Annotated in this window: 56 protein-coding genes (2 of these 56 only partly in view); 31 read left to right on the top strand and 25 right to left on the bottom strand. The window is 64.3% G+C overall.

Annotation, left to right across the window (positions count from 1 at the left end; genetic code table 11):
• Together R4P57_RS00515 and thiD are read right to left on the bottom strand one after the other, a co-directional pair.
• Positions 1 to 43, bottom strand: partial view of a hypothetical protein gene (locus tag R4P57_RS00515; RefSeq protein WP_317800952.1) — the 5' portion only. The gene continues 248 nt to the left of window position 1, outside the view; 43 of the gene's 291 nt are visible here — the first part of the coding sequence; its start codon is at positions 41 to 43; the stop codon falls past the left edge of the window.
• A gap of 132 nt (positions 44 to 175) precedes the next feature.
• The gene (gene thiD / locus R4P57_RS00510) at positions 176 to 967 is read right to left on the bottom strand and encodes a bifunctional hydroxymethylpyrimidine kinase/phosphomethylpyrimidine kinase (RefSeq protein ID WP_317800951.1); all 792 of its coding nucleotides are present in this window, start codon (positions 965 to 967) and stop codon (positions 176 to 178) included.
• 199 nt (positions 968 to 1,166) lie between these two features.
• Here thiD and R4P57_RS00505 point away from each other — a divergent pair, with 199 nt between their 5' ends.
• The 6 genes from R4P57_RS00505 to R4P57_RS00480 all read left to right on the top strand — a co-directional run bounded on the left by R4P57_RS00505 (position 1,167) and on the right by R4P57_RS00480 (position 6,038).
• Entirely contained in the window at positions 1,167 to 1,604 is a 438-nt protein-coding gene (locus tag R4P57_RS00505; protein ID WP_317800950.1) for an SRPBCC family protein, read from the top strand.
• A 154-nt stretch (positions 1,605 to 1,758) separates the two neighbouring features.
• Positions 1,759 to 3,351 carry an NAD(P)/FAD-dependent oxidoreductase gene (locus R4P57_RS00500; RefSeq protein ID WP_317800949.1) on the top strand — a complete coding sequence of 531 codons (1,593 nt, stop codon included), beginning with the start codon at positions 1,759 to 1,761 and terminating at the stop codon, positions 3,349 to 3,351.
• Positions 3,352 to 3,507: 156 nt separating this feature from the next.
• Entirely contained in the window at positions 3,508 to 3,864 is a 357-nt protein-coding gene (locus R4P57_RS00495; RefSeq protein ID WP_317800948.1) for an STAS domain-containing protein, read from the top strand.
• A gap of 31 nt (positions 3,865 to 3,895) precedes the next feature.
• Entirely contained in the window at positions 3,896 to 4,285 is a 390-nt protein-coding gene (locus R4P57_RS00490) for an anti-sigma factor antagonist (protein ID WP_317800947.1), read from the top strand.
• Between the two features lie 28 nt (positions 4,286 to 4,313).
• Entirely contained in the window at positions 4,314 to 4,763 is a 450-nt protein-coding gene (locus R4P57_RS00485) for an ATP-binding protein (protein WP_317800946.1), read from the top strand.
• A gap of 15 nt (positions 4,764 to 4,778) precedes the next feature.
• The gene (locus R4P57_RS00480; RefSeq protein WP_317800945.1) at positions 4,779 to 6,038 is read left to right on the top strand and encodes a PP2C family protein-serine/threonine phosphatase; all 1,260 of its coding nucleotides are present in this window, start codon (positions 4,779 to 4,781) and stop codon (positions 6,036 to 6,038) included.
• A gap of 27 nt (positions 6,039 to 6,065) precedes the next feature.
• Here the strand turns inward: R4P57_RS00480 and R4P57_RS00475 are convergent, their stop codons facing one another.
• The gene (locus tag R4P57_RS00475; protein WP_317800944.1) at positions 6,066 to 7,307 is read right to left on the bottom strand and encodes a TetR family transcriptional regulator; all 1,242 of its coding nucleotides are present in this window, start codon (positions 7,305 to 7,307) and stop codon (positions 6,066 to 6,068) included.
• 225 nt (positions 7,308 to 7,532) lie between these two features.
• Here R4P57_RS00475 and R4P57_RS00470 point away from each other — a divergent pair, with 225 nt between their 5' ends.
• From R4P57_RS00470 to R4P57_RS00460, 3 genes are all read left to right on the top strand, one after another.
• The gene (locus R4P57_RS00470; RefSeq protein WP_317800943.1) at positions 7,533 to 7,913 is read left to right on the top strand and encodes a LuxR C-terminal-related transcriptional regulator; all 381 of its coding nucleotides are present in this window, start codon (positions 7,533 to 7,535) and stop codon (positions 7,911 to 7,913) included.
• Positions 7,914 to 7,990: 77 nt separating this feature from the next.
• Positions 7,991 to 9,706, top strand: a complete 1,716-nt coding sequence (locus tag R4P57_RS00465; protein ID WP_317800942.1) for a hypothetical protein — start codon at positions 7,991 to 7,993, stop codon at positions 9,704 to 9,706.
• Entirely contained in the window at positions 9,703 to 10,464 is a 762-nt protein-coding gene (locus R4P57_RS00460; RefSeq protein WP_317800941.1) for an alpha/beta hydrolase, read from the top strand. The genes R4P57_RS00465 and R4P57_RS00460 overlap by 4 nt, the downstream gene beginning before the upstream one ends.
• Positions 10,465 to 10,481: 17 nt before the next feature.
• Here the strand turns inward: R4P57_RS00460 and R4P57_RS00455 are convergent, their stop codons facing one another.
• Both R4P57_RS00455 and R4P57_RS00450 read right to left on the bottom strand, forming a co-directional pair.
• Complete coding sequence (locus R4P57_RS00455; RefSeq protein WP_317800940.1) at positions 10,482 to 11,402, bottom strand: MBL fold metallo-hydrolase; 921 nt, start codon at positions 11,400 to 11,402, stop codon at positions 10,482 to 10,484.
• A 2-nt stretch (positions 11,403 to 11,404) separates the two neighbouring features.
• A complete protein-coding gene (locus R4P57_RS00450) occupies positions 11,405 to 13,069 on the bottom strand; it encodes an FAD-binding dehydrogenase (RefSeq protein ID WP_317800939.1) in 1,665 nt (554 codons plus the stop codon).
• A 128-nt stretch (positions 13,070 to 13,197) separates the two neighbouring features.
• Between R4P57_RS00450 and R4P57_RS00445 the strand changes: the two genes are divergently transcribed.
• Entirely contained in the window at positions 13,198 to 14,400 is a 1,203-nt protein-coding gene (locus R4P57_RS00445; protein WP_317800938.1) for a helix-turn-helix domain-containing protein, read from the top strand.
• Positions 14,401 to 14,441: 41 nt separating this feature from the next.
• On the opposite strand, the gene R4P57_RS00440 is transcribed toward R4P57_RS00445, so the two are convergent.
• Complete coding sequence (locus R4P57_RS00440) at positions 14,442 to 15,266, bottom strand: dienelactone hydrolase family protein (RefSeq protein WP_317800937.1); 825 nt, start codon at positions 15,264 to 15,266, stop codon at positions 14,442 to 14,444.
• A gap of 104 nt (positions 15,267 to 15,370) precedes the next feature.
• Complete coding sequence (locus tag R4P57_RS00435; RefSeq protein WP_314142094.1) at positions 15,371 to 15,706, bottom strand: DUF2834 domain-containing protein; 336 nt, start codon at positions 15,704 to 15,706, stop codon at positions 15,371 to 15,373.
• Positions 15,707 to 15,834: 128 nt separating this feature from the next.
• Here R4P57_RS00435 and R4P57_RS00430 point away from each other — a divergent pair, with 128 nt between their 5' ends.
• Positions 15,835 to 16,710 (top strand): SGNH/GDSL hydrolase family protein, encoded by an 876-nt coding sequence (locus tag R4P57_RS00430; RefSeq protein WP_317800936.1) that lies wholly within the window; start codon positions 15,835 to 15,837, stop codon positions 16,708 to 16,710.
• Here R4P57_RS00430 and R4P57_RS00425 read toward each other — a convergent pair.
• The 3 genes from R4P57_RS00425 to R4P57_RS00415 form a co-directional block, all read right to left on the bottom strand.
• Positions 16,692 to 17,081, bottom strand: a complete 390-nt coding sequence (locus tag R4P57_RS00425; RefSeq protein ID WP_317800935.1) for a VOC family protein — start codon at positions 17,079 to 17,081, stop codon at positions 16,692 to 16,694. The genes R4P57_RS00430 and R4P57_RS00425 overlap by 19 nt on opposite strands.
• A gap of 92 nt (positions 17,082 to 17,173) precedes the next feature.
• Positions 17,174 to 18,466 (bottom strand): MFS transporter, encoded by a 1,293-nt coding sequence (locus R4P57_RS00420; RefSeq protein WP_317800934.1) that lies wholly within the window; start codon positions 18,464 to 18,466, stop codon positions 17,174 to 17,176.
• Positions 18,463 to 20,079: a class I adenylate-forming enzyme family protein gene (locus R4P57_RS00415; RefSeq protein ID WP_317800933.1), complete on the bottom strand. Its 1,617-nt coding sequence runs from the start codon at positions 20,077 to 20,079 to the stop codon at positions 18,463 to 18,465. The genes R4P57_RS00420 and R4P57_RS00415 overlap by 4 nt, the downstream gene beginning before the upstream one ends.
• Before the next feature lie 150 nt (positions 20,080 to 20,229).
• On the opposite strand from R4P57_RS00415, the gene R4P57_RS00410 reads away from it, so the two are divergent.
• From R4P57_RS00410 to R4P57_RS00400, 3 genes are all read left to right on the top strand, one after another.
• On the top strand, positions 20,230 to 20,847 hold the full coding sequence (locus R4P57_RS00410) for a TetR/AcrR family transcriptional regulator (protein WP_317800932.1): 618 nt from the start codon (positions 20,230 to 20,232) through the stop codon (positions 20,845 to 20,847).
• Positions 20,848 to 20,938: 91 nt separating this feature from the next.
• A complete protein-coding gene (locus R4P57_RS00405) occupies positions 20,939 to 22,150 on the top strand; it encodes an acyl-CoA dehydrogenase family protein (RefSeq protein ID WP_317800931.1) in 1,212 nt (403 codons plus the stop codon).
• A complete protein-coding gene (locus R4P57_RS00400; RefSeq protein ID WP_317800930.1) occupies positions 22,147 to 23,172 on the top strand; it encodes a phosphotransferase family protein in 1,026 nt (341 codons plus the stop codon). Before R4P57_RS00405 ends, R4P57_RS00400 begins: the two co-directional genes overlap by 4 nt.
• Positions 23,173 to 23,186: 14 nt before the next feature.
• On the opposite strand, the gene R4P57_RS00395 is transcribed toward R4P57_RS00400, so the two are convergent.
• Positions 23,187 to 24,119, bottom strand: coding sequence for an arabinofuranosidase (locus tag R4P57_RS00395; RefSeq protein WP_317801651.1), 933 nt, complete (start codon positions 24,117 to 24,119; stop codon positions 23,187 to 23,189).
• A gap of 113 nt (positions 24,120 to 24,232) precedes the next feature.
• Complete coding sequence (locus R4P57_RS00390; RefSeq protein WP_317800929.1) at positions 24,233 to 25,840, bottom strand: bifunctional diguanylate cyclase/phosphodiesterase; 1,608 nt, start codon at positions 25,838 to 25,840, stop codon at positions 24,233 to 24,235.
• 193 nt (positions 25,841 to 26,033) lie between these two features.
• On the opposite strand from R4P57_RS00390, the gene R4P57_RS00385 reads away from it, so the two are divergent.
• Positions 26,034 to 27,191, top strand: coding sequence for a beta-ketoacyl synthase N-terminal-like domain-containing protein (locus R4P57_RS00385; protein WP_317800928.1), 1,158 nt, complete (start codon positions 26,034 to 26,036; stop codon positions 27,189 to 27,191).
• A gap of 69 nt (positions 27,192 to 27,260) precedes the next feature.
• Here the strand turns inward: R4P57_RS00385 and R4P57_RS00380 are convergent, their stop codons facing one another.
• From R4P57_RS00380 to fdhA, 3 genes are all read right to left on the bottom strand, one after another.
• Positions 27,261 to 27,884, bottom strand: coding sequence for a luciferase family protein (locus tag R4P57_RS00380; RefSeq protein WP_317800927.1), 624 nt, complete (start codon positions 27,882 to 27,884; stop codon positions 27,261 to 27,263).
• 22 nt (positions 27,885 to 27,906) lie between these two features.
• Positions 27,907 to 28,110: a zinc-ribbon domain-containing protein gene (locus R4P57_RS00375; protein WP_317800926.1), complete on the bottom strand. Its 204-nt coding sequence runs from the start codon at positions 28,108 to 28,110 to the stop codon at positions 27,907 to 27,909.
• A gap of 112 nt (positions 28,111 to 28,222) precedes the next feature.
• The gene (gene fdhA, locus R4P57_RS00370) at positions 28,223 to 29,440 is read right to left on the bottom strand and encodes a formaldehyde dehydrogenase, glutathione-independent (protein ID WP_317800925.1); all 1,218 of its coding nucleotides are present in this window, start codon (positions 29,438 to 29,440) and stop codon (positions 28,223 to 28,225) included.
• Positions 29,441 to 29,645: 205 nt separating this feature from the next.
• Here fdhA and R4P57_RS00365 point away from each other — a divergent pair, with 205 nt between their 5' ends.
• The 8 genes from R4P57_RS00365 to araA all read left to right on the top strand — a co-directional run bounded on the left by R4P57_RS00365 (position 29,646) and on the right by araA (position 39,397).
• Positions 29,646 to 30,659 (top strand): aldose epimerase family protein, encoded by a 1,014-nt coding sequence (locus R4P57_RS00365; protein ID WP_317800923.1) that lies wholly within the window; start codon positions 29,646 to 29,648, stop codon positions 30,657 to 30,659.
• A 111-nt stretch (positions 30,660 to 30,770) separates the two neighbouring features.
• Positions 30,771 to 31,772, top strand: a complete 1,002-nt coding sequence (locus R4P57_RS00360) for an ABC transporter substrate-binding protein (RefSeq protein ID WP_317800922.1) — start codon at positions 30,771 to 30,773, stop codon at positions 31,770 to 31,772.
• 11 nt (positions 31,773 to 31,783) lie between these two features.
• Positions 31,784 to 33,397, top strand: coding sequence for a sugar ABC transporter ATP-binding protein (locus R4P57_RS00355; protein WP_317800920.1), 1,614 nt, complete (start codon positions 31,784 to 31,786; stop codon positions 33,395 to 33,397).
• Positions 33,394 to 34,458, top strand: coding sequence for an ABC transporter permease (locus R4P57_RS00350; RefSeq protein ID WP_317800919.1), 1,065 nt, complete (start codon positions 33,394 to 33,396; stop codon positions 34,456 to 34,458). The genes R4P57_RS00355 and R4P57_RS00350 overlap by 4 nt, the downstream gene beginning before the upstream one ends.
• Positions 34,455 to 35,492, top strand: coding sequence for a galactofuranose ABC transporter, permease protein YjfF (gene yjfF / locus R4P57_RS00345; protein WP_317800918.1), 1,038 nt, complete (start codon positions 34,455 to 34,457; stop codon positions 35,490 to 35,492). The genes R4P57_RS00350 and yjfF overlap by 4 nt, the downstream gene beginning before the upstream one ends.
• Before the next feature lie 35 nt (positions 35,493 to 35,527).
• Positions 35,528 to 37,201 (top strand): ribulokinase, encoded by a 1,674-nt coding sequence (araB, locus tag R4P57_RS00340; RefSeq protein WP_317800917.1) that lies wholly within the window; start codon positions 35,528 to 35,530, stop codon positions 37,199 to 37,201.
• The gene (locus R4P57_RS00335; protein WP_317800916.1) at positions 37,198 to 37,875 is read left to right on the top strand and encodes an L-ribulose-5-phosphate 4-epimerase; all 678 of its coding nucleotides are present in this window, start codon (positions 37,198 to 37,200) and stop codon (positions 37,873 to 37,875) included. The genes araB and R4P57_RS00335 overlap by 4 nt, the downstream gene beginning before the upstream one ends.
• Positions 37,876 to 37,912: 37 nt before the next feature.
• A complete protein-coding gene (araA, locus tag R4P57_RS00330; protein ID WP_317800915.1) occupies positions 37,913 to 39,397 on the top strand; it encodes an L-arabinose isomerase in 1,485 nt (494 codons plus the stop codon).
• 21 nt (positions 39,398 to 39,418) lie between these two features.
• Here the strand turns inward: araA and R4P57_RS00325 are convergent, their stop codons facing one another.
• From R4P57_RS00325 to R4P57_RS00305, 5 genes are all read right to left on the bottom strand, one after another.
• Complete coding sequence (locus R4P57_RS00325; protein ID WP_317800914.1) at positions 39,419 to 40,357, bottom strand: TAXI family TRAP transporter solute-binding subunit; 939 nt, start codon at positions 40,355 to 40,357, stop codon at positions 39,419 to 39,421.
• 25 nt (positions 40,358 to 40,382) lie between these two features.
• Positions 40,383 to 41,747, bottom strand: coding sequence for an MFS transporter (locus tag R4P57_RS00320; RefSeq protein WP_317800913.1), 1,365 nt, complete (start codon positions 41,745 to 41,747; stop codon positions 40,383 to 40,385).
• Between the two features lie 124 nt (positions 41,748 to 41,871).
• Positions 41,872 to 43,272, bottom strand: a complete 1,401-nt coding sequence (locus R4P57_RS00315; protein WP_317800912.1) for a HAMP domain-containing sensor histidine kinase — start codon at positions 43,270 to 43,272, stop codon at positions 41,872 to 41,874.
• Position 43,273: 1 nt separating this feature from the next.
• The gene (locus R4P57_RS00310) at positions 43,274 to 43,933 is read right to left on the bottom strand and encodes a response regulator transcription factor (protein WP_317800911.1); all 660 of its coding nucleotides are present in this window, start codon (positions 43,931 to 43,933) and stop codon (positions 43,274 to 43,276) included.
• A gap of 169 nt (positions 43,934 to 44,102) precedes the next feature.
• The gene (locus R4P57_RS00305; protein WP_317800910.1) at positions 44,103 to 44,750 is read right to left on the bottom strand and encodes a hypothetical protein; all 648 of its coding nucleotides are present in this window, start codon (positions 44,748 to 44,750) and stop codon (positions 44,103 to 44,105) included.
• A gap of 130 nt (positions 44,751 to 44,880) precedes the next feature.
• On the opposite strand from R4P57_RS00305, the gene R4P57_RS00300 reads away from it, so the two are divergent.
• Together R4P57_RS00300 and R4P57_RS00295 are read left to right on the top strand one after the other, a co-directional pair.
• Positions 44,881 to 45,036 carry a hypothetical protein gene (locus R4P57_RS00300; RefSeq protein ID WP_317800909.1) on the top strand — a complete coding sequence of 52 codons (156 nt, stop codon included), beginning with the start codon at positions 44,881 to 44,883 and terminating at the stop codon, positions 45,034 to 45,036.
• Between the two features lie 80 nt (positions 45,037 to 45,116).
• On the top strand, positions 45,117 to 45,329 hold the full coding sequence (locus tag R4P57_RS00295; protein ID WP_317800908.1) for a hypothetical protein: 213 nt from the start codon (positions 45,117 to 45,119) through the stop codon (positions 45,327 to 45,329).
• A 7-nt stretch (positions 45,330 to 45,336) separates the two neighbouring features.
• Here the strand turns inward: R4P57_RS00295 and R4P57_RS00290 are convergent, their stop codons facing one another.
• Both R4P57_RS00290 and R4P57_RS00285 read right to left on the bottom strand, forming a co-directional pair.
• Positions 45,337 to 46,551, bottom strand: a complete 1,215-nt coding sequence (locus R4P57_RS00290) for a hypothetical protein (protein WP_317800907.1) — start codon at positions 46,549 to 46,551, stop codon at positions 45,337 to 45,339.
• Positions 46,552 to 46,835: 284 nt separating this feature from the next.
• A complete protein-coding gene (locus tag R4P57_RS00285) occupies positions 46,836 to 47,243 on the bottom strand; it encodes a DoxX family protein (RefSeq protein ID WP_317800906.1) in 408 nt (135 codons plus the stop codon).
• 91 nt (positions 47,244 to 47,334) lie between these two features.
• Here R4P57_RS00285 and R4P57_RS00280 point away from each other — a divergent pair, with 91 nt between their 5' ends.
• The 4 genes from R4P57_RS00280 (at position 47,335) to R4P57_RS00265 (ending at position 52,650) form a co-directional block, all read left to right on the top strand.
• Positions 47,335 to 48,618, top strand: a complete 1,284-nt coding sequence (locus tag R4P57_RS00280; RefSeq protein WP_317800905.1) for a competence/damage-inducible protein A — start codon at positions 47,335 to 47,337, stop codon at positions 48,616 to 48,618.
• A 99-nt stretch (positions 48,619 to 48,717) separates the two neighbouring features.
• Positions 48,718 to 51,306: an AMP-binding protein gene (locus R4P57_RS00275; RefSeq protein ID WP_317801650.1), complete on the top strand. Its 2,589-nt coding sequence runs from the start codon at positions 48,718 to 48,720 to the stop codon at positions 51,304 to 51,306.
• Positions 51,297 to 51,896, top strand: coding sequence for a sulfite oxidase-like oxidoreductase (locus tag R4P57_RS00270; protein ID WP_317800904.1), 600 nt, complete (start codon positions 51,297 to 51,299; stop codon positions 51,894 to 51,896). Before R4P57_RS00275 ends, R4P57_RS00270 begins: the two co-directional genes overlap by 10 nt.
• 1 nt (position 51,897) lies before the next feature.
• Positions 51,898 to 52,650 (top strand): ferredoxin reductase, encoded by a 753-nt coding sequence (locus R4P57_RS00265; protein WP_317800903.1) that lies wholly within the window; start codon positions 51,898 to 51,900, stop codon positions 52,648 to 52,650.
• A 95-nt stretch (positions 52,651 to 52,745) separates the two neighbouring features.
• On the opposite strand, the gene R4P57_RS00260 is transcribed toward R4P57_RS00265, so the two are convergent.
• From R4P57_RS00260 to R4P57_RS00250, 3 genes are all read right to left on the bottom strand, one after another.
• Positions 52,746 to 53,966 (bottom strand): low temperature requirement protein A, encoded by a 1,221-nt coding sequence (locus tag R4P57_RS00260; RefSeq protein WP_317800902.1) that lies wholly within the window; start codon positions 53,964 to 53,966, stop codon positions 52,746 to 52,748.
• A gap of 347 nt (positions 53,967 to 54,313) precedes the next feature.
• Positions 54,314 to 55,696 (bottom strand): alpha/beta hydrolase, encoded by a 1,383-nt coding sequence (locus tag R4P57_RS00255; RefSeq protein WP_317800901.1) that lies wholly within the window; start codon positions 55,694 to 55,696, stop codon positions 54,314 to 54,316.
• Between the two features lie 26 nt (positions 55,697 to 55,722).
• On the bottom strand, positions 55,723 to 56,211 hold the full coding sequence (locus tag R4P57_RS00250; protein ID WP_317800900.1) for a nucleoside deaminase: 489 nt from the start codon (positions 56,209 to 56,211) through the stop codon (positions 55,723 to 55,725).
• Between the two features lie 108 nt (positions 56,212 to 56,319).
• On the opposite strand from R4P57_RS00250, the gene R4P57_RS00245 reads away from it, so the two are divergent.
• Both R4P57_RS00245 and R4P57_RS00240 read left to right on the top strand, forming a co-directional pair.
• Positions 56,320 to 56,895, top strand: a complete 576-nt coding sequence (locus R4P57_RS00245; protein ID WP_317800898.1) for a GNAT family N-acetyltransferase — start codon at positions 56,320 to 56,322, stop codon at positions 56,893 to 56,895.
• Positions 56,896 to 57,057: 162 nt separating this feature from the next.
• Positions 57,058 to 57,082, top strand: the start of a protein-coding gene (locus R4P57_RS00240; protein WP_317800897.1) for an alpha/beta fold hydrolase. Its footprint extends 812 nt past the window's final position; 25 of the gene's 837 nt are visible here — the first part of the coding sequence; it begins with the start codon at positions 57,058 to 57,060; its stop codon lies off the right edge, out of view.

Raw genomic sequence — 57,082 nt, 5'->3', positions numbered from 1 at the left:
TCGTCCGATCGTCGTCGGTGGCACCGGCGTCGGATTCGCTCATGTTCTCGTGCTCCATGTGGACCTCTCGAGATGATGTGCGGCGGCCACTGACCGCAAGCCGGTCCTGAGAAGCGTTCGCCGCCTGCACTTCGCTCTTCCCGGAACCTGCCGTCCACAAACATGCAGCCGACGCTCAGTCGTGCCAACTCACTGCCGCGAACGGAGCGTGGCTCGTCAGTCGGCCGACGATGCCGGCGTGTGCGAAATTCTTGGCGGTGGCGACGGCGTCGAGCACGTCTGCGCCTTTCGCCAGTTCTGCGGTGATGGCTGCGGCGAACACGCAGCCGGCACCCGATACGCGTTCTTCGCCCACCTTGCGGGCGCGCAGCACAGTCAGTTCGGACCCGTCGTAGACGACGTCGACGGCCTCGTCGCCGGGCAGACCTGCGCCACCTTTGACCACGACGAAACGAGGACCGAGGTCGGCAATTCTCTTGGCGGCCTCACCGAGGTCGTCGACGGTGTCGATGGCGTCCATTCCGGACAAGGTCTGCGCCTCGAACAGATTGGGGGTGATCACGGTGGCCAACGGAAGAATCTCGCGGCGCAGGGCATTGTCGGTGTCGAGCGCTGCGCCCGGCTCCTGGCCCTTGCAGATCAGCACCGGATCGACCACCACATGTCGCCACGGCTGCAGACGCAACGACGTCGCTACCGTGTCCACAGTGACGGGGGTGCCGAGCATGCCGATCTTGACGACATCGAGATCGTGTGCGGCAGTGGCTACTTCGATCTGATCGGCAATGACCGCGCTCTCGATGGGCACGAATCGGTGACCCCAGCCCGCCTTCGGATCGAACGAGACGATGCACGTGATCGTGCCGACTCCGTAGACACCGAGCCGCTCGAATGTCTTGAGGTCTGCTTGCAGACCGGCTCCGCCGGTGGCTTCCGAACCAGCGATGACGTACGCGATTGTCGACATGACCTCAGTATGACAATCGCAGATCGGCACCGACGCGAGTGGTCGCCACGAGATTGGGTCCGGCGGATTCGGGGCATACATTCGTCTGATCGATCGAACGAAGACCCTGCGCTGTACATCGACGTCGAGCTCTGGAGTGGCGGCGCACGATCGGCAACCGTGCAATCACGCACAACGACGAGAGTTCGGAGGCCCAATCGTGCCCACCAGCAGAGATACGACAGCCAGTTGCGCGGACGTCTGGAACGTTCTCGCGAACGGATGGACGTACGCCACCTGGGTGGTCGGCGCGTCCCGAATTCGCGCAGTCGACGACACCTGGCCTGCCGCCGGTGCCGCGATCCACCATTCGGTGGGTGCCTGGCCCGCAGTCCTGAGCGACATCACGCGCTCGGTGGAAATTCATGTCGGCCGCGAAATCCGGCTCGAGGCGCGAGCGTTGCCGTTCGGCAAGGCGTCGATCACGGTGCGGCTGCACCCGATTGCCACCGGATGCCGCATCGAGATCATCGAGCACGCGATCACCGCGCCCTTCGATCTGGTGCCAGACCGGGTACAGCACCTCCTGGCGCATCCACGCAACGCCGAGGCGCTGAGCCGGCTCGCCCTGTTGGCAGAACGGTCCACGGCTCCGTGAGCAAGTCCCCACTGCGACAGACCGTCTCGGGAAAAATGTGGTCCATGTTCGTTCTCGGCACCGGAATCCGCGCTCTCGGCGTTGGAGTCGCGCCGTACTTCCTCGGTAACCTGCTGACCACCACGACCGCTACCGACCAGAGGAGTGCAGTCTCATGACCATCACCGAGGTCGACGCGATCGTGATCGGCAGTGGCCACAACGGCTTGGTCGCGGCGGCAGCGATGGCGGACGCCGGCTGGGACGTCGTGGTCCTCGAAGCCGCCGAACATCCCGGCGGCGCAGTGCGCAGCGCCGAGCTCGTTCCCGGTTTCACCAGCGACCTCTTCAGCGCCTTCTACCCGCTGGCGCTCGCCTCGCCTGCCATGAAGGCACTCGAATTGGAAAGCCACGGGCTCCAGTGGTCGCACTCCCCCGCGGTGTACGGCCATGCGCGGTCACCGCAGGACACCGACGCTCCGGTCGTTCACCACGACGTCGAGACCACCGCTGCGCGGCTGTCGGAACACGACGCGCGAGATGGCCGAACCTGGCTGCGGCTCTTCGAGCAGTGGGAGCGCATTCGCGAGCCCTTCATGAATTCGCTGTTCGGACCGTTTCCGCCCGTCGTCCCCGCCGCTCGACTCGTCCACGCCCTGGGGGTGCCCGAGGCACTGCGCTTCGCGCGATTCGCCGCCCTCCCGGCCCGGGTGATGGCTCACGAGCTCTTTCACAGCGAGGCTGCTCGCTGCCTCCTGCTGGGCAACGCCATGCACGGTGACGTCCCGACCGATGCCCCGGTGAGCGGCATGATGGGCTGGCTGCTCACGATGCTGGCCCAGGACGTCGGGTTTCCTACCCCCGTGGGCGGATCGTCTGCGCTGACGACCGCGTTGATTCGCCGTGGTGCCGCGTCGGGTGCGGCGCTCGAGTGCGGTCAGGCGGTCGAGCACATCGAGGTGCGCGGCGGCCGCGCTCGCGCTGTGCACACCGCGGCCGGAGACACGTTTCGGGCGCGCGGGGCGATCGTGGCCGACGTATCCGCACCGGCTCTGTACGGTTCACTGCTTCCGTTCGACGCCGTTCCGCGTCGCGTCCACGACGACCTGCGCACCTTCGAGTGGGACACCCCGGTGGTGAAGGTGAATTATGCACTCGATCGTCGAATCCCCTGGAACTCACCTTCTTTGGCCGATGCAGGCACGGTTCATCTGGGGGCGGACGACAACGGTCTCGTGCATTGGGCAGCCGACCTCACCACCGGGGTACTCCCACAGAGCCCGTTCATGCTGTTCGGCCAGATGACCACGGCCGATCGGAGCAGATCGCCGGAGGGCACCGAAAGCGGCTGGGCCTACACGCATCTGCCGCGAGGCGTCGTCGACGATGCGGCAGCCGACACCGTGGCGGATCGGGTGGACGAGGTTCTCGACGCCCACGCACCGGGGTTTCTCGATTCGGTCGTCGGGCGGGTCGTGCAGCGACCGAGTGATCTACACGGATCCGATCCCAACCTGTTCGGCGGCGCGGTCAACGGCGGAACGGCGCAACTGCAGCAGCAGTTGATCTTTCGTCCGACGCCGGGGTTGGGGCGGTCGGAAACGCCGGTGGAGGGCCTGTTCCTGGGTTCGGCATCGGCTCATCCGGGTGGCGGAGTGCACGGGGCAGCCGGACTCAATGCTGCCCGGGCGGCGCTCGGCCAGCGAGGTGTACGTGGCTGGATGAAGAAGAAGATCACCGGTTCACTCATCGACGTGTTGACCCGGTAGCGCCGTTATCGAAACGAGACATTTCGTTACTCGTTCGAGATCTGCGGCGAAGTCTTCTGCAATGGCGCACTGGCATTGTTGAAAGCACAACAACTCAGCATCGGAACCGAGCGGGCAGACCGACCGGGACGAGCGCTTCGGGGAAGAGGTAACGACATGTTGACCAGCACCGCCACCATGGAACGCTCCATCCGCGACGACGAGGGCGTGTTCCGAGTCGAGACCGTCGTGCGACCGGACGGCCACAACACGTTGCGCGCGTCGGGCGAACTCGACATGTCCACCAGGGCCGAGTTCGTGTACAGCCTCGACCGTCTGGCCGCCACGTCCGATCGGGTCTCGGTCGATCTGTCGGAGGTGTCGTTCATGTACTCCGGCGTCGCCAACGCGATCATCGACGCCACCTACGTACATCCGGGCAAGATCGCCGTACTCGCACCTGCACGATCGGTCCGCATGGTCCTGGAAGTACTGGGCGCAGGCGACCTGTTGGTCGACACGTTTCGGTCGTGAATCCGACTCGATAACAGGTAACGTCGGGCGTATGCCAGACGAGCCGACCGGAGCACCCTTCGAGATCGTGGCGGCGGCCCACGACGCGACGACGGTGCTCACCGTTCGAGGTGAACTCGATCTAGACACCATCTCGGAACTGTCGGCCATCGCGTTCCCCGCTGCCGAGACCGCGCGAGGTGGACTCGTCGTGGACCTGACCGACGTCAGCTTCCTGTCGTCGAGTGCGATCACGGTGCTGGTGCGAGTGTGCGATCGACTACCCGACGCCTCGCGCATGGCGTTGGTGGCGGTCGACGGAGTCGTGGTTCGGCCTGTGCAGCTCAGCGGAATCGATCGGGTGATGGCGACGTTCACCACCGTCCCCGACGCGGTGGACCACGTTCGGTCGGCAGCTCTCGACGCGGAGGTCGACAGATGACCGGCCGGTACCGACTCGGACTCCGATCATGACCGAGAGCGGACCCGCACCCTTTCCCCAGCGCTGGAGCCACACCGCTGCGGCCGAGCCCGCCGTGGCGACCGTCATTCGGCGCCGGTTGCACCACTGGACTCTCGAACTCGGCGTCAGCAACGATCTGGTCGACGACATCGTCCTCGGGGTCTACGAGGCGCTGGCAAACGTGGTCGAGCACGCCTATCACTCGGTGCCCGAGCCCGGAACGATGACGATCACCGCCGCCTACGAACACCGAACGCTGACAGTCACGATCTCCGACACCGGAACGTGGCGTCCACCGACGCCGACAACCAATCGCAGCCACGGTCTGCAACTCGCAGCCGCGGTGGCCGACGACCTCCTCGTCGACCATCGACCCGGTTTCGGCACCGTGGTGACTGCTGTGTGGACCGATCCGGTCACAGCCGGCCGGTCGAGATCCGCCACCCGCTCGTCATGACCGAAGGGAGTCCCAATGTCTGCCACGGCTGCTGATCTACTCGACACTGCACCGTGCGGGGTGTTCTCGGTCGACGTCGCCACTTCCCGAATCCTGTACGCCAACGCGGCCGCCGCTCGGATCACCGCGCGCAGCCGTGAGGCGCTCGTCGGGACGACCGTCACCGACCTGTTCACGATCGAGTTCGAGCCGATGCTGACGGCCCTGATGGATGTTGCGTCGACGTCGAGATCGACCTCACCGATCGGAGCGACCGCGAAGTTGACCGTCGCACCCGATCGAGGTGCCACGATAGCCGTATCGATACTGGCCAACAGTCTGCGTACGCCCGCGGGGGCCATGACGGTGACGATGACGCTGCACAACGAGACCGAACGCCATGTGCGCGAGAAGGATCTGGTCGACGCGCGCGACAATGCGGAGGCCGCCCAAGACAACGCAGAAGCCGCTCTGGACAGGTCACAGGACGCATTGGGTGCCTCGGAGGAAGCGCGCAAGCTTGCCGAGGCGGAGAGAACGCAGGTGCAGATCCTGGCGTCGACGCTGCAACGAACTCTGCTGCCGCCCATACTGTCCGCTCCGACGGGCATGAACGTGGCAGCCCACTATCACCCCGCATCCATCGACGAGGTCGGCGGCGATTTCTACGACGTGTTTCCCCTCGACAAGCAGACGTGGGGATTCTTCCTCGGCGACGTGAGCGGTAAGGGTGCCGGAGCCGCCGCCGTGACCTCACTGACCCGGTACACCCTGCGCGCCGCGGCAGTGTTCGACCGCAACCCGATCGCGGTACTCGAAAACCTCAATACTGTTCTGCACCACGAGTTTCACGGCGACGACCCACGTTTCTGCACAGTGGTTTTCGGCACCATCACTCCGGGACCTGACGGCGCAGTGGTGGACCTTGCCAGCGGCGGACATCCCCCGGCACTGCGCATCACTCACGACGCCGTCGTGGACTTCGTCGACACCACCGGTGGCCAGTTGGTCGGAGCATTGGCCGAGCCGCACTTCGCGTCGGCATCGGTGACTCTACGACCCGGCGACGTCATGGCCTTCTACACCGACGGATTGACCGAAGCGATCGTCGGACCCGGGCGGACGCGCTTCGACGACGACGGTGGCCTCGAATCCTTCGCTGCCAGAAAGGGTCCGACGACTGCACCGAAGATCGTCGACGACCTCACGTCGCTCTTGGCCTCCTTCGGGGACGGCCTGCAGGACGACGTCGCACTGCTCGCCTTCGAGGTACCCCGAGCCGACGCCGACTCGTAGCTGTCGAGGCCGGTTCCGCGGGTCAGCTCAACGAGCGCGTATTCCTGACAGGAACACCCGCAGGACGTAGTCGGAGACTTCTTCCGGGCCTTCCTCGGACCTGGAGACGGATCTGATCACCACGTTGTTGGCAAGTATCGTCGCCAGTTCGCTCGCCGACGCCTCGGTACCGAAGTCGCCTCGACGCTGTCCACGTTCGAGGATCGAGATGAGCGCCGAGGGCAGCGGGAGTTGCTCCCGAATGGTGGTGACAGTGCTCGGCTCGTGAAACTGCTCGAAGCTCAGGGCCAGTAGCATCCCCGAGCTCATCGAGCGGTTGCGCGCCACGAACTCCGCAAGCCGATGGACCGAACGCTCCAGTGCAGCAATGGGTTCCACCTCCAGTCGCGCGTCCGCGCGACCCAGCCGAAGGACGCGCTCGAACTCGGGCGTCAGTGCGGCAACGATGATGTCGACCTTGCTCGGGAACAGGCGCTTGAGATCGGCAACGGTGAGCGAGGCGGCAGTTGCGATGTCGGCGAGGGTGACCGAAAAATATCCGTGTGCTCCGAACAACGTCTCGGTCGCCGCGATGACGTCGGATTCGATGTCGGCCCTCGAATGATCGCGGCCCTCGAGAGAAGCAGGCGCGTCCGCCGATCCCGCGGTGCGTCCGCGACGATCCGAGTGAACCGGGTCCACTGCCCAGTCCAGCAGCGATTCGACCGCCGCGGACGCTCGAGACGTGGGCACCGTTCCCGGGGTGAGGGTTTCACGGAAAGCGAGCCCGTCGAGCAGAGCGACGAGGACTGCGGACAGTCCGGTCACCGTCAGCGGCGTTCTCACCGAACCCCCGAGCGCACGGAGCTTGTGTCGGACGGCATCCTCGACGGCGGCGTCCATGGCATCGAATTCGGGTGCCAACGACGATCGCGCTCCGGCGTGGTCGGTGGCGATCATCGCGCCGATCATTCTCCTGCGCAGCAGACCGGAGGTCAGTTGCTCGAAGTAGGACGCGAGATCCGACGAGGGATGCTCCGCGTCGTCGCGCTTCGTGTACTGCAGGGTCACGTGCGCGAGCAGGTCCTCGACGAACGCTTCCTTGCCACCACGCTCCCCGGCACGGGAGGACCCGGGGTATGCGTTGTGAAAAGTCTGATGCGACAGCCCGGCTTCTTCCACGACCGAGGCAATCGACAAAGATCTGGCCAGCACCGACATATCGAGATCGGTCAGCAATCGTGAGCCCGCCCGGAGCAGTTGTTCGCGGGGTGTGGATTTCGGGCTCAACGACGACCGCCTACGGTATTCGATCCGGTGGACAGTGAACTGTAGCAATGGCCCCGTGAACCCCTGACTTTATACGTTGATAAAGCTGGTTCGATAGAAATATCCAATGCCGTCTTCGGCCTCGAACCCGTTGGTGTTGTTTCATATTTTCCGGCGTGGTCGGATGTTCGAAATACGCAAGTCGGACAGCGGGGGTCGGATGCAATGCGAGTGACGAGTACAGGTGTGTCGACCACGACGATTCAGGCCGCGTCCGGTACCGCGATCCACCCGGCAAAGCGATTCGCGCCGCGCCGCAGTGCATCGACCGTGCGGGCCAGGACCGCCGCGAATTCCGGCACCGACACGCCCAAGTCACAGCAAGAAGCGTCGAAGTGTGCCGATCCCGGACTCACCACGCGTGAAATCGCAGTCCTGGGTGCGTGGTTGCGCTGCGACTCCAAACAAGAAGTGTGTGCGGTTCTGCACATCGCGCTCGGCACGGTGAACACCCACCTGACTCGAATTCGCGCGAAGTACGCCACTGTCGGTCGAGCGGCACCCACCAAAGCGTCGCTCGTGGCCCGGGCACTGCAGGACGGCTTGGTCACCCTCGACGATCTCTGACCGATTGCGGTTCGCCGCGGCGCGGTCCGGTGCTAGATTGCCAGACGCACGACGTATTCATGCCGATGGTGGGGGCCATGACAATTCTGGGGGAATTCGCGCGGCGCTCGTTCGTGCGTGGTGCCGTGTGCACGTCGCTGGTGGTGTCTGTTTCGGCCGTGATACCAGCTGCAGTGTCTGCGGAGCCTGTACCGGGCCGCACCGAACGCGAGATCTCGTCGTCCTCACCCGTCACCGGGGTCGTCGCGACGGTGGTCGTTCTCGACGCACCGCTTCCCGCGGATTCTGCGCCGCACCCGGCGGAGTGCGATCGGCTCTCCTATCTGCGATACCGAGCAGCGGACGGTCCCGAGAATTCAGCGGACGCCGACCGAGTGCTCGTGGCACAGCCTGGGGTGTTCGAGGGCGCGGGTGCCTTCGAGTCCGTAGCACGTAACACTGTCGCCGCGGCGGATGCCGAGGGCAGACACATCGAGTTCTGGGCCTTGGACCGTCGCTCGAACTGCCTGGAGGATCACACCGGAACCCAGGCGGCACTCGCCGGAAACGACCTCGACATCGCCACGGACTACTACTTCGCCGGGGGATCCGCCGACGGCCGTACTTTCGCCGGATATGCCGAAGGCGCAGGCACCGCGTGGTTGAGGAACCAGGGCCTGGTGCAGACCATGCGCGACCAGTACGACGTGCTGCGTCTCGAATTCCCCGACCGGAAAATCCGTCAGCAGAAGGTACTGTGCGGTGGCCATTCCCTCGGTGGATTCCTGACCGGGTACTTCGCGAACTGGGATTTCGACGGCAACCCTGCAACCACCGACGACGCCGGATACAACCAATGCTCCGGGTACTTCGCGCTCGACACCGTGATCAAGGCCGGTCCGCCGAACCCCGTCCGCAACCTCGACATTCCAGAAGTTCCGCCGGCGCTCGCCGGTCCCATCGAGGCCGCGTCGGGTGCGTTGACCGACGTGTACCCGGTGACGCGATTGCCCGCCGTCATCAATCCGGAAACGACGAATCTGCTTGCGATAGCGGGACTTGCCGCTCGATTGGACCCGACGGGAGTCAACGACGTCGTCGACCGACTACCGCGCAGCCTCAACTTCGATGCCACACTGAGGACCTTGCTGTCCAAGGACCCCTTCATGGCCACCACCGGACTGCCCGACATCAGGACGCTGTACGCCACCAACGAAGCCGTCGTCGGTGCGTTGCTCGACGACAATTCGCAGCCACTCGGATTTCTGCAGACCAGCGTCGGCTTCATCGGCAACGGACCCGTTCAGGACAAATACTTCCCGATGCCGAACGACGTGATCGCGACCGTTCCGTTCCTGGGTCAGGTGTTCGGCAGCGACCGCAAGGCAGCACCGACGAGCTACGGGGACCCATCCGTGGTCTACACCTGGCAGGACTACGACGAGATGACCCCGAACTCGTACACCGATCCGTCGAAGGAAATCAGCTCCATTTCTCAGATCGCCCGGAGTCTGAGCGAGCCGCCACTGGACTTCACCGAGTGGCATTTCCCGACGGCCATCAACACCGATCTCGGCCAACCGACCGCACCGTCGATCGCCGCTCACTACCTCTACCGGGACGGCGTCACCCGCAACCCGGTGCTGACGCTGCAGGGCGACGGCGGCCTCGACCTGGGGTCATCGGACAACCCCAACGACGTGCCCGTCAAGCTGCGCGGATACAACCACCTCGACGTGTTGACGGCGGCCCAGAAGCAGAACGATGGCCTCCCGGAACAGGTTTCGACTCGACTGGCAGAGTTCAGCCGATGACCGACAAACCTGTGCTGATGTTGCTGCACGGCGTCACGATGTCTGCAGCAGCATGGGAGACCGTCGTACCGCTTCTCGCAGACCGTTTCGACCTCATCGTCCCCACTGCTGCCGGCCATCGTGGAGGTCCGCCACTGGCCGAAGCGACGTTCACCGCCGTCACCGATACCGCGGAACGCGAACTCGACGAGCGCGGCCTCGACGCAGTGCACATCGCCGGAAACTCGATGGGCGGATGGATGGCTGTCGAACTTGCTCGACGGGGTCGGGCAAGGTCGGTCTGCGCATTCTCACCGGCCGGGTTGTGGGAGAAGAACGAGAAGCCCGGTGCCGGCCGGGCCACGCTGATCCGGACCAAGAAGTTGGCCGACGCGACCCGCCATCTCGCTCCGCCGCTGATGAAGTTCGGCGTCGGTCGGCGAATTGCCATGCGCGACATCGCGGTCCACGGAGAACGAATGACGAGGCAGCAAGCCGTCCGATCGTTCCAGGACCTCGTCGGGTGCGAGGCGGCGTACGAACTGCTCGACACACGCGAATGCATGGAACCGCTCCTCGAAGTTCCGTGTCCGATGACCGTCGCGTGGGCTGCGCACGATCGCATCTTCCCGCCGGCCGAGTTCGTTCCCGTCGCTCGGCGACGACTGCCCGGAGCCCGGTTCGTCGCACTACCCGGCGTCGGTCACGTTCCGATGATCGACGACCCCGAATTGTGTGCGCGAACGATCGTCGAGTCGATCGAGGACCGCACCGGCTGATCCGTGACTCGGCCTCGTCAGGACCATGGGTCGCCGCGTCGCCACAGGGTCGGCAGTTCGAGGTCGATCCCGTCTCGTCGCGCGCAGGCGTTCAGCACACCGACGGAGGCAGACATGTCGTCGAAGGCGTACGCGAGCGCCTGCAGGGGTTCGTCCAGGGACCGAAAGAAGTTGTCCCAGTGCGTCAGTACCACGCGTCGGGCACCGACCGCCACGACCGTCTCCTGCCAGTACTGCTCGATGAACGCGCGCGGTCGGCGGCCGAGTTGCCCAATCGAGAGGTAGACCACGTCGGCATGGCGACCGTCGAGCATGCCGGACCGAAACCCGGCGCTGCTCTGCACGAGTGCGGTCCGGCCGCTCGGAACGTGTTCGATGTGCATCGACCAAGCCTCCCCGCACCGGTACTCACGCACCCGAGCCGGCTGGGTCAGTGGCCGGTCGATCGTTCCGTGCGCTCGATCCGGATACGAGTGAACCGATTCGACGAACGTGACGGCAAAGTTGCCCTGCGCCGTTGTCTCACCGTTCTCGACCACGACGATCCGGCCGTCCGGGAGCTCCGAACCCTGCCCGATGAAACCGGTCGAGGAACCGCCGACCAGAACGGCACCGGTGCGCAGCGCTACCGCCGCCGAGTCCAGTGCGTGATCGTAGTGCGAATGGGCACACAGCACAGCGTCGAGCGTGGTGATCCCGGCTCTGCGCAGGGCCGAATCGATGCGCCGCATGTCCGACCGCAGCGGTAGTGCAAGGGTTTTCGGAAGCGACGGTCGCGAGAAGAAGCCGTCGGTGAGGATCGCCGATTCGCCGTCGTCGAAGAGCACGGTGCTCACACCGAGAAACGACACCGTCACCGGCGACCGGGGACCCGCCGACGCAGTGGTGGCGATCTCCGTCGGACCCGGCAGCGCGGGACGACCGATTCTCCGGGCCACTGTCACGCCTGCGCAGCAAGCGCGCGTCCGGTCTGCCGGCCACCGAAGATGCACCCACCCAGGAACGTTCCCTCCAATGAGCGATACCCGTGTACACCGCCGCCGCCGAAACCGGCGATTTCACCTGCCGCCCACAGGCCGTCGATCGCGTGCCCGTCGCCGTCGAGGACACGGCCCTGCAGGTCGGTTTGAATGCCGCCCAACGTCTTCCGCGTGATGATGTTCAAACGCACGGCAATCAGCGGACCCGACTTGGGATCGAGGATCTTGTGCAGTGAGGCGGTACGCGCGATGCGCTCTCCGCGCGAACGACGCGAGTTGTGAATTGCGGAGATCTGCAGGTCTTTGGTGAACGGGTTGTCGACCTCACGGTCGCGGGACTCGATCTGCCGCTTCAGATCGACGAGGTCGATCAGATTTTCGCCGGAGATCCTGTTCATGCCCTGGACGAGTTCGGCGAGGGTATCGGCGACGACGAAATCCTCTCCGTTCTTCTTGAACGCCTCGACCGGTTCGCTGGCACCGGGCAACACTCGGCCGAGGACGAGCTTGAGGTTTTTCCCGGTGATGTCCGGATTCTGCTCCGATCCCGAGAGCGCGAACTCCTTCTCGATTATCTTCTGCGTCAGAACGAACCAGGAGTAGTCGAATCCACTGTCCTGGATGGCTTTCAACGTTCCGAGAGTATCGAATCCGGGGAAGTTGGGAACTGGGAACCGTCGACCACGCGCGTCGAACCACATGGACGACGGGCCGGGAATGATTCTGATTCCGTGGTTCTTCCAGATCGGATTCCAGTTCTTGATGCCCTCGGTGTAGTGCCACATGCGGTCCTTGTTGACCAGGCGGCCACCGACTTTCTCGGTGATACCGAGCATGCGGCCGTCGACGTGTTCGGGGACTCCCGAGATCAGGGACTTCGGAGCCGTTCCCAACCGTGCCGGCCAGTTCTCGCGCACTATGTCGTGGTTGGCTCCGATGCCGCCCGCTGTGACGAGCACGGCTCCGGCACGCAACTCGAACTCGCTCACCTCGACCCGGGTACTGCCCGAACCTCGCTCCGCGGCACTGGGTTCGAGAACTGCGCCTCGGACTCCCTCGACTGTGCCGGCACTGACGATGAACTCGTCGACGCGGTGACGAAAACCGAAGCGCACCAACCCTTTGTCGGCGGCCTCACGCACGCGTCGCTCGAACGGTGCGACGACTCCAGGCCCGGTACCCCAGGTCAGGTGGAACCGCGGAACCGAATTCCCGTGTCCCTCGGCGAGGTAGCCACCACGTTCGGCCCACCCGACGATGGGTACCCACCGCACGCCCTGCGCGTGCAGCCAGGACCGCTTCTCCCCCGCCGCGAAATCGAGGTACGCGCGCGCCCACTGGTGCCCCCAGTAGTCCTCCCCGGCGGGATCGTCGATGCCGCGGTCGAAGGTCGCGGTGCCGAGCCAGTCCTGCCACGCAAGCTCCGCAGAATCCTTGATGCCCATGCGTCGCTGTTCCGGGGTGTCGACCATGAACAGACCGCCAAGGGACCAGAACGCTTGACCGCCCAGGTTCTGCTCGGGCTCCTGGTCGAGGAGCAGCACCCGCTTTCCGGCGTCGGCCAGTTCGGCGGTCGCCACCAGTCCGGCCAAGCCTGCACCCACCACGATCACGTCTGCGTCCATTGCCCCACTCTTCTGCTCGGCCCGACTGTCACCCTCGACTGTGCTGTCGTCAGCACCGGAACTCAAGGAAATCTGCTCCAATGACGATACGGTTTATCAGTCCCTGACAACTATGAGACGATTCCGCGATGCACCAAGCCCGGGCCGCGGTGGTCGCCGAGATCGAAACGGAACTGGTCACTGTGGTGGCGTCGGCAGTGCAGGCCGTACGGAATGCAATCCCGGTCTATCGCAACCTGCACGGTCCGCAATTGGCGGATGTCGAGGCGATCGCCTACTGGTCGCTGCGTCGCCTGATGACGTTGTGGGCCGGCGGCGATCCGGCTATCGACGAACGCGATCACAGTCGATTCCGCGCGATCGGTGCGGCTCGCGCCGCCGACGGCCGACCGTTGGCCGATGTGCTGAGAGCGTACCGAGTTGCGTCGAGCGTGTTCGTTCGGCACGTGGCGACCGAGTACCTCGATGCGCTCGACCCACCGGACATCGCCGATCTCAGCCTGGGCGTGCTCGACGCCATCGACGCGATATCCGAGGAAATCATCGGCGCGTACATCGTTGCGCGCGAACAACTCACATCCAATCGAGCGCAGGCTCACGCCCTCTTGCTCGACGACCTGCTTGCAGGCAGACACAATTCGCCCGGAGCAGTGGCCGATCGCGCCCGCGAACTCGACCTCGAACTGCCCAGTCACCCGAATCTGCTGGTGGTGGAGCCGACAAGCGTGGCCAGATCACTGACCGACGACACCGTCGAATCTCTCGTTCTCGCATTGGGACTCGCGCCGCCCGATCGCACCACGCCGTCGACGCAGCGGAGTCATCTGTGCACCCGGCGCGAGCAGCGGGCGATCCTGCTACTGCCGTCCGAGATCGGTCGCGCCCACGTCGACGTCGCATCCCGTGCGACCGGTGTGCGTGGATGCCTCGTGGAGCGATCGACGATTGCCGGTGTCAGCAGCGCGTGGAGACTCGCTTCGGAAGCTCTGGACACTGCACCGGATCACGCGTTCGACGACCGTGCCGTGCTCGACACCGGTGACGGGCAGCTGCTGGCACTGTTGACCGCGCGGCCCACCGCGGACACGAGCGAGGTGGTGCGCACCGTTCTCGGCTCGCTCACCGAGGCCGCGAATGCGCATATCCTCGAGGGTCTTTCGGCCTTCATCGCCACCGGCACCGCCACGGCCGCAGCGACACAGTTGCACGTGCATCCGCAGACTCTGCGCTACCGACTGCGCCGAGCCCAGGAACTGACCGGCCGAGATCCGCGATCTGCGTGGCATCGACTCGCGTTGGACACTGCGCTTCAGCTACGCCAACTCGGCTGACCTGGTTTTCGTATCGCGAGACCGGCCGGAGGTCCGAGAAACTATGCAGTCGGGAGCAGCCGACTACGGAACAGGTCGAGTACCTGATCCAGCGCCTCTCGGGTCGGCTCCCCCGGCTCGTCGATCAGTCCTTCGGTGACGACCGAATGCGGTGGTCCGAATGCTTCCGGGTTGAAGGAGGAGTCGGGTAGTTCCACCGAGACGAAAGCGTCGCCGAGCTGCTCGCGCAGCCATTGGAATCGCGCAGGTGGGCACATCTTGTCGCCTTCGAAACGCATCCCCAGGACCGTGAGCTCCCCTGCTGCACACCGACTTTTCACCTTGTCCAGGTCGCCCGGGGTGATGTCGATGGATCTACCGCGAGACTTCGATGCCGCGAACGGAAGCGACGGCTGCGAGAGCACCGGTGCGATCAGTCGATCGTCCGCCGCCATGGCGAGAGCGAATCCGCCGGTGAAGCACATTCCGATGGCACCGACGCCTGGTCCGCCGCAGTGCTCGTGCTCCTGCGCTGCCAGGGCGCGCAACCACACCACGATGCGTGACGATTTGCCGGTGGCCAGGATGGTGAATTCGCGACTGATGCACGCAGGCACCATGGCGCGGGACATGGCCGCAACGGTGCCGAGCGCTCCCAGTTGCGCGGTCAGCGGATCCTTGCCGTCGACACCGAACAGGTGCGGAACAACGGCCGTACAACCGATTCCGGCGACGGTTCTCGCGAAGTCCGCGACCCTCGGAGTGATGCCGGGCATTTCCGACATCACGATCACGGCCGGTCCGGTTCCGATGCGATACACGGGCGCTGTCCGCCCGTCCGCGGTGAACTCGGTTCGCTCGAAGTCGGCCAGTGTGTCATCGGTCATGGGAGTGCGTCCTTCTGCCAGAGGTCCACCGCGCCGAGCCGACGCATGCCGTCAAAGCTAGATCATCGGATCGACTACGGCGCGAACCGCCGCAACACTGCCCCTTACCGCGAGTACTCGCGCAGCAGAAGGTACAGCGGTGCCGCGAAGCAGATTCCGACCGAACCGGTACCGACGGGCACCAGCCACCAATGCCTGACGCCGTTGTCCCTCGAATCCCACAGGGACCAGAGCCCGAACGCGACGCTGGTGATGCCGAGATCGGCCGTCAAAGCACGATTCGGTGTCGAGGCGACCCACTCGGCGAAGAAGGCTGTTGCGCTCTCGCGACTGACACCGTGCTCCTTGAAGTACGTCACCACGAAAGTGTTGGGGACGACGAAACCGATGACGGTCAGCAGGAGCAGTAAGCGTCGACGGGTGGCATCTGCAGTTCTCATGGCACTGAACCTAGAGCACGTGCGTGCGGCGTCGGCGTGTCATTCGATGCTTGTGAACCCGCTCGATCCGCTGCGGTGCCGGGCGGCGGTACCATCTCGGGCACTATCCGGCAGTGAGGGAGTTCGTGGTGCGAAGTAGGACGAGACGGTTCGGGCTCGGAGTTGTCGCAGCCGTCGTTGTCGCACTGGCGACGCCCTCCACTGCGGCCGCATCGTCGATCGAACACGTCAACCTCGGCGACAGCTTCAGCGCAGGAAACGGGGTGCTTCCACTGGCACCGGGCACACCGCTTCAGTGCCTGCAGTCCGAGCAGAACTTCGCCCACATCGTGGCGCGCCGGCAGGGTTACGACCTGACCGATGTGAGCTGCGGTGGTGCAGCGACCGAGGACTTCTATACTCCTCAATCCAGTGGCACTCGAGCGCAAATCGATGCGTTGTCGCCGTCCACCGACGTGGTGACCTCGATGATCGGTGGAAACGACAACAGCGTCTTCTCGGGTGCGATTGCCGCGTGCGTCGGCGCACTGGCAACCCACCCCGGTGTGTCCAACCCGTGCGAGCAGCAGAACGGAAGCACCTTCGACGACAAGATCGTCGGCATCACGTTGCCGTCGATTCGGCAGGCGTTGCGTGACATCCACACTCGCGCCCCGGACGCGAAGGTGATCATCGTCGGCTACCCGTGGCTCATTCCGGCCGAGAGCACGTGCGAACCGCTGGTTCCCGTTGCGCTCGGAGATGTGCCGTATCTGCGCAACCTCCAGGCCACTCTGAACGAGGCGGTCCGGCAGGCGGCGGCCGATACCGACACGACATTCGTCGACATGTCCGTGGTGTCGGAGGGTCACGACGCATGTCGACCCGTCGGAGTGCGGTGGGTCGAACCGCTTCTGTTCGCAGACCAGTTCGTGCCGCTGCACCCCAACGCTCTCGGCGAAGCTGCGATTGCAGCAGAAGTGACCGCGTCCCTGACGGCCCGAACTCAGTCGTCGATCGGCTGATCGAGAAACCATCGATGCCCGAACGGGTCGACGAAGACTGCGACTCGGCCTGCGGGCGGGCTGTTCTCGGGACCACGCACCATAGGTGTACCCGTTGCCGTCACACGTGCAGCGAGTGCATCCACGTCGTCGACAGCAAGGTGAAGCGTCACCGCTGCGCCGCGATTCGAGTCGGGTGCCGCAACGCCGGCAGAGTCGAATTCATCGGACATCATCCACCGACCGGCACCGACTGCCAACTCGCAGTGACCTATTCGGCCGTCTTCCATGACGATCGGTTCGTACGTGATCTCGGCATCCATCGCCGTGACATACCAATCGATCGCGGCGCGGCAGTCTGCAACGCAGAGGTAGGGAGTCAGTGAGTTCACGGCCCCACCGTTTCGGCGAGTGCAGGCTGGATTCCCCAGGTGATCGAATCGGTGCTGTTCATGGAGTCAACGGTAGATCGGCCGAAGTCGGATCACACGTCCTCGAGTCGAATTCCCCTAGTTTCCTTCATGAAGAAGCACGCGACACCGGTCATGGCGGCCAGGAACATGATGTACACGCCGAACACCCAGCCCAGATCGAGGCCGAGGAAGAGTTGGTTGAGATAGGGCGCAGTTCCACCGAACACCGCCACCGAGAACGAATAGGCAAATCCGATTGCCTGCGTGCGGAGTCGGGTGGGAAAGCTCTCCGAGAGTGTCGACGACAGAATCGATGCCGGGACGGCGATGACGAGCAGTGCAACCGTCGATGGAAGGAGCAACGTCCACCATTGCGTCGAGATCATCATTGTCAGAGGGATCTGCAGAGCGAACATCGATACGGCGAAGGCGGCCAGCATCGGCCGGCGACCGATCGAATCAGAGAGACGACCGAAGAATGGCAGGGACACCAACGCAATCAACTGAGCGATGACGAGCATCCAGTACGCGGTGTCGGGATTCATCCCACGCTGCGTGATGGCGAATGTCGACACGTACGAGGTCCAGGTGTAGTGCGCCGCCGTGATTCCCGACGTCATCCCGATCACCAACACGATCGCCTTCACGACCGTGCTGCGTGCGATCGGGTCCTGTTTCACCTTTTTCTGCTCCGAATCGAAGACCTCGCTCTCGTCCATGTTCTTACGCAGGTACAGAGCGAACAGCGCGAGGAGCGCACCCAGCAGGAACGGGATGCGCCAACCCCATTGGCCGACAGCAGATTCGGACAGTGTCGAGGTGATGACGCCACCGACCGTGTATGCCAGTGCCGAGCCACCGAAGATCGCGACGAACGCGACGCTTCCCCACATCCCACGTCGGTTCGGCGGCGCGATCTCGCCGACGTAGGAGTAAGCCGTCGCCGACTCGCCGCCGTGCGCGAAACCCTGCATGACGCGTGCGAGCAACAGCAGCACCGATGCCCAGGCCCCGATCGCACCGTAGGTGGGCATGATGCCGATCAGCAGGCTTCCGGCTGCCATCATCAGCATGGTGGTGACGAGAACGAACTTGCGCCCCTTCTTGTCTGCGATCCGGCCGAACACGATACCGCCGAGCGGCCGCATCAGGAATCCGACGGCGAACACCGCCAACGTGGACAGTAGGGCCGAGACCGGGTCGCTCTGGCTGAACATCGCCGCGGCGATGAACGGTGCGAACACTGCGTAGGCGCTCCACTCGTACCATTCGAGTACGTTGCCGATCGTGCTGGCGAACAACGACTTCTTCCGCGAGGAGATGTCCGGTGTCGAGCGGGTGTCGCGGGGTGATCCAACGGTCATGGGGTGCCACTTTCACTCGAGTGAGTCTGTGCTGAAACAGGTTTGAGGGCTGCGCGACGAATCTTCCCGGTCTGAGTCTTGGGCAGCTCGTCGACGATGTGTATTTCTTTCGGACGTTTGTAGGCAGCGAGCCGATCGCGTGCGAAGGCCATCAGGTCGTCCGTGGTCACGGCGGAACCACTGCGGACCGACACGTACGCGACCACCGATTCCCCTTGATAGGTGTCGGGACGACCGACCACGGCTGCCTCGAACACCGTCGGGTGTTCGTAGAGGGCGTCCTCGACCTCTCGGGGCCAGACCTTGTATCCGGAGACGTTGATCTGGTCCTTCAGCCGGTCGACGAGGTAGACCCATCCCTGTTCGTCGATGATCGCTACGTCTCCGGTGTGCAGGCGACCTTCGGGCATCGTCGACGCCGACGCCTCCGGGTTCTGCCAGTAGCCCGAGACCACCTGCGGCCCGGACACTTCCAACTCGCCGGCAACTCCCGGTTCGGTCGGTCGCCCGGCGAGATCGAGTGTGCGCAGCTGCACGCGAGGAAGCGGCAGTCCGACGGACAACGATCCGCTCGACGCGTCCACCGGTGCCCGGAGTCCGGGCGGCACCGCGATCACACCGGCGGTGGTCTCGGTCATTCCGTACGCATTGTGGATATAGCACCCGAACTTCGCCTCGAACGCGGAGACGGTGGCCGGGGGAATGGGCGCGCCGCCCGAGTACAGCGACTTGACCGAGGCGAAATGTCTGCGGTCCGCGCCCGGGCTCTCGGAGATCGCGTTGAACACGGTGATGGACCCGATGGTGTAGGTGACCCGATGCTCGACGAAAGCATCCAACGTGACGTCGGCGTGGAAGCGGTTCGCGAACACGAGCAAGCAATCGCGCACCAGAGCCACCGCAGCATCGAGCATGGCCCCGGTGATGTGGAACAGCGGTGCGACAGCGAACACGACGTCGCCATCCTCCATTCCCGCACGCTCACCGAAGTCCGTGGCCGTCGCACATGCGTTGGCGTGCGAGATCCGAGCGCCCTTGGGGGGTCCTGTGGTTCCGGAGGTGTAGGCCAACAACGCAAGATCGTTCGGCTGCAGTGTGAATTCACCGATCGCATGACCGCGATAGGCCTCGACGAGGCCGAGCAGGTCGTTCTCGGGCGTCGGCGTGACGCGCGTCGTCGTGGTGAACACACGCGGATCGTTGCGAGTCTGCAGATCCAGTCCGCTGGTGCTCACGAGAAACCGAATCGTACTGCCCTGCAGCGAGGTTTGGAGCGCGTCGAGATCCGATTCGTCGCACACGAGGGCGACGGGCTCCGCGTCGTCGAGCAGGTGTCGCAGTTCTCTGTTGCGGTACATGGGATTCAGGATCAGAGCGACAGCACCGATCTTCCACAGCGCCAAGAACGTCAGTGCGTAGTGCGGAACGTTCTGCAGGTAGATGCCGACGCGGTCGCCCGGGGTGACTCCGCGGTCCGCAAACGCGGCGGCGAGTGCGTCGGACGCCTCGTCGACCTCGCGAGCGGTGAGAACAGCATCGAAGTACGCCAGCGCGGGCCGATCGGGCGACCGGGACACTCGGGTGCGCCACGCGTCGAGGATGGTGAGGGTCATCGAGGACTCTTTCGATTGGGCGTCGGCCTGGCCAGCAGTACCGACCGAACACTCGCTCGGTCGGCATTCGTAGTGTTGCGGATCACAGGAGAGGTGTCAACCGGGTGCTTCCGAGACCACACGCGTCGCTCCGCCATCTACGGTGGGCGCATGACCGCGACCCGCACCTGGCGAACATACGAGGGCTCGAACCTCACTCCTGCCTTGTCGTCGGCGTTGAACACGTTCGTCGAACAGGGCTATCACGGAACGTCGGTGCGGCAGATCGCCGCAGGGGCGGGCCTGTCCGTTCCGGGCCTCTACCACCACTTCCCGTCGAAGCAGGCTCTGCTGGTCGGCATCATGGACGCGTCGATGGACGAGCTGTTGGAACGAACTCGATCGGCAGAGGCCGGTGCTGGATCATCGCCGAGTGACCGTTTCGACGCCGTCGTCGAATCCCTGCTGCTGTTCCACATTCACAGACGCGACGCCGCATTCGTGTGCTCGACGGAGATCCGCAGCCTCGATCCTGCGAATCGCGCCGCCTACATTTCCAAACGCGACGAGGAACAACGGCTGCTCGACGCGATCGTCGCCGCCGGTGTCGAGGCAGGCCTGTTCGACACTCCGCACCCGAGGGACGCCAGCCGAGCCGTGACGACGATGTGTGTCGGCGTAGCAACGTGGTACCGACCGGACGGGCCGTTGTCTCCGAGCGAGCTGGTGGCGGTCTATCTCGACATTGCCCGTCGTACGGTCGGTGCTGTGACCGGCGGGCAGGAGTAGCTGCCCGGGAATCCTTGACCTGACCGAGCGATTGTGTCAACCTTCCAGTGACCGAGCGAGTGTTCGGTCGGTACCGGAAAGGGAGCGCATCGTGGCCATCGATCTGACGTACGACCCCGACATCGAGAAGCTGATCGATCGGACGCGCACGTTCACCCGCGACCATGTGCTTCCCATCGAAGACCGATTCCTGGGCAACATTGCCGACGCCGGGGGCGATGAGCTGCGCATCGAGATGCAAGCGGCCGCGAAAGATGCCGGCGTGTTCGCGCCGCACGCGCCGGTCGAATACGGCGGCCACGGGCTGTCGATGTGCGACCGCGCGCCGGTGTTCGAAGAAGCCGGCTACTCGCTGTTCGGTCCGATCGCCCTCAACCTCGGCGCCCCCGACGAGGGCAACGTCCACATGCTCGCTCACATCGCGTCGGCAGCGCAGAAAGAGCAGTTTCTCGCTCCGCTCGCGCGCGGCGACGTGCGGTCGGCTTTCGCGATGACCGAACCCGCGCCGGGTGCAGGCTCCGATCCCGCGGCACTCACCACCGCCGCCGAGCGGGTCGAGGGCGGCTGGAAGATCGACGGGCACAAGTGGTTCATCACCGGTGCCGACGGTGCAGGCTTCTTCATCATCATGGCCCGCACCTCGGGCGCGCCCGGTGATCGCGGCGGGGCCACGATGTTCCTGGCACCCGCCGACACCGCGGGCATCAGGGTCGGCCGGCACATCGGCACTCTGGACAAAGCGATGATCGGCGGTCACTGCGAGGTGTTCTTCGAGAACGCGTTCGTGCCCGACGAGAACGTGCTCGGTGCCGTCGACGAGGGATTCGCCTACGCCCAGGTGCGCCTGGGGCCGGCTCGCATGACGCACGTGATGCGCTGGCTCGGGGCCTCCCGCCGTGCGCACGACATCGCCGTCGCCCAGGTTGCTCGGCGTGAAGGGTTCGGCGGCAAGCTCGGAGACCTCGGCATGGTGCAGAAAATGGTCGCGGACAACGAGATCGACATCGCGGCCACCCGAGCGCTGCTGACCGTGGCGTGCTTCGAGTTGGATCGAGGTGGACACGCGGGCAACGAGACGTCGATCGCGAAGACGTTCGCCGCCGAGGCCATCTTCCGAATCGTCGACCGCAGTATCCAGATGTGTGGAGGTCTCGGGGTTTCCGACGATCTCCCACTGGCCAGGCTCTCACGCGAAGTGCGCCCGTTCCGCGTCTACGACGGCCCGTCCGAGGTACACCGCTGGGCCATCGCCAAACGGACGATCGGTGCAGCCAAGCGCGCAGCGCGGGAGGCACAGTCTTGAGCGAACTGCCGGGCATGAATCGCGATGCGCTGGAACGGTTCCTGCGAGGGAACGGCATCGAGGTCGACGGTGAATTGTCGGTCGAGATGATCAGCGGTGGCCGATCCAATCTCACCTACAAGGCGTACGACGACTCCTCGACCTGGGTTGTTCGCCGCCCTCCCACCAGTGGGCTCACGCCCTCGGCACACGACATGGCCCGCGAGTGGGCCGTCACGGAAGCCCTTGCATCCACCGATGTTCCGGTCGCTACGACCGTCGCGTTCGATCGAGACGGTTCTGCGTTGGGTGCGCCCATGACCGTCGTGGAGTTCGTCCCGGGTCGAGTCGTTCGTAGCCGCGAGGATCTTCGTGATCTGACGGATGCGCAGGTCACCGAGAACGCCGCCGAGTTGGTCCGGGTGCTCGCCAGGCTGCATGCCGTCGACCCCGACGCCGTGGGCCTCGGCAGCTTCGGCCGACCCGACGGGTTCGTCTCGCGGCAGGTCGCCACGTGGGCTCGGCAGTGGGAACGAGTCAAGACTCGCGACCTGCCCGATGTCGAACGATTGCATCGCGCGCTCGAAGCGGCAGTACCGGCAAGATCTGCGTCGTCCATCGTGCACGGCGACTATCGTGTCGACAACACCATTCTCGACGCCGACGACGTCGGTTCCGTTGCCGCGGTGGTGGACTGGGAGATGTCCACGCTCGGTGATCCCCTGACCGACGTTGCACTGATGTGCATCTACCGGCAACCGGTCTTCGATGCAGTCCTCGGCGCGGACGCTGCATGGACGAGCGATCGGTACCCCTCGGCGGCAGACCTCGCGCAACACTACGCAGTGGAATCCGGTCGAGAACTTCATGATTGGGGCTTCTACCTCGCCCTGGCCAATTTCAAGCTCGGAGTGATCGGCGAGGGAATCACTCACCGCGCGCTGTCGGGCTCCGACACCGGGGCCGGTGCAGGCAAGGCCGCGGAGGCCACCGGGGAGTTCGTCGCGGCCGGACTAAGAGCACTCGCAGGAACCAGCGACTGACGCGAAACCGACTGTCAGGCGGGCTCTCTCATCACACCGATGTGGCGGACGGTGTCCGACACACCCGGAAGCTCCTGAGGCTCGGACCAGGTGTTCAACCCGTCCGTACTGTCGGAGTAGAAGTACTTCCGATCGGTGTAGTCGTCGTAGTACAACCGCCATGTACCGTCGGGCAACTCGATGACGGCCGGACCTTCTTTCAGCGGTCCGAAATCGCGGGTGGGAACGAAGGTGTATGGCCCGATCAACGACGGTGCCGTCCAGTGTTCGATGATCTTGCGGGTCTCGTTCTTGGTGAACGCGTTATAGGTCGGCCCTACTTTGACCACCGTGGTGTCGATGTGGTCCGCTCCGATGCCGACGAACGGAACCGGGAAGCTCCACATCCTCAGGCCTGGGTCCATGGCCGTCATCAGATACGGCACGAACCCGCCGCCGCTCGACAGCGACACGATGATGCTGACGCGGTCACCCTCGACGAACCACTCCGGCGCCCATGCCTTGGTGGTGAACGGAGACAGTGACGGTCCGTCCGAGAAGCCGGCCGATCCGCTGAATCCGGGAGGGCTGGCCGAGCCGGTACCGGCTCCGGTGCCGGGCAGGAAAGCGCAGCAGAACGGGATCGGGAAGTTCTGCAGGAACGTCCAATTCACGCGGTCACTGCTGCGCGCGAAGCCGATGTTCGCACCGCCGCCCGTCGTGTACGTCACGTAGTACATCCCGTCGGTGTGCCGGAATATGCTCGCATCGCGTACCACCCCGGACGGCGGTCGGTAGGCCGAAGTCTGCAGTGCTGTGAAATCGGTGCCGTCACTGGATGCGTAGACATCCATGTCACGATCGCTGTCGTTGCTGAAGGCCACCATCGTGTAGCGCCACGCGGAGGGTGCAGCGGCACCGGTTCCTGCAGCGGAGAACAACAGTCCGGCGACAGCCAGGATCACCATCGGTACGACGAACACGAACCTACGTACAGTCGATAACACCGAAGAAGTATGTCCGACCCATACGCACCATGCGTACCTTTGGTAACAGATACAACAGATTGTTACCGATGTTGTTATGAATGCGAAATGTACTGCGTAACGGGCTTGGCCTGGTACATCTCGCGATCGGCATCGTCGAGTATGTCCAAAGCACTTCGGGTGTCGTCGCGGTCGACGGTGACGCCACCGATGCTCGCCGTCACCGTCAACACCCGCCCCGCGGTCATGATCGGTGTGGACAATTCGGCGCGAACATCGTCGGCCTCGGTACCCACACAACGCGAAACGACCGCCACGAACTCGTCGCCCCCGATACGACCCACGAAGGCATCGGGCGGGAGAGCTCGGGACAGACGATCTGCGACTACCCCCAGAACGGAGTCGCCGACGGTATGACCGTGCAGATCGTTGATGGTCTTGAAGTTGTCGAGGTCGATGAACAGCACGGCCATGGAGTCCTCGCGATCGGGCTTCGCCAGCTGCTCGTCCAGGCGAGCCAGGATCAACGGCCTGTTCGGCAGACCGGTCAGGTCGTCGTGCGTCGCTGCATGCTCGAGCTTCATGCTCATCCGGTAGGCGTCGGTGATATCGACGAACGTCGCGACGACGGAGGGGGTCGGGTCGCCCGCGGTGAGCATCGTCGCCGTCAACGACAGCCAGAAGTTCCGGCCGTCCCGGCGACGTTCGACCCCGATCACCGCCTGGCAGGGCTCGCCGGTTTTCCTGGTGACTGCGACGGGATGTTCGAACGGGTGGATCGGCCCTTCGTCGGTGCCGTACACCCGGAACGGAAGAACCGACGCCTGTCCAGAGGTCGCCAATCCGGCCCGGATGTCCAGAATGGTCTTCGCAGACAGGTTCGCCGATTCGATTCGGCCAGTGTGATCGAGAACGACGACGCCCGCCTCCAGTGATTCCACGACCGCGGTGAAATGTTCCTCGACTCTGCGTACTGCACTCTGGTCGGCACAGACCAACACGTAGCCGTCGGGCATCTGGGCGGCCGACACGATCACAGCAAGCGCCGACCCGTCCGCATGCCGATGGGAATCGGACAGCCGGCCGCCGAGAGCGAGAATCGCGGCAGGATCACAGGGCACCCCGACGGCCGTCGAGACCTCACGACCGAGCACGTCCGCTGACGGTCGCCCGTAGACCGACTCCGCAGCAGGGTTCCAACTCGACACCAGACCGTCGGCGGACACACCGATGATGGCATCGCTGACGTGCTCGACCAGAGCGGCTTGCTTCTGCAGCGCCCTCTGCGCAGCCTTGTGTTCGGTGAGGTCCCGAAGAATGACCTGGAATGCCGGCTCGCCGTTCCACACGGTGCGCACCGATACCGCTTCCATCGTCAGCGTCGTCCCGTCGAGGGCCAGGACCGTTGCTTCCGACGCGGCGCTGGCGGAGCCGTGAGAGTCGAGAGCGGAGATCCGCTCGAGCATGGACCCGACCGATTCCGCGGCGATGAACTTCGTGATCGGATGCCCGATGACGTCCGCTGCATCCTCGGCACGCAGATACCGCATCCCGGCGGGGTTGAGGTAGACGAGGATGCCTCGTCGATGGACCCCGATCGCGTCCGGCGAATGCTCGATGAGAACCCGATAGCGATCGGCAAGTCCGGGCGACGCGGGATGCGATCGAGGGTCGTCGACGCCATCGCGCTCCCCTGGAGCCATGCTCGGTCCTCGCGATCGTAGGCGGACGGTCAACACCCGATTGAACCACTTAGTAACGTGCCGTTGGCGACTCATGTCCGTTTCGGACTGTATGTCCTTCTTTTCGACTGGACCTGATGCCGGTTTGAGGGGCTAAATCAAGGAGCGAACCGAATCCGGTTTCGCGAACCTCGAAAAGAAACGGATTTCCACGATGAGCTCTCATGGCATCGACATCACCGGGATCGGCGCACTGTCCGGCTACGGCTGGGGCGCATCCGCCCTGTGGGACGGCCTGTCCACGGGCAAGGCGGCGGCCACGCTGCACCACGACCTCACCCGACCAGGACAGAATCCGGTCTGGCTGGCGAAAGTCCCCGACGGCGGGGACCGCAGCGACGGCACCAGCCGATTCGGCCGGGCACTTCGCGGGGCGGCACGCGAAGCAGTAGAAGACGCGATCGCGCGGGGCTGGCAGCCGGGTCGACGGGTGGGTCTGGTCCATGCTGTCGTCCTGGGTGAAGTGGACGAGTGGCGCAACTTCTATCTGCGAGACGGCGGAGAACGCCGTGTTCGTGACTATCTGACGCTGATGCCGTCGACCCCGGTGTCCCTACTGATGCAGGAATACGGCTTCCACGGCCCGGCCATGAATGTCTCGGCGATGTGCGCTTCGGGCAATGCGGGTCTGCTCACTGCCAAGATGTGGCTCGATACCGGATTCGTCGACGACGTGGTGTTCGTCGCCACCGATCTGTCCCTGACTCCGGAGAACATCGACCACTTCGTGAAGCTCGGCGTCGGTGTGGTCGACGTGGAGCCACAGGAGGGCTGCCGGCCGTTCCAAGAGGGCAGCCGCGGGTTCGGAATGGGCGAGGCCGCAACGGCCTTCGTTCTGTCGACGCGCAGCTCGGCCTCGTATGCACGGGTGCTGGGCGGTTCGATGACACACGACGCGTTTCATGCCACCTCGATCGACCCTGCGCTCACCCAGGTGCGGGCCTGCTTCGAGCAAGCGTTGGTCGACGCCGACGTCACTGCCCAGCAGGTGCGCTACCTCAACGCCCACGGACCCGGCACCGCGCAGTGCGATGCGGCAGAAACCACCATGTTGGAGACAGTGCTGGACTCCCACGCGCAGGTGTATTCGGTGAAGCCGTTGACGGGACATTGCCAAGGCGCGGCGTCGGCGATCGAAACCATTTCTGCGGTCATGGGATTCGAGCGTGGACTCGTGCCGGCGGCCCCGCAGGTATCCGATGCGCACCCCTTGCTGCTCGACGGTTTCACCGCTGCGGAGCCAGGATTGACCGTCAAATCGTCCCTGGGAATGGGCGGACACAACTCGGTGGTGGTGCTGGCACCGGCATGAGTCGTTCTCGGGGGCTCGGCAGCTCGCGTGGGCTGTCGAGCCCTGGAGCGCCGCTCGGCAATGCTGCAATCAGCCTGTGCCCAGGGCGGTTTCGACAACACGATCGAGGATTCGGCTGATGTGCTCTACGTCGTAGCGGTCTCGGGGCGAGTACAGCAAGACGTAGGGCTCGGGAAGTCCGATCGCTGGGCGGCCGGCCAGCGGATGCAATTCTCCCCAACCGGCGTCGATGATGCGCTGCGCATCGCCGTGCTCCGCGACGACGTGCAGCGACCCGTCGCTGGGATGGACGTGAGCGATCTCCCCGCCGGCTTGTGCCACCACACCGGGTCGCCGTTTCTCGGCGACCACGTACAAGGCCTGCCCATGCTTCTCGAAATGACTCGTGCTCAGGTACAGGAGATCGGAGTGAGTACGCGTACAGGACTCGAGAACGTCGAACACCGACACCGGGCCGCCCGGCGCGATTCCGTTCAGCTGGCGATGCGGAATCGGATAAGGGGCCACCGACGGACGGGGACCGGGCCGCGTCGGCAGTTCCCACGTCGACGAAGCAGCGTCCACGTCACGGACGGTCAGCGGATCCCTACCGAGCGGGGTGAGGATCTTGGTGATGGCCCACCCCACCATGTTGGCGGGTAGCCCACCGGGGCCGAGCGCTTTCCACGCCGCATAGTCCTCGGCGATACTCATGAGACGAGAATTCTGCAGGCACTCACACAGACACTGCCGCGCCGCAGATTCCGCATTCCTCGAACTCGACCCGCTTCCAACGTGCGACAGGAACGAAGAACAGCGTGAACTGCTGGTACTGCTTCATACGCGCCCATTGCGTGACGTTGTGGCAGCGCGGGCAGGTTCGCGTGGCACCCGAGCCGATGTGTTTGCGCTTGCTGCCGAAGCCGAAGAGAAGGAACATGACGCCAGCATAGGTGCGGTCCATCGTCGAGGATCGCCGACAACAGGTGCAGCGCGAGGACGGCCGCCCTCGCACACTGGGTAGCGAGGGCGGCCGTGGTCGCGCGGTGGCGTCAGCTCGCGATCATGCCGTGTGGATCGATGACGAACTTCTGTGCGACTCCACTGTCGAATTCGCGGTAGCCACGCGGAGCGTCGTCGAGCGAGATGACCGTTGCATTGACGGCTTTCGCGATCGAGACCCGCTCCGAGAGAATCGCATTCATCAGTTCGCGGTGGTAGCTCATCACCGGGCACTGCCCGGTTGCGAACGACAGCGATTTCGCCCAACCCGTGCCGAGACTGAGCGACAGGGCACCACGCTGAGCAGCCTCGTCCACGCCGCCGGGATCGCCGGTCACGTACAACCCCGGGATGCCGATTCCACCGCCCGCTGTGGTGATGTCCATCAACGAGTTGAGAACCGTGGCCGGGGCCTCCCGGGCCGAATCTCCACCGTGACCGCGGGCCTCGAAGCCCACGGCATCCACCGCGGCGTCGACCTCGGGCACGCCGAGAATCTGTTCGATCTGATCCTGCGGTGCACCCTTGCCCACGTCGACGGTCTCGCAGCCGAACGTTCGCGCCTGGGCCAGCCTCTCGGCGTTCATGTCGCCGACGATCACCACCGAAGCTCCCAGCAATTGCGCACCGACTGCGGCGGCGAGGCCGACCGGGCCGGCGCCCGCGATGTACACCGTCGCACCGGGTTTGACACCTGCGGTGACGGCCCCGTGGAATCCGGTGGGAAAGATATCCGAGAGCATGGTCAGGTCCAGTATCTTCTCCAGAGCCTGGTCGCGATCGGGGAACTTCAGCAGGTTGAAGTCTGCGTAGGGTGCCATGACGTACTCCGCCTGGCCGCCGACCCACCCGCCCATGTCTACGTAGCCGAATGCCGAGCCCGGTCGATCGGGGTTCACATTGAGACAGATTCCCGTCTTGCGCTCCTTGCAGTTTCGACACCGTCCGCAGGCGATGTTGAACGGAACCGAGCAGATGTCTCCCACCTTCAGGAACTCGACGTCGCGTCCGACCTCGACGATTTCGCCGGTGATCTCGTGGCCGAGCACCAGCCCCTCGGGCGCGGTCGTGCGCCCACGAACCATGTGCTGGTCACTGCCGCAGATGTTGGTCGAGACGACTTTCAGAATCACTCCGTGCTCGCACTTGCGTCCGACGTTGGCCGGGTTCACTCCGGGGCCGTCGGTCAACTCCAGGCCCGGAAATTCGATGTCCTGAACCTCTACCTTGCCTGGTCCGGCGTACGTCACTGCTCTGTTGTCTGCCACGATTTCTCCTGTTCGGCGGATTCCTGGTGCGATCGACAGACCGAGATCGATTGTGCGCTCACAGTTTTCGTGTACCTTCGACAGTGAACGCGAGGCGATGTGGCCTGCATCACACCATAGTATGCGCACGTGCGAATACGGGTCGCGCCGCCCGCCGCGCAGCGATCACAGCACCGATCCCACTCCCCGGCGCTATCGTCGAGCCGTGCCATCCGATGAGAATTCCAGCCAGATCGTCACGATCGGCTCCGCGCCCGGCGTCGAGGTCGACGTGCTCACCTACGGTGCCACCCTGCAGCGCATGTCGGTCACCTGCGGCGACGGACAACGACGAGACGTCCTCGTCGGCGTAGCCGGCGAGGACGAATTACGTTCGTCTAAGGCATATTTCGGCTCCACAGTGGGCCGGTACGCCAATCGCATCGCGGATGGACGGCTCGACATCGACGGACGACCGGCGCAGCTGACGATCAACGACGGCACCAATCACCTCCACGGTGGCACCGACGGCTTCGACTCGCGACACTGGACCGTCGTCGAGCGATCGGCAGACTCGGTCGAACTCGAACTCGTCAGCCCGGACGGGGATCAGGGCTACCCGGGCGAGGTTCGTGCGCGGGCACGGTTCTCGATCACGGACGACGCACTGCGCTTGGAGCTGACCGCCACCACGACCGCGACGACCGTGGTGAACCTGACCTCGCATGCATACTTCGACCTCGACGGTCACGGCATCGACGACCACGTGCTCCAGGTCTTCGCGTCGTCGTTCACTCCCGTGAATCCGGACGGTATTCCCACCGGGAGCATCGACGACGTCGCAGGCAGTGCCCTCGATCTCCGAGAACCGGGCCGCGTCGGCGATCTCGCCCGGGCCACCCACCCGCAACTGTCGGCGGCCAGGGGAATCGACCACAACTTCGTCGTCGACGGCGACGGGTTGCGGTGCGCGGCAAGGCTCTCCTCGGCGCGCAGCCGAACCGCACTGGAGGTGTGGACCGATCAGCCCGGCGTGCAGGTGTACACCGGGAACTTCTTGGACGGTAGCGATGTCTCGCGGCGCGGAACCATGCTGCGCCAGGGAGACGGCATAGCGCTCGAACCTCAGCTGTTTCCCGACGGGCCGAATCATCCGAACTTCCCGTCGGCCGAACTGAACCCTGGCGAGACGTACCGGTCCGTCATCGAGTGGAAGTTCTCTGTCGACGACCTCGGGTGAGCGTTAACAATTCTTCGATCGATCTTTCCGAAACTATTGACGACTGCCGATGTTAACGCTCACACTGTGTTGCACACGTCACAGCGGAGTGGCGACATCGAGGAGATCACCATGGCGTCGAAGACATTTTTTGCGGCAAGCGCGCTCATCCTGAGCGGCGCAATCGTCCTGAGCGGGTGCAGCAGCGGAGGCGACGACGCATCCGGCGGCGGCAGCGAAGGCGGTACCGTCCTGGGCTTCTCCCAGGTCGGTGCCGAAAGCGGCTGGCGGACCGCGAACACCACATCGATTCAAGACGCAGCCACCGCGGCCGGCGTCGATCTGAAATTCTCCGACGCGCAGCAGAAACAGGAGAACCAGATCAAGGCGATTCGCACCTACATCCAACAGAAGGTCGACGTCATCGCATTCAGTCCGGTCGTCGAGACCGGGTGGGAACCTGTTCTGCAGGAAGCGAAGCGAGCCAATATTCCCGTGATTCTCACCGACCGCGCGGTCGACACCACCGACGACTCGCTCTACGCGACATTCCTCGGCTCGGACTTCGTCGAAGAAGGCGTCAAGGCCGGTGACTGGCTGGTGCAGAACAGCGCGATCGCCGACAGCACCGGAGACGGCAAGATCAACGTGGTCGAACTCGAAGGCACCACCGGTGCCGCTCCGGCCATCGACCGCGCCGAGGGATTCCGCCAGGCGATCGGCAGCGAGCCGAGCATCGCCATCACGGCGTCGCAGACCGGCGACTTCACCCGCGACGGCGGCAAGCAGGTCATGGAGTCGTTCCTGAACTCCAACCGCGGCCAGATCGACGTCGTCTTCGCTCAGAACGACGACATGGGCCTCGGGGCAATCCAAGCCATCGAGGCCGCAGGACTGCTGCCGGGCAAGGACATCAAGATCATCACGGTCGACGCCGTCAAGGACGGAATGCAGGCCCTCGCCGACGGCAAGATCGACTTCATCGTCGAGTGCAATCCTCTCCTCGGACCTCAGTTGATGGAGCTGACCGAAAAAGTCGTCAAGGGCGAGGACGTACCCAAGCGGGTCGTCACCGAGGAAACCACCTTCACGTCCGATCAGGCGGCCGCCGTACTCGCCGACCGCCAGTACTGAGGGAGGTCTTCATGAGTACCGATGCCGTTCTCGCGGCGGAGCCGGTTCCCATCGTGGAGATGAAGAACATCTCCATCACCTTCGGCGCAGTTCGAGCCCTCGACGGGGTCTCGCTCCGCCTCTTTCCCGGTGAAGTGCACTCACTGATGGGTGAGAACGGTGCCGGTAAGTCGACGCTGATCAAAGCTTTGACCGGCGTCTACTCGATCGACAACGGAACCGTCACCATCGACGGGACCGAGCACGAGTTCGCCACTCCGAGCGCGGCCCTGGCTGCAGGCATCAGCACCGTCTACCAGGAAGTGAATCTGCTTCCCAATCTGACGGTTGCCGAGAACATGCTCCTTGGCCGCGAACCCCGTCGGCTCCCCGGAAAAGTGTTGGGGGCCATCGGCGGAATCGACAGGCGCGCGATGAACCGTCGTGCCCGCACCACACTGGACCGCCTCGGTCTCGACATCGAACCGTCCTCGATCCTCGGTGATCACCCGATCGCCGTGCAGCAACTCGTCGCGATCGCCCGCGCGGTCGACGTCGATGCTCGGGTCCTGATCCTCGACGAACCGACGTCGAGTCTGGACAAGGACGAGGTCGAAACTCTGTATTCGGTGATCGAGCGTCTGCGGGGCAACGGGACGTCGATCGTGTTCGTCTCGCATTTTCTCGACCAGATCTATCGCATCTCCGATCGGATGACGATCCTGCGAAACGGCAAGTTCGTCTCCGAGCGCCTGGTTGCCGACACCCCGCAGTTCGAGTTGGTCGAGCTGATGATCGGACGCGAACTCGACACTCTGCGCGAACTCGACAGCCGCGAACCCGTCGTGGTGGCACCAGAAGACGCTCCTGTCGTCGAGGTACTGGGCATCGGCCGCAAGGGCGCTCTCGAGGCAACGGATCTTCGCCTGCACGCAGGCCAAGTCGTCGGCGTCGCAGGCCTGCTCGGCTCAGGGCGCACCGAATTGGCCAGACTGCTCGCCGGCGCCGACAGGGCGGATTCCGGGTCCATCGAGGTGCACTCGAGCAAGCGTCGCATTCGCAGTCCTCGGCAGGCCGCGGACCAACGCATCGCACTCACCAGCGAGGATCGCAAGGCAGACGGCGTCGTCGGCGACCTGTCGGTGGCAGACAACATGATGCTCGCACTGCAGGCGAAGCGGGGATGGCTACGACCCATCCCCCGAGCGACGAGACACAAGCTCGTCCAGGACTACATCACCGCTCTCGACATCCGGCCCGCAGATCCGAATGCGGCGATGCGCAACCTGTCCGGTGGAAACCAACAAAAGGTACTGCTCGCCCGCTGGCTCATCACCGAACCGGAACTGCTGATCCTCGACGAACCCACGCGCGGCATCGACATCGGCGCGAAAGCTCAGATCCAGACTCTGGTCGCCGATCTCGCGGCCCGGGGAATGTCGGTGGTGTTCATCTCCGCGGAACTCGAAGAGATTCTGCGCCTGAGCGATCGCATCGTGATCATGCGCGATCGGCGCAAGATCGACGAACGCGTCAACGACGGAGTGTCGGTGGGCGACGTGCTGGCCACCATCGCAGCGGGCGTTCGTACCGACGAACCCACCGCGGTCACCGCCTCGAACATCGACAGGACTGTCGCATCATGACTCGAACTCTCGAACCGCAGACCACCGCGCCTGCGCGCGTCCGCTCCGCATTCACCCAGCCCGTGGTCTGGCCGCTGCTGGCATTGATCGCACTGGTCGTCGTCAATGTCGTTGTCACACCGGACTTCCTCGACATTCGCATCGAGAACGGCGGACTGTTCGGCAACGTCGTCGATATCGCGCGCAACTCCGCGCCCCTCATCCTCGTCGCTGTGGGCATGACTCTGGTGGTGGCCACTCGCGGTATCGACCTCTCCGTCGGTGCGGTCGCAGTGATCGCCGCCGCGGTCGCCTGCACCCGAATCGCCGCCGCACCGGACGAAGGTGCCACGACGACCATGATCATGGCCGTCGTCTGGGCGTTGGGCGCGTGCCTGCTGCTCGGTCTGTGGAACGGACTTCTCGTATCCGTCTTCGGCATTCAGCCCATCATCGCGACGTTGATTCTGATGGTCGCCGGCCGCGGCCTCGCCATGTTGATCACCGACGGAAACATCACGACCGTCAACAATGCTGCTTTCAGCGAACTCGCGTCCGGCACCTTTCTCGGTTTGCCTCTCGCCCTCATCATCGCGCTCGTGGTGGTTGCGGGTACCGCGGTGCTCACGCGTCGCACCGCTCTGGGAATGCTCGTCGAGGCGGTCGGAATCAATCCGGAGGCAAGCAGATTGGCCGGTGTGCGCTCGCGCACGATCGTCTGGACCGTCTACGTGTTCGCCGCGGTGTGCTCCGGAACGGCCGGCCTGATCATTGCCGCCAACACCAACTCGGTGAACGCCAACAGCCTCGGCCAATGGATCGAGCTGGACGCCATCCTCGCCGTCGTCATCGGCGGCACCGCGCTCACCGGTGGCCGATTTTCCATCGCGGGCACCGTGGTCGGCGCACTGCTCATCGGCACTCTCACTCGCACCATCACCAATGTCGGCATTCCCTCCGAGGCCAACTACCTGTTCAAGGCAGTCGTCATCATCGTGGTCTGCCTCCTGCAATCACCGCGAATCCGCGCCACTCTGCGGTCGTTCGTGCGACCCGACTCGACCAAGGCGGTACGACCGTGAGTGATCTGCTGACTGCTCCCCCCACCACCTCCACGAGTGCGCCGGTCCCGTCGCCGTCGACGTGGGACCGCATCCGGCGATACTCCCCGCCGACCAGATTCCTGCCCGTCATCGCAACATTCGCGCTGTTCGTCGGTCTCTTCGGACTCGGCGAATTCCGCTACAGCGGATTCGCCGACCCACAGGTGTTCCTGTCATTGCTGATCGACAACTCCTTCCTGATCGTCCTGGCGGTCGGAATGACGTTCGTGATCCTGACCGGGGGCATCGACCTGTCCGTCGGATCCGTCGTAGCACTGTCGACCATGATCGCCGCTCGCACACTCCAATTGGGCTGGTCGCCGTTCGTCGTCATGGCGGTGGTACTGCTGTGTGGAACAGTGCTCGGCACGATCATGGGCGCGTTGATTCACTACCTGCAGATTCAGCCGTTCGTCGCCACACTCGCCGGCATGTTCCTCGCCCGCGGCCTGTGCTACATGATCGGCGTCGAGTCCATTCCGATCACCGACGACACCTTCTCGTCCATCGCCTTCGCCGTGATCGAACTCCCCGGGGGTTACACGATCACGTGGAGCGTGGTGATCGCACTCGTCGTAGTGGCGGTCGCTGTGTACGTCCTGGCCTGCACCCGCTTCGGTCGCTCGGTGTACGGCATCGGCGGCAACGAAGCGTCCGCACTGCTGATGGGACTGAAGGTCGCCGCGGTGAAGGTGGGCGTCTACGCGATCAGTGGATTCTGCGCTGCACTAGCCGGACTCCTCTTCTCCTTCTACGCCCTGTCCGGCTACAGCCTCAACGCCGTCGGAATGGAACTCGACGCGATCGCGGCGGTGGTGATCGGCGGAACTCTGCTCACCGGTGGACGCGGATACGTGCTGGGTTCGCTTGTCGGCGTGCTCATTCTCGGCGCGATCCAGACGTTCATCGCGTTCGACGGAACTCTGAGTTCCTGGTGGACGCGAATCACGATCGGAGTACTGCTGCTTCTGTTCGTCGTGGCCCAGCGACTGATGACGGCGAGGCGTAGATGACCACGACCCATACCGCAACACACCAGGGAGTTCGCATGAACGCTGACCGATACACGGTGGGGGTCGACTACGGCACCCTGTCCGGACGCGCCGTCGTCGTTCGAGTGTCCGACGGTGCCGAAATCGCTTCGGCAGTGCACGATTACCGACACGCGGTGCTCGCGGAGACGCTGCCCGACGGCACGGTCCGATTGCCCGACGCATGGGCACTGCAGGTGCCCGACGACTATCGCGACGTCCTCCGTCGTGCCGTCCCGACTGCGCTTGCCGCCGCAGGCATCGCACCCGAGCAGGTCGTCGGCATCGGTACCGACTTCACCGCGTGCACCATGGTGCCCACCTACGCCGACGGCACTCCGCTGTGTGAGGATCCACGCTTCGCCGATCGACCGCACTCGTACGTGAAATTGTGGAAACACCATGCAGCACAGGGACAAGCGGACCGGATCAACGATCTCGCTGCGCGTCGCGGCGAGAGTTGGCTGCCTCGCTACGGCGGACTGATCTCCTCGGAATGGGAGTTCGCGAAGGCGCTGCAGATTCACGAGGAAGATTCCGAGGTCTACGACGCGATGGACCGATGGGTCGAAGCGGCCGATTGGATCGTCTGGCAGCTCTGCGGACACTACGTACGCAACGCGTGTACCGCCGGCTACAAGGGCATCTATCAGGACGGGCACTACCCGTCCGTGGACTTCCTCACCGAACTGGCACCGGGCTTCGGTTCCTTCGTCGCCGACAAGCTCGATCAGCCGTTGGGCGAGTTGGGTTCTTGCGCAGGTACGTTGACCGCCGAGGCCGCGCAATGGACCGGACTGCCCGAGGGCATCGCCGTCGCTGTCGGCAACGTCGATGCGCACGTGACGGCACCCGCGGCCGGCGCGGTGGAACCGGGCCGGATGGTCGCCATCATGGGAACCTCCACATGCCACGTGATGAGCTCGACCGTCCTGAAGGAAGTTCCCGGCATGTGCGGGGTCGTCGACGGCGGCATCGTCGCCGGCTCGTACGGATACGAGGCAGGTCAGAGCGGCGTCGGCGATATCTTCGGATGGTTCACGCGTACCTCGGTTCCCGCGTCGTACAGCGACGCGGCCGCCGCGGCAGGTGAGTCGGTACACGAACATCTGACTCGGCTCGCGCAGACGCAGGACGTTGGTGAGCACGGGCTCGTCGCGCTCGACTGGCACAGCGGGAACCGGTCGGTCCTGGTCGATCACGAGCTTTCCGGGCTGGTCGTCGGGACCACGCTGGCAACGCGTCCCGAGGACACCTACCGTGCGCTGCTCGAAGCTACGGCGTTCGGAACCCGCGTCATCGTGGAGACGTTCCGTGACAGCGGCGTTCCGGTCGAGGAGTTCGTGGTGGCAGGTGGGCTGGCCCGCAACCCGCTGCTCATGCAGATCTACGCCGATGTGTTGCGAATGCCGTTGTCGGTCATCGCCTCTGCCCAGGGCCCGGCCCTGGGATCCGCCATTCATGCCGCGGTGGCGGCCGGATGTTATTCCGATGTGCCCGTTGCATCGAAGTCGATGGGCAAGGTACGTCGCGCCGCCTTCGTACCCGACGAATCGCGATCTCAGGCGTACGACACTCTCTTCGAGATCTATCTGGAATTGCACGACCGCTTCGGCCGGGACGTGCCGACCATGCGCCGTCTGCGAGCGCTCCGACGTGACGCCCTGACCCGAAAGGTGGATGCACGATGACCGTTGTCGACGACGTGCGCGACGTGATCGAGGAGATCCGCCGCGACGTATGCACCCTGCACGCCGAGCTGGTGCGGTACGGACTGGTCGTCTGGACGGCAGGCAACGTCTCGGCGAGGGTCCCCGGCCGGGACCTGATGGTCATCAAGCCCAGTGGCGTCTCCTACGACGACCTGACGCCCGGCAACATGGTGGTGTGTGATCTGTACGGCAGGGTGGTCGAGGGTGACCATGCACCGTCCTCGGACACCGAGGCGCAGGCGTATGTCTACCGGCACCTCGAGCACATCGGCGGTGTGGTGCACACACATTCGCCCTATGCAGTGGCGTGGGCGGCCCGAGGAGAACCGATCCCCGTGGTCACCACGATGTGCGCGGACGAGTTCGGCGGCGACATTCCGGTCGGGCCCTTCGCCACGATCGGCGACGACTCGATCGGCCGCGGCATCGTCGACACCCTCGCAGACAGTCGATCTCCGGCAGTGCTGATGCAAAACCACGGTGTGTTCGCAATGGGGACCACGGCCAGGGCTGCCGTCAAAGCGGCGGTCATGTGCGAGGACGTCGCGAGGTCGGTACACCTGTCCTATCAACTGGGACAACCACTTCCCATTCCGAGCTCGAAGGTCGACGCACTCTACGACCGCTACCAGAACGTCTACGGCCAGCGCTGACCGGCGCGCCGAATCTTCTCTCCACGGAGGTACCCCCATGTCCGAAGTATGGTTTCTCACCGGCAGTCAAAGCCTCTACGGCCCCGAGACCCTCGATCAGGTAGCCGTCCAGTCTCGCGAAATCGCGGACAAACTCGATGCGGCACTTCCCGTCTCGGTGGTCTGGAAGCCGGTGCTGCTCGACGCGTCGTCCATCCTGCGCTGCATGCGCGAGGCGAACGCCGCCGACGAATGTGTGGGTGTGGTGACCTGGATGCACACCTTCTCCCCCGCCAAGATGTGGATCGCCGGCCTCGACGCGTTGGACGTGCCGCTGCTGCACCTGCACACGCAGGCCGGAATGTCGTTGCCGTGGTCGACGATCGACATGGAGTTCATGAATCTCAACCAGGCCGCCCACGGTGACCGCGAGTTCGGGCACGTCGAATCTCGGGTGGGTGTTCTGCGCACGATCGTGGCAGGCCACGTCGACAATCCCGCGGTGATCGAGCGTGCGGAACAGTGGGTGCGAGCAGCTCTCGGCCGCGCGGAGCTGAGGTCACTGTGCCTGGCACGTTTCGGCGACAACATGCGCGACGTCGCAGTGACGGAGGGCGACAAGGTCGAAGCGCAGTTGCGATTCGGAGTCTCCGTCAACACCTACGGCGTGAACGATCTGGTCGAGGTCGTGGACAGCGTGAGCGACTCGGCCGTGTCGGACCTCATCGACGAGTACCGGTCCCTGTACGACATCGCACCGAGCCTCGACAAGGACGGTGACCGCCACGAATCACTGCGGTACGGCGCCCGCGTCGAAGCCGGCCTACGACAGTTCCTCACCGAGGGCGGTTTCAAGGCCTTCACCACCAATTTCGAGGATCTCGGTGGGCTTCGCCAATTGCCCGGACTCGCGGTGCAGCGCCTCATGGCCGACGGATACGGGTTCGGCGGTGAGGGCGACTGGAAGACCTCGATGTTGTTGCGCGCCATGAAGGTGATGGCCGAGGGTCTCGACGGTGGCACGTCCTTCATGGAGGATTACACCTACCACCTGGTGCCCGGAGAGGAGAAGATCCTCGGCGCGCACATGCTGGAAGTGTGTCCCTCGATCACCGACTCCCGGCCGACCCTGGAGATCCATCCACTGTCCATCGGCGGCCGCGAAGACCCCGTGCGCCTGCGCTTCACGGCGGACCCCGGCCACGGCGTAGTCGTCGGCCTCTCGGACGTGGGTGAACGATTCCGCCTGACTGCCAACGTGATCGACGTCGTCGAGCCCGACGAGGCACTGCCGAAGCTGCCGGTCGCCTGCGCCGTGTGGGAACCGCAGCCCTCACTCGCGGTGTCGGCGGAATCCTGGCTGACGGCCGGTGCGCCCCACCACACGGTTCTGAGTACCGCAATTGGTCTGCCTGTGCTGGAAGCATTCTCGGACATGATCGGCGTCGAGCTGCTGGCGATCGACGCCGACACCACGACACGAGGATTCCAACAGACACTGCGATGGAACGCGGCCTACCACCGACTCGCGGCGAAGTTGTGAGCACATCGCCATGGCCGTCGATCATCCATGTCGTCGGCGGTATTCCTGTTCGGCTCCGGGGTGGAGGGGGATGCTTCCGGTCATGACCAGTGACCGCGCGTCGAGAAATTGGCTGCCGATCGCCTGACCGGGGACCAACTCGGACGACTGATCGAGAAGCACACTCACCAGTGCAGCGACAACGCGGTCCGGCACCTCCGGATGTGCCAGCAGAAGATTCGGAATGCCGACGGTGGTGACCTCCGGATGTTCGCCGTACACGTTCGCCGGAACCCGCACCGCCTCGTACGCGGTACCGAATTCGCGTCTGAGATCAGCGACGACGGTGCCCAGATCGAGTAGACGGATGGCGGCACGAGGCTGGGCAAATGCCGGAGTCGGCAACCCGCCCGCCCACATCACGGCATCGACTTCGTTGGCCGTCAAGGCATCTGCCGCCGAGCGCATCGACAGCTGAACCTGTTCGACAGCACCTGCTGCCGCCACACCCGCTGCGCGGAGGACTCGCTGAGATACTTCGGTGGCACCGGATCCCGGGGCACCGATGCTCACGTTTCGGCCTCGCAGATCGTCCATGGTCTCGATATGCGAGTCTGCTCGCACAGCCACTTGAAAGTAGTTCTCGTAGACGCACCCGACCGCCGTCAGGTCTCCGCTCGGATGACTGTAGGCGGCGTCCATGAGCGTCAGGGCCAGCTCGGCCTGCCGAGAACCCAACGCCTCGAGGTTGTCGACGGAGCCGGCCGTCGTGAGCGGAACGATGTCGGCGACATCGGTTTCGGCGGCAGTGTCGGACAGAAGTCCGGCGAACTCCCAGAAGAAGCCGCGGACCTCGCCCGCCGCGAGTCGCAGCTGCATCGACGGGTCCGAGGTGCAGGCGCCCACGACGGCAGTGCTCAGTGCCAGCAGACCGGCCTGCAGCGCCGTTCTCCGTGAGAACGACGCTGCGGGCTCGGCCATGTCAGTCACTGTAAGGCGTCGCAGGTCACTGGAACGCTCGACCCTGCTCTCGGTCGAGCACGGTCTCGGACTTGTTGCGCAGTACGAAGATGTACACCAGCAGCGATATAGCGATCACGACCGTGACGTAGAGGATGAACCAACCCACGTGCCCGCCGTTCTTCGCGGCTTGATAGATAAGTGGTGCTGTGCCGCCGAAGGCCGAGTTGGCGAGTGCGTATCCCAAGCCGACGCCGAGTGCGCGGACGTGCGAGGGGAACAGCTCCGCTTTGACGATCGCATTGATCGAGGTGTAACCGGTGAGGATGACGTAACCGACGCACACCAGTGCGAGCGACTGCACCACCGACGTCGCCGTCGGCAGGTACGTGATGAGTACGTAGGTGTACAGCACGCCTCCGATGCCGAAGAAAACGAGCAGCGGCTTTCGACCCACCTTGTCGCTGATCATTCCGCCGATGGGCTGCAGCAGCATGAGGAAGACCAGGCCGGCGAGGTTGATCCAGGTACCGGTCATCCCCCGGTCCTCGTACGCGGACTTGACCATCGAGGGTGCGTTGACGCTGTAGGTGTAGAACGCGATGGTGCCACCGGCAGTCACCATGAAGCAGATGACCAGTGCCCGCCAGTGCTTACCGACGAGCTCCTTCAGCGATCCGGAGGATTGATCGGCTCCACTACGTACGGCCTCGAGTTGATCCTTGGTCAGTGATTCGTCCATGCTGCGGCGCAGCCAGAAGACCACCACTGCCGCGACTCCGCCGATGAAGAAGGCTATGCGCCAACCGAACTCCTCGATCTGTTCGCGCTCGAGGAACACCTGCATCAGCAACAGAGTCACCTGTGCGAGCACATGCCCACCGACGAGGGTGACGTATTGGAACGAGGAGAAGAATCCTCGACGCTCGCGCGTGGCAGCCTCGGACATGTACGTCGCCGACGCACCGTACTCACCGCCGGTCGCGAAGCCCTGAACCAGACGGCACAGGATAAGGATGACGGCCGCCCATACGCCGATGCTCTCCCGTCCCGGTGTGAATGCGATGACCAGCGAGCACGCAGCCATCATCGAGACGCTGAACGTCAGCGCAGCCCTGCGCCCGTTGCGGTCGGCATACCGGCCGAAGAACCACGACCCGACCGGTCGCATCAAGAACGTGACCGCAAAGATCCCGTACACGTAGATGGTCGAGTTCTTGTCCGCAGAGTCGAAGAACTGATTCTCGAAATACGTCGCGAAGACGGTGTAGACGTACACGTCGTACCACTCGACGAGATTTCCGGACGACCCCCGCAACGTGTTGAAGACGGCACGGCGGGTGGCAGCGCGAGAGGAAACGGGTGGACTCGGGAGCGTCGAACCGGTGATCGAGGTGGCCTCCTTGGCCATGGTTTGGTCCTTCCACATTCAGCGGGCAATTGGGCTGCCGGTCAACGATCGGCAACCGAAGCCTCCCTACTGTGACGGCAAGCACAGCCCGGAACCAAGCCGTTTCTGATTTCCTAACACTCCCTTAGGAAACGACCCTCGGAAGCCGCAGTTCGATCCGCAGTCCCACCGGTCGACGCTCCATGACTCGAAGGGATCCGCCGGCTCGCTCGGTCAGGGCGTGGACGATCGACAGACCCAGACCGGTGCCGTCGCCGTGCGCACTCGACGCTCGATAGAACCGATCGACGACCTTGCCGAGTTCGTCTGCGGGCACGCCAGGTCCGTTGTCGGACAACCACATCGTTACGTCCGCGTCACTGCTTCGGTAGACGATCTCGATGCCGGAGCCGGAACCGGCGTACTTGGTTGCATTGCTCAGCAGAGCGTCGAGAATTCGAGTCAGGTCGTCCTCGGACAACGCAACTCGACAATCCGCATCGGCATCCGGCTCCGAGACGTGAACCGTCATTCCCGCCAGGACGATCGTGCTCGACCAGAATTCGACTCGATCTGCGACAACCGCACCGAGATCACACCCTGGAGATCGGGTGCTCGCCGGGGTTTCGGCAGCTGCGAGAACGAGCAGACCTTCCACCACGGAGCTCAAGCGATCCACCTCGAGCGTGGTCCTCGAGTGCGCATCGGTTGCCGAATCCGGCACCCGCATTCCCAGAACGTCCATCCGGATTCGCAACGCTGCCAGTGGGTTCCGGAGCGCGTGGGCGGTGTCGGCCACCAATCGACGTTGCGCAGCGGTGGCGGTCTCGACGTCGTCGGCCATGGCCTCGAAGGCACTGGACAGCTCACGCACCTCCGGTGGCCCGACGTAGGGCACCGGCTCGAGTCGTTGCGATCCCTCGAGCGACACCTGATCGTGAAACTTGTCGCCGAACGAATGGACTCGCGAGGACAATGCGCTCAGAGGACGAACGACCCAGCGTGACAACGCAACAGCGATCACCGCGACCGTCGCGAGAATCAGCATGGCACCGACAGCGATGACCACCCAGGCAATGGCGACGTCCCTGCGCGCAGAATCGGTGGACGCCTCGAGCACCACTGCGCCGTCCACTTGCGTTCCCCCACCGACCGGGGCGGCGATCAACACCGAGGAATCCGACCACGGCGTCAGACTCGACGGTAGGTCGCCACGCTGATTGCGCAACGCTCCTGCCACCGCCTGCTGGACGTCGGCACGCTGCAACTCCAGGCCGGACGTCGCCCGCGCCCCTCCGGTGCGATCGACGACGGCAACGCCCTCGTCGTACAGACTGTTGTAGCGCTGCAACGATTCTCGAATCCGGTCCACGCCGGATTCGTCTTCTCGCGAGCTGAGTTCTGCAAAGAACGATGCTGCGGCGGCCCGATTCTCGCCGAATCGTTGGGCCCGTTCGCGGCCGACCAACAGCGCGAGGGGAACCGACAGAGCAAGCACGACGACGGTGGAGTAGATCATCAACACCAACAGGACACGCCGCCGCACGTCAGGTATCCCAGCGGTAGCCGAAGCCGCGGATGGTGACGATGGCACCCGGGCGAGCGAGCTTGGAACGCAACGCCGTCATGTGGACGTCGAGCGTTCGTGAAATCGCGACATAGGCGTCACCCCAGATGGCGTCCATCAACTGTTCCCGGCTCACTGCTTCGCCGCGTCGCGTCACGAGATGGGCCAACAGGTCGAACTCCTTGGTGGTCAGCGCAACAGCGCGTCCGCCGACTTCGACGGCACGGCCGGAAAGATCGACGACGACGTCACCGAGTGTCAGCCTGTCCGCCGTGGGTTCGGTAGCCGCGCTTCGACGATGAGCGGCCACCTCGAGTCTCGCATGCAATTCACCCAATCGAGCCGGCTTGACGACGTAGTCGTCTGCGCCGCCGCGCAGGGCCCGCACCACCGAACGTTCGTCGTCCCGCGCCGTCAGCACCACCACCGGAACCGAACTCAGCGTCCTGAGCTTTCGGAGAACTTCGAGGCCATCCATGTCGGGCAGTCCGAGATCGAGCAGCACGACGTCCATCTCGTGATAGCCGAGCAGGGCGTCGGCACCGCGGCGCATGCGGACAGGCGTGTGCCCCACCTCGGTCAACGCGTCCACCAACGCGTCACCGAGTCCGTCGTCGTCTTCCACCACAGCTATTCGCATCGAACTCAAGATAGGCCACCGGACGCGCGCGGACGTCAGTGTTCGCGATCGGGTGTCATTCGCGGGATGCCGCCGGTGGGCGACGGTAGTGAACGCTCAGGTGCGGAATGGATCGACGAATCTGATCAGCGTCGATCGACACCCACGGCCCGTGTGAGTACCTGGTTCGTCAGGCGGGTGCGCTCGCGCGAAGACCCGGTGCCAGTGCGATATCGATGACTTGCTCGAGCGTCAGTACGTCGTTGGCGTTCACATCGATTCGGGTGCCATCGGGCGCATACGCAACAACGCGGTGTGTGTCGGTCCGGTTCACTGTGTCGAGAACGGTGCCGTCTTCTCGCGTTGAACGCTCCTCCTCGAAGCCGGCGAAGCACGGACCGGCGGGCTCGTCGGACAGCCCCACGGTGACTGTCAGCGCGCCGGTCCGGTTGCCGACGGTGACGGTTCCGAGCGCGTCGGCCTCGCCGTCCAACGACTGCCGTACCGCGACCGCGTCGAAGCCGAAGGTCGGTGCGAACGGTTCGGGTTCGACGGTCGCTCCGGTGGGTAGTGCCGCGATCAGGGCATCGGTCATCGATCGTGCTTTGGCCTCGAACCTCCACGGCACCTCGGAAATGTCGGCGTCACCCTCGCTGACAAATGCGTAGTTCACTCGCACCAAATCCTCTGGCTGAATGACCTCCTCGCAACCTGGAATCGCGACTGGGTCAGGCTGCGGTTCGTGCAGCAGGCCGGCGACAACTGTGCCGGCAGCGACGATCCCGACGATCACCGCGATCGTCGACCATACCGAGCCCCATGCGCCTGTCGATTTCATTCAGTCCTTGCCGTCTCGGGATGGGGTGTGTCGTCATTCTGGCATCTCGGGGTGTAGTTCTGTGCGCAGCGGGGCACACCCATGATGTACATCCTCTGGCGACCTGTCGCCCCGACTCAGTGGAGACTTCATGACGATGCCGACCGACGCAAGCGATGCAGTCCCGTCCCACGGCAGCAACGACGGCCCGCGCGAACACACGGCCGAGACCGACGCGATCGAGGGCGCGCACGTGGACGACGAGAACGTGCCACATCCTCCCGAGAACGGGAACGAGCAGAACTGAACCGCGAGTCGACGGCATGATCGGTAGATGATCACGAACCCGTCCGTCGAACAGTTCCGCCGGTTGGCGCAATCGTCACCGTGGCGGTGGAAGACCGTGGAGTTCGAACTCTTACCTGGACAAGCCGCTGGGTACCGGGACCACCGGTCACCGTCCGACTGGACGTCCAGACCGGCATCTGCGTCTACGTCGGCCCGGCCGGCGATGGCGAACCCGATCTCGACATGTCGATCCTTGCTGTCGACGCCCCTATGGACGACCTTCTGTTCACGATCAGTGGCCGTCAGCGATAACTCCTACTCACAGATCCAACCCTGGAGCCGACGCGAGTTCGACGAGTGAATCGGCCTCGATTCCGTCTCCGAAGCTGAACTGCACGAGCGTGTTCGACGGCCGGAGCACGCTCAACCACTCGCTCGGTTGCCCGCCTCGCAGAGTGTCGTCGGACCGACTGGTCACGACGGTGCCGTCGGGCAGAGTCGATCGGCTCACACCGGAGCTGTCCTGCGCGTCGGTGCTGCGCCACCCGGTGGTGTCCCTGATCGATATTTCGATACTCAGTTCCGTGGAACCGGTCGGTGTCGATACGTTCACGATGGTGCACGCACTTGCGCTTCCGGACGACCCCAACACAAGATCGCCGATGGGGCGGTCGGATTGCGCATCGGGTAAGAAGACTGCCCACTGCTCTGCCAATGACGCGCCGATGCGTTCGACCATATCTTTGGACAATGGGAGCGTCGGATTCTCCTGGTACGAACCACAGTCACGACGCGGCGGCGGCGTTCCCTCGGGAACCTGTGCAGTGACGCGCAATTCGGGGTTCGAAACGATGCTGCGAAGCTCGTCCACCCTCAGCGGGAGCATTGCGTCACTACCGTCGTTCGACGTTCTCGCGTGCACGAGAGTGTCGGCGGTATACGCGACCGCAGTCCGGCGATGCGTCGGCCCTCCATCGGAGTCGGACACCGCGTCCAACGTGTCGACGACAGTGCCGTCGGGCTGGGTCGTTCGTTCGTCGACCCGCTCTTCGACGCATGGCGGTATCTCACCGTCCCACTCTTCGACCGAAACTCCAAGGGGCGCTTTGGTATCTCCGCGACCGACGACGCCGGAGGCCGTACTGTCACCGCTGATGTCCTCGACCGTGACGCCCTCCGCAATCTCCACTCCTTCGGGATAGATGTGCATCGGTTGGAACACCAAAGAATTCGACGGCGAAGCGAACTCCAATTCCACATCGGTGGGCAAGGATTCGATCAACGCAGTCGACATTGCCGACGCCTTCGTAGCCGTCAGCCACGGATAGTCGGGGTTGTCATACCGACCCCCGTAAGAACCGATCGAGAAAGAAAAGCCTTCCTCGGCAGGAAGAACGACATCGCAGCCGGGTATGGGCCCGACGGAAGGCGGCTGATCTTCGAGGACTCCGGCAGCCACGGTTCCGACGGCCACAATCGCTACGACTACCGCGACGTCCAGCAACACCCCACCGCGTCGCATATCGGTTCGCACCCATGGAGCTTAGCCTTCGGATCGGGACGTAACAGTCATCTGCGACAGCCGAACAGGAACACTGGAAAACGGCGGTGCCACCGTTACCGGAATCCGCACGAGCTACTTTCCCGAGTTCGACTCGCGGGCAACGACTTCGAGGCGAACGCGCGCGCATTCGTCAGACGCGCGCGAGTTCGTCGACGATTCCGCAAGCATCCGGCGAACGCGCGCGCGTTTGCGGAGGACAGGGAGAACGTCGGCTACCTGAACGGTCGAGTAGCGGGCTGATCGAACGCCGATCTCTATGTTCGGCGCAACGGAATGATGCTCCGGACGCGCTCGTCCCGCAGGTATAGCGCTCCCCACGCTGCGATGCCCACGTAGATCGCGAAGAACACGGTGCTCAGCAGCGGCTTCTCGACGCGCCAATTGGTCAGCACCGCACCGCCGAGATAGCCGGTGAGCACGATGGCACCCAGGATCGACGTCGCGGGAACTGCGTAGAGAATCAAGATGACCAGCATGACGATGCCGGTGATCGGTGCCATCTCGTCACGCAGGCCGAGGTCGACCGATGCATCCTTCACCACCTGCAGGTTCAGAATGTGGCTGATCGCGTCGAACAGGAGAAAGACGATCACGAAAATCTGTAGAACGAGGCCGATCCGCGGGGCGATCTTCCCCGGCGCGGTGGTGTGGGTGGTGGTCATGGCTGTCTCCTCGGTAGCGGTCGATGTCACTTCTTGGACCCGGGCCAACCGCAGAAGTCACCGGCACGCCCCCAGTCAGTAAGGTCGAAGTATGACTGTGCGAGCAGGTGTGGTGGTCACGGGAACCGAGGTTCTGGCCGGTCGGGTCACCGACCGGAACGGCCCGTGGGTGGCTCAGCGACTTCTGGAGATGGGGGTCGACGTTGCCCACATCACCGTCTGCGGTGATCGGCCGGACGATCTGACTGCGCAGGTTCGGTTTCTGGCCGATCAACGCGTCGACTTGATCGTCACCACCGGCGGTTTGGGTCCGACCGCCGACGACCTCACGGTCCCGACCGTCGCCGCGCTGTACGGTCGCGAATTGACACTGGACGCCGAGCTCGAAAATCGTATCCACGCGATCGTGCAGCGGTGGCGAAGCCGAATGAGTTCTGCAGCCGACTCCGAGCCCCTACGGGCCGGTATCCGAAAGCAGGCGATGGTTCCTCGAGGCGCGCAGTCCATTTCACCGACCGGAACCGCACCCGGGGTCGCGATACCGGCCGACGACTCCAGGTCGCTGCCCGCCGTCCTCATACTGCCCGGCCCACCTCGCGAACTGCAGGCGATGTGGCCGGAGGCGCTCGACAGCACACCCGTCGCCGAGGTTCTCGCCCGCCGCACGCAGATGCGTCAGGACACCATTCGCGGCTATCGACTGTCCGAGGCCGACCTCGCCGCAACACTGCGCACGGCCGAAAGCGAGATCACGGGATTCGGCGATCTCGAGATCACCACCTGTCTGAGTCTCGGCGAGCTCGAAATGGTGACTCGCTACACCGAATCGGCGAGAACTGCATACATGGATCTCGAACGTCTCATCGAAGAAAGCCATGGCTCACAGGTCTTTTCGACCGACGGGTCCACCATCGACGACATTGTCGCGAACCGTCTGTCCGGCAGAAGAATCGCCACAGCCGAGTCGTGCACGGGAGGCATGATCGCCGCCCGACTCACCGATCGCGCAGGATCGTCGGCGTACGTCATCGGCGCGGTGGTGTCCTACGCCAACGAGGCGAAGACCGGCCTGCTCGACGTCCCCGCCGAGGTCATCGATCGACACGGAGCCGTGAGCGAGCCGGTGGCCGCGCTGATGGCCGAAGGCGCACTGAACCGACTGAACGTAGACATCGCGGTATCGACCAGCGGCGTCGCCGGCCCGGGTGGTGGCACCGAGGCCAAGCCGGTCGGGACCGTCTGCTTCGGTATCGCCGTCACGGGCCGACCTACCATCACCCACACGCTTCATCTCCCTGGCGACCGGGCAAGCGTCCGTGCACTGTCGACCACCGCGGCAATGCATATGCTCGCCGACGCGCTGGAGTCCCACTGAACGCTGCAGCCCCGGTCTACTCCTGAATAGGTAGTCAAGGTGACGGCCATCTAGTTAGGTTCGGCATTCCTTATATAGACTCCGTCGGTGCTCAGCGAGATGACCTACGTCGACCGCCCCGGTGTGTGCTTCGCGCGCGACCTCGGCCGCTTCGGTGACGAACCAGCTCTCATCACGGCCGACGAGACGCTCACCTACCGCGAACTCGACGAACGCGTCGAGCGTCGGGCATCGGAACTCGGGACGACGCGTTGCCTCGTGCTGATCGCCGGTTCCAACGACGTCGACGTGATCGTCACGTATCTGGCGGCGCTGCGGGCCGGGCATCCGGTGCTGATGGCTCCGGGCGACAGTTCCGGCCACTTCGACGGCCTGATCGACGCATACCGGCCCGACGTGGTGGTGCGCACCGTCGAGGGACGCAGCGTCATCGAGAAGGCCGGCCGACGACCCGAGCATCGCCTGCACCCCGACCTCGCGTTGCTTCTCAGCACGTCAGGCTCGACCGGATCACCCAAACTCGTCCGACTCTCGCACCGAAACGTGCAGTCCAACGCCGAGTCGATCGCCGAGTATCTCGGTATCCGCGCCACCGACCGAGCAGTGACGACGCTGCCCATGCACTACTGCTACGGACTGTCGGTCGTGCACAGCCACCTTCTACGCGGTGCCGCGTTGATTCTGACCGATTCTTCCGTCACCGATCCCGACTTCTGGACCCTGGTGCGGGCCCAGCGCGGAACGACGTTCGCCGGCGTGCCGTACACCTTCGATCTGCTCGACCGGATGGGGTTCGACCAGCTGGACTTGCCCGAGCTGCGCTACATCACGCAGGCCGGTGGCAAGATGCCGCCGGACCGCGTCCGGAAGTACGCCGAGCTGGGCCGACGTCGGGGATGGGACCTGTTCGTCATGTACGGGCAGACCGAGGCAACCGCCCGAATGGCCTATCTGCCATCCGATCTCGCCGCCACCCACCCACACACCATCGGTCGTCCGATTCCCGGAGGATCCTTCCGCCTGGAGACAGTCGACGACTGCCCCAGTGGGACAGGTGAACTCGTCTACTCCGGGCCGAACGTCATGCTCGGGTACGCCGAGAGCCCCGACGACCTTCGCCTCGGTGACACCCTCGCGGGCGAACTGCACACCGGCGACCTCGCGCGGCTCACGGACGACGGATTATACGAGGTGGTGGGCCGCCGAAGTCGATTCGCGAAGGTGTTCGGCCTGCGTATCGACCTGCAGCGCATCGAGTCCACGCTCGCGCAGCACGGGCTGACGGCGTGCTGCACCGGTGGTGACGACGAGTTGGTCATTGTCGTGGAAGGCGGAGACATCGACGCCGTCCGCCGCACAGCCGCGCAGACCAGTGGCCTTCCCGCTTCAGCGGTACGGGTGTGTCTCGTCGACCAAGTGCCGCGAACGCCCACCGGCAAACCCGATCTACGAGCGGTTGCGGACATCGCTGCACGGCGCGAACTCGACCCGTCGGACACCGTCCCGACTACCCCCGACGTGAAGGCGCTGTTCGCCGAGATCCTGCACTGCTCACAGGTGGAGGATGACAGTACGTTCGTGAGTCTGGGCGGTGACTCTCTGTCGTATGTCCGTATGTCCATGCGACTGGAGGCCATGCTCGGCCATCTGCCCGAGAACTGGCACACCACACCGGTGCGAGAGTTCGATCGGGGTCCGCGCTCACACCGCGGCTGGCACCGAGTGGAGACGAACGTTCTGCTGCGCGCCCTTGCGATCGTGCTGATCGTCGGCTCGCACATTCACCTGTTCGCGGTACTCGGCGGGGCACACGTTCTTCTCGGTATAGCCGGCTACAACTTCGCCCGCTTTCACCTCGGGGCCGCAGATCGAAACGAGCGGACTCGACGTGTGCTCCGAAGCGTTGCCCGGATAGCCGTCCCCAGCATGGTGTGGATCGGATTCGTCATCGCCCTCACCGGGGACTATCGAATCACCAGTGCATTCCTGCTCAACGGGATCCTCGGCCCGGCCGGGTGGTCCGCGGAATGGCGGTACTGGTTCGTCGAGGCAATCGTGTACATCGTTCTCGCCGCTACTGCGGCACTGGCGATTCCATTGCTCGACCGTCTCGAGCGTGGTCATTCGTTCTGGTTCCCGATGGGACTCGTTGGCCTCGGACTCGTAACCCGCTACGGGCTGATCGACATCGACGACAGCCCCAACCGCATCCTGACCGCGTCGGTCGTCTTCTGGTTGTTCGCATTGGGTTGGGCTGCGGCGCAGGCGAACACGATCCGGCAGCGACTGTGTGTGACGGTGGCCATCGTAGCCACGGTGCCCGGGTTCTTCTTCGGCGACACGCAACGAGAAGTCATCGTCGCCATCGGCCTGTGCATGTTGGTGTGGCTGTCGTCGATTCCATTCCCGGCGATGCTGAGCCGGGTGGCAGGAGTGTTGGCGAGCGCCTCCCTCTACATCTACCTGACACATTTCCAGGTCTACCTGCCGCTGCGCGACGACCATCCCTGGCTGGCATTCGCCCTGTCGATCGTCGTCGGGATTCTGTACTGGCAGGCGGTCCAATTCGTACTGTCCCTCCGCAGTCGAATCATGTCGCGATCGATGACGGTCCGTTCCGCCACCGCCGTGGCGTCCGACTTGTCAGACTCCCGACCGCGGGAGGACAATTTGCCACCATGGCATTGATCTCGAAGGGCTTCGTGGGCCGCCGACGCGGCGAGGACGGGCGCACTCCCCCCGGTCAGTATCTGACCAAGGACTTCCCCGTCCTCGCAATCGGGCCCGCGCCCGTGGTCGCGACCGACACATGGTCGTTCTCGATCACCACCGAACGCGGCGACACCCGCAGCTGGACCTGGGACGAATTCGCGGAACTTCCGCACGACACTCCCACCGTCGACATCCACTGCGTCACCAAGTGGTCGAAGCTCGACACCACCTGGAAGGGCGTCAGCCTCGACGTTCTGCTGGACGGTCTCGACACCGATGCCGGCTACGTCGTGGTGCACGGCTTCGACGGCTACACCACCAACCTGCCCCTCGAGGACCTCAGAGATGGGAAGGCCTGGCTGGTCACCGAGTTCGACGGCGCTCCCCTGACTCGCGAACACGGTGGTCCCGCTCGGCTTCTCGTTCCGCATCTGTACTTCTGGAAATCGGCGAAGTGGATCTCACGCATCGAGCTCACTCCGGAGAACGAGCAAGGCTTCTGGGAACGCGGTGGGTACCACGACTACGGAGATCCGTGGCGCGAGCAGCGATACCAGGGCGACTGACGTGACATCGGCGGCCGGGGCGAAACCCTGGCTCGTTGCCACGGTGCAGACCGTGCGGCGTGAGACACCCACCGCATCCACCCTCGTTCTCGACGTCGAAGGATGGCCCGGCCACCTTGCCGGGCAGCATGTGGACGTCAAGCTCACGGCCGAGGACGGCTACAGCGCACAGCGAAGCTACTCCGTGGCGTCGGCACCCGACGGCACGTCGCGCATCGAGATCGCGGTGCAGAACGTCGCCGACGGCGAGGTGTCGCCCTACCTGGTCGAGGCCGTCGAAGTCGGCGATCGCATCGAAATCCGTGGTCCGGTGGGTCGATGGTTCGTCTGGCGACCGTCCCAGCCCTCCGAGACCCCGTCTCCGCCGATCCTGTTGGTGGGTGGCGGCTCCGGCATCGTCCCACTCCGCGCGATGGTGCGCGCGCAGGCGTCCGCGACAGGCGGACGGGTGCCGTTCCGAGTGCTGTACTCGGTGCGCGAACCCGCGGAGGTCTACTTCGCGGACGAGTGGACTCACCCTCCGGCCGGCGTGGACGTCACCATGATCCACACGCGGCGCGCTCCGGCCGGCAACGCACGCCCCCTCGGCCGCATCACAATCGAGGATCTCGACTCCCACGGATGGCCGGCGGAATTCGAGCCGCGATGCTACATCTGCGGCCCCACGAGCTTCGTCGACACTGTGGCCGACATGCTGGTGGCGCGGGGTCACTCGGCAGCGAACATCCGAACGGAGCGTTTCGGACCGAGCTGAGGGAGGCCCTCGACTCAGCGCCGCACACGCGTCGTGCATGGCCCGCTATCGCGGATATACAGACGACGGGAGAATCGGCCGCAGCGTCGCGAAGGTCAGGTTTCAGAGGTCTCGACGGAACTTCGTTGCCGCCGGACAATTCCCGCAACGACTGCGACGATGGCACCGACGGCGAGCACGATCGCCGACGCGAACGGGAGCGCGTTGTCAACGGTGCCCACTACCAGCACCACTGGAATGGCCAACCCCGGCCACGGGACGACCATCTTCCAGTTGCCCGAACTCCATCCGAGAATGGAACAAATCCCGACGACGAACAGGACGATCCCGCCGCAGAAGATCCAGCGGCCTGCATCGGTGAGTTCTCCGACGGGGTGCAGAACGTACTGCTGGATCCCGACACCGAGCAGGGCAACCCCCAGAGTGAGGGGAAGGTGCCCGTAGATGTAGCCGTCGGCGCGGCCGCTCCCCACCGCCCGGTCGTCGTCCTGAATCTCGAATTTCGCTTCGGCACCGGCTATGTCGAAGTACATCCACCACACTGCGGCCGTGATGGTGAACCCCAATGCCGCCACCGATAGCGATGACCACGCCCACGAGGTGTCGTGCATGCCGAGGACGACCGCCGAAATCGACTCACCCAGGACGAGAATGACGAAAAGTCCGAAGCGCTCCGGAAGGTGGTCGAGATGCAGCGGCACGTTCTGGCCCCACCGGGTAGCGGCGAACGGAGCCGCGGCCTCGACAGCGATGCCCACCGCCCACAGGATGTACGTGAACGGGGATGGCGTGAACAGGGAAATCGTCCACACGATCGCGCTGACGACCGTGACCGCTAGATAGAGGTCAATGGTGCCCCGTACGTTGCGGATATGGTGCCGCGCACGGAAATAGAGCGCGGCGAGGATCAGTCGCGTCGCGATGTAACCGATGCCGAACGCGACCGTCCCACTACCCCCGATGGCGGTGGTCGCGCTGGCCGCCATCACCGCGACCGCGAAGGTGGCGGCGAGTTTGAGCACCCGATAAAGAACGTCGTTCGTGTCGAACCGGTTCGCGTACAACGTAGTGGTCACCCATGACCACCACGTGACAGCGAACAGCCCGGCGAACGCAGCGACCCCGTGCCACCCTAAATCGTCCTTCAGGCCGATCGCGAGCTGGTGGACGACCAGAACGTAGGCGAGGTCGAAGAACAGCTCGAGCCGCGTTGCGGCCCGATCGTCCTGAGTCCGAAGTTCAGGCGGCTGGTACACCGGGGTGGATTGGTCGGCCCCAGAATCGCTGTCCGCGGGCCGTTCGTTCGAATCGTCCATGCCGGAAGATACCCGGCTCGCGACCGCTCAACCTCGGGCGACAGCTCTTGTCCGATTCCTGGGGGACTACATTCGCGCGGCGTCGCACGCGTCGTCGTGGTGAACAACAACCAATTGGCCTCGGCTCGGGAGTCATGTCGTCGACATTCCTGCATCCGGCGTCAGGATCGAATTATTCTGCTGAAGGCTGGGTTTCGTCGATCGACCACAGCGGATCGTCAGCAATGTGGATGTAGCGAGGGCACAAAGTTCGCGCTGGGACGACTGGTCGCTACCTCTCCCCTGCCGAACTCGAAGCTGTGGATGGATTCGGCATCGAAAGCGTCCGGATCTTCGAGTTCGGCGGATCAGACGACGTCGCGGAGGAACTCGATCTTGAGGCGGCTGTATTCGTCGGTCCACTCCGAATCCACCGACATGAACGAATGGTCGAGTCTCGCCTCGTTCTTGCTGTACAGATTCAGGCGATTGGCGACGCCCACTCTGTCCAGTCCGGCGCTCAGTTCGGCTGCCTGGTCGGGGAAGGTACCGGTGTTGCCGTCGGATATGAAACTCGGTGGAAAGTCGGCTGTGACATTGTCGATGACGTTCGCCTGTGCCAGCAGTGCTGTATCGGTGGTGTCGAGGTAACTTCGGGCGGCGATGTCGAAGAAGAAACCGTTCGACGGGCTCGGTGATTGCGGTGCGCCCGCTCTACCGACATCGAGGGCAGCACTCTCGAACACGATCGCCTTCAAGGCACTTCGGTCCATGGTGGGTTCGATACCCAGTGCTCGCGCGTAATCGGAGTTGGTCTGCACGGTGGCGTAGTTGCCGACGATGTGGCCACCCGCGCTGGTTCCGGCGAGCACGACGCGATTCATGTCGAGTCCGTACCCGTCGGCGTTCACTTCCAGGAACTGCATGGCCTGGCCCAGTTGGATTGTCTGCGTCGGGAATCGGTAGCTCGGCGCGAACGCGTAGTTCACCGACACCACGTTGTAGCCGGCGTCGAGCATGGGGCCGGCCCACGATGCACCGCCGGAATCCGCGCTGGGAGCACCATCCGTTTTGTCCCCGACAATCCAGCCACCACCGTGAATCGTGACGTACGTAGGCCGGCTGACCGATGGATCATCGTCGGCGATGTAGATGTCGAGAAACGAATTCGGAAGCGTCGAGCCGTATTCGACGTCGTTGGTGAGTCGTGCACCGTCGACCGACGTCGTCGATGTCTGCGCGTCGGGCTCGAAGGAATTGCTCTGCCCCACAGCTTGCAGCGATCGAACCAGCGGTGCCGGACTTGCCGCCGTGCCGATAACCGCGGCGGAGACCACCACTGCAATTGCTGCAGCGACCCCTGCCGGGATGGCGGTGGCCGCCCTACGAGTGGAGGCCGCCGAACTGCCCGCCCACGCCGCCCCGAGCAGAAAGAAGACGAGCACAATGGCCCCGGTCAAGGCCGTGACCCACAGTGCGTGAACGCCCGTCACCAGCCATGCAACCTGGGTCACGACGGCGACGCCACCGAGCGCTGTTCCTACGGCGGCGGGCTTTCCCGCAGAGGACACGCGCACGAGAGCAATGGCCACGACTGCCGCGGCGATGACCCACGATCCCACCACGAGCTGCTGACGGATGAGGACGAACTCGAGCCATGCGAGTACCGCGCTGACGCCCCCGGTGACCGCGAGCGCAGTCGTCATCGCTCTCGTGCGGTGCCCTGCTCCGACCTCGATGCCGTCCGGCACGTTCTCCCTCTCCGTTCTCGAGTGCGTTACTGGGCAGATGCGTGACGTTGCCTGTGCAGTTCGCGAACGGTGTCGCTGAACTCGGCCACCGGCCCGTCCACCACGATGCCCGGGACGATCCGTTCGATGGGCGACGGCGTGATTGCGAGTGGTGCAGCACCGAATTCTTCGAGCCACGTGAGCAATTGAGCCGTCGACGTGGCGTAGACGATGCGGCCGAGTCCAACTATGCCGTGGCTCGCAGAGCACATCACACAATGCTCACCGGAGGTGTAGACCGTCGCCGATCGACGCTGCTCGGGGTTCAGGTTGGTCGCGGCCCACCGAGACAGTGCGATCTCGGGGTGCTGAGTGGGATCGTTCAGGTCGCCGACCCTGTTCCTGTCCTCGGCCAACAGCTCGCCGCTGTCCGACACCAGAACCGAGCCGAACGGATCGTTGCCTGTGCGCGCCGCCTCTGCCGCCAAATCCACAGCACGGGCCAGGAATGCACGGTCGCTCGAAGAGATGGTCACATCGCACCGGTGCCGACGATCGAAGTTTTCACGCCTCGACCGTACCGTCTCGAAACACACCGCCAGCTGGACCAGTAGTACGGCACCGCTGCTGGGTATGGTCGGCGGGTGAGCTTCTCGGTGCGGCCTGCAACGTCGTTCGCGGATCTGCGTGCGATTCTCGGCCCGAAGAACCCGACGTCGTCGGTTTGTTGGTGTCTGAGTCACCGGATCGATTCCGCGACCAACAGAGCACTCGTCGGCCCCGACCGCGCCGCGTACGTCGAGAAGCTGACTCGTCGAAAAGTCGCGCCGGGCGTGCTGGCCTACGACGGGGACGAGGTGGTCGGCTGGGCTGCGGTTGCACCACGCGCGGAGTTGCCGTTCGCGCGGTCTAACAAGATCCCACACGTCGACGATCTGCCGGTCTGGACGGCCTGGTGCTTCCGCGTCAAGGCCGGCCACCGCAAACGCGGTATCGCGCATGCGTTGTTGGACGGTGCCGTTCGGTTCGCAGCCGATCACGGTGCTCCCGCGATCGAGGGCTATCCGGTGGACAACAAGGGTGCGAAGGTCGACCTGACGATGGCCTACGTCGGCACCCGCGGACTGTTCGAGTCGGCGGGCTTCGAATTCGCGGCCGAGACGACGTCGGTGTCGGGCGGAATCCCGCGAGTGATCATGCGAAAAGATCTGCGCCGCTGAGGTAAGGCGTCCTACCCAGCGCGACCCACATCGCCGCACCTTTCCGCCAGCGGTTCCGACCGACCTGGCACCGCGGTACGGATGATCCAGCCATAATTCGACGAGCACAGTGGGTGTGAGATCCATGCCGCCTGCGGCGGGCTTCCCATACTGTCTGCAGACATGACCATCGATCGAGTACCGGTAT

Source organism: Rhodococcus sp. IEGM 1330 (genome assembly GCF_033142445.1).
GTDB lineage: Bacteria > Actinomycetota > Actinomycetes > Mycobacteriales > Mycobacteriaceae > Rhodococcoides.
The sequence above is the reverse complement of the archived record's forward strand: the minus strand, read 5'-3'. Positions and strand labels throughout refer to the sequence as shown.

What these genes read in the sequence shown, in the direction of transcription:
- thiD (WP_317800951.1), bottom strand. Translation starts at nt 967, where the DNA reads ATGTCGACAATCGCGTACGTCATCGCTGGTTCGGAAGCCACCGGCGGA.
- R4P57_RS00500 (WP_317800949.1), top strand. Translation starts at nt 1,759, where the DNA reads ATGACCATCACCGAGGTCGACGCGATCGTGATCGGCAGTGGCCACAAC.
- R4P57_RS00495 (WP_317800948.1), top strand. Translation starts at nt 3,508, where the DNA reads ATGTTGACCAGCACCGCCACCATGGAACGCTCCATCCGCGACGACGAG.
- R4P57_RS00490 (WP_317800947.1), top strand. Translation starts at nt 3,896, where the DNA reads ATGCCAGACGAGCCGACCGGAGCACCCTTCGAGATCGTGGCGGCGGCC.
- R4P57_RS00485 (WP_317800946.1), top strand. Translation starts at nt 4,314, where the DNA reads ATGACCGAGAGCGGACCCGCACCCTTTCCCCAGCGCTGGAGCCACACC.
- R4P57_RS00480 (WP_317800945.1), top strand. Translation starts at nt 4,779, where the DNA reads ATGTCTGCCACGGCTGCTGATCTACTCGACACTGCACCGTGCGGGGTG.
- R4P57_RS00465 (WP_317800942.1), top strand. Translation starts at nt 7,991, where the DNA reads ATGACAATTCTGGGGGAATTCGCGCGGCGCTCGTTCGTGCGTGGTGCC.
- R4P57_RS00460 (WP_317800941.1), top strand. Translation starts at nt 9,703, where the DNA reads ATGACCGACAAACCTGTGCTGATGTTGCTGCACGGCGTCACGATGTCT.
- R4P57_RS00450 (WP_317800939.1), bottom strand. Translation starts at nt 13,069, where the DNA reads ATGGACGCAGACGTGATCGTGGTGGGTGCAGGCTTGGCCGGACTGGTG.
- R4P57_RS00445 (WP_317800938.1), top strand. Translation starts at nt 13,198, where the DNA reads ATGCACCAAGCCCGGGCCGCGGTGGTCGCCGAGATCGAAACGGAACTG.
- R4P57_RS00440 (WP_317800937.1), bottom strand. Translation starts at nt 15,266, where the DNA reads ATGACCGATGACACACTGGCCGACTTCGAGCGAACCGAGTTCACCGCG.
- R4P57_RS00435 (WP_314142094.1), bottom strand. Translation starts at nt 15,706, where the DNA reads ATGAGAACTGCAGATGCCACCCGTCGACGCTTACTGCTCCTGCTGACC.
- R4P57_RS00420 (WP_317800934.1), bottom strand. Translation starts at nt 18,466, where the DNA reads ATGACCGTTGGATCACCCCGCGACACCCGCTCGACACCGGACATCTCC.
- R4P57_RS00415 (WP_317800933.1), bottom strand. Translation starts at nt 20,079, where the DNA reads ATGACCCTCACCATCCTCGACGCGTGGCGCACCCGAGTGTCCCGGTCG.
- R4P57_RS00410 (WP_317800932.1), top strand. Translation starts at nt 20,230, where the DNA reads ATGACCGCGACCCGCACCTGGCGAACATACGAGGGCTCGAACCTCACT.
- R4P57_RS00395 (WP_317801651.1), bottom strand. Translation starts at nt 24,119, where the DNA reads ATGGTGATCCTGGCTGTCGCCGGACTGTTGTTCTCCGCTGCAGGAACC.
- R4P57_RS00390 (WP_317800929.1), bottom strand. Translation starts at nt 25,840, where the DNA reads ATGGCTCCAGGGGAGCGCGATGGCGTCGACGACCCTCGATCGCATCCC.
- R4P57_RS00385 (WP_317800928.1), top strand. Translation starts at nt 26,034, where the DNA reads ATGAGCTCTCATGGCATCGACATCACCGGGATCGGCGCACTGTCCGGC.
- R4P57_RS00380 (WP_317800927.1), bottom strand. Translation starts at nt 27,884, where the DNA reads ATGAGTATCGCCGAGGACTATGCGGCGTGGAAAGCGCTCGGCCCCGGT.
- R4P57_RS00375 (WP_317800926.1), bottom strand. Translation starts at nt 28,110, where the DNA reads ATGTTCCTTCTCTTCGGCTTCGGCAGCAAGCGCAAACACATCGGCTCG.
- R4P57_RS00360 (WP_317800922.1), top strand. Translation starts at nt 30,771, where the DNA reads ATGGCGTCGAAGACATTTTTTGCGGCAAGCGCGCTCATCCTGAGCGGC.
- R4P57_RS00355 (WP_317800920.1), top strand. Translation starts at nt 31,784, where the DNA reads ATGAGTACCGATGCCGTTCTCGCGGCGGAGCCGGTTCCCATCGTGGAG.
- R4P57_RS00350 (WP_317800919.1), top strand. Translation starts at nt 33,394, where the DNA reads ATGACTCGAACTCTCGAACCGCAGACCACCGCGCCTGCGCGCGTCCGC.
- araB (WP_317800917.1), top strand. Translation starts at nt 35,528, where the DNA reads ATGAACGCTGACCGATACACGGTGGGGGTCGACTACGGCACCCTGTCC.
- R4P57_RS00335 (WP_317800916.1), top strand. Translation starts at nt 37,198, where the DNA reads ATGACCGTTGTCGACGACGTGCGCGACGTGATCGAGGAGATCCGCCGC.
- araA (WP_317800915.1), top strand. Translation starts at nt 37,913, where the DNA reads ATGTCCGAAGTATGGTTTCTCACCGGCAGTCAAAGCCTCTACGGCCCC.
- R4P57_RS00325 (WP_317800914.1), bottom strand. Translation starts at nt 40,357, where the DNA reads ATGGCCGAGCCCGCAGCGTCGTTCTCACGGAGAACGGCGCTGCAGGCC.
- R4P57_RS00320 (WP_317800913.1), bottom strand. Translation starts at nt 41,747, where the DNA reads ATGGCCAAGGAGGCCACCTCGATCACCGGTTCGACGCTCCCGAGTCCA.
- R4P57_RS00310 (WP_317800911.1), bottom strand. Translation starts at nt 43,933, where the DNA reads ATGCGAATAGCTGTGGTGGAAGACGACGACGGACTCGGTGACGCGTTG.
- R4P57_RS00305 (WP_317800910.1), bottom strand. Translation starts at nt 44,750, where the DNA reads ATGAAATCGACAGGCGCATGGGGCTCGGTATGGTCGACGATCGCGGTG.
- R4P57_RS00300 (WP_317800909.1), top strand. Translation starts at nt 44,881, where the DNA reads ATGACGATGCCGACCGACGCAAGCGATGCAGTCCCGTCCCACGGCAGC.
- R4P57_RS00285 (WP_317800906.1), bottom strand. Translation starts at nt 47,243, where the DNA reads ATGACCACCACCCACACCACCGCGCCGGGGAAGATCGCCCCGCGGATC.
- R4P57_RS00280 (WP_317800905.1), top strand. Translation starts at nt 47,335, where the DNA reads ATGACTGTGCGAGCAGGTGTGGTGGTCACGGGAACCGAGGTTCTGGCC.
- R4P57_RS00275 (WP_317801650.1), top strand. Translation starts at nt 48,718, where the DNA reads ATGACCTACGTCGACCGCCCCGGTGTGTGCTTCGCGCGCGACCTCGGC.
- R4P57_RS00270 (WP_317800904.1), top strand. Translation starts at nt 51,297, where the DNA reads ATGGCATTGATCTCGAAGGGCTTCGTGGGCCGCCGACGCGGCGAGGAC.
- R4P57_RS00260 (WP_317800902.1), bottom strand. Translation starts at nt 53,966, where the DNA reads ATGGACGATTCGAACGAACGGCCCGCGGACAGCGATTCTGGGGCCGAC.